At 70.5% G+C, this 56,984-nt stretch carries 49 protein-coding genes (1 of these 49 running past the window's edge); 24 read left to right on the forward strand and 25 right to left on the reverse strand.

All coding sequences use genetic code 11. The features are described 5' to 3' along the window. Both ACWDR4_RS23135 and ACWDR4_RS23140 read right to left on the reverse strand, forming a co-directional pair. The coding region (locus tag ACWDR4_RS23135; RefSeq protein WP_450411145.1) for a DUF7144 family membrane protein at positions 1-248 on the reverse strand (248 nt) is incomplete at its 3' end. A 238-nt stretch (positions 249-486) separates the two neighbouring features. Beyond that, the gene (locus ACWDR4_RS23140) at positions 487-945 is read right to left on the reverse strand and encodes a cation:proton antiporter domain-containing protein (protein ID WP_450411147.1); all 459 of its coding nucleotides are present in this window, start codon (positions 943-945) and stop codon (positions 487-489) included. Positions 946-1,154: 209 nt separating this feature from the next. Here ACWDR4_RS23140 and ACWDR4_RS23145 point away from each other — a divergent pair, with 209 nt between their 5' ends. The 3 genes from ACWDR4_RS23145 (at position 1,155) to ACWDR4_RS23155 (ending at position 3,445) form a co-directional block, all read left to right on the forward strand. Further along, positions 1,155-2,672: a DUF1254 domain-containing protein gene (locus ACWDR4_RS23145; RefSeq protein WP_450411148.1), complete on the forward strand. Its 1,518-nt coding sequence runs from the start codon at positions 1,155-1,157 to the stop codon at positions 2,670-2,672. 42 nt (positions 2,673-2,714) lie between these two features. Further along, entirely contained in the window at positions 2,715-2,981 is a 267-nt protein-coding gene (locus ACWDR4_RS23150) for a hypothetical protein (protein ID WP_450411150.1), read from the forward strand. A 95-nt stretch (positions 2,982-3,076) separates the two neighbouring features. After that, complete coding sequence (locus ACWDR4_RS23155; protein ID WP_450411152.1) at positions 3,077-3,445, forward strand: amphi-Trp domain-containing protein; 369 nt, start codon at positions 3,077-3,079, stop codon at positions 3,443-3,445. 133 nt (positions 3,446-3,578) lie between these two features. On the opposite strand, the gene ACWDR4_RS23160 is transcribed toward ACWDR4_RS23155, so the two are convergent. Continuing rightward, entirely contained in the window at positions 3,579-4,889 is a 1,311-nt protein-coding gene (locus ACWDR4_RS23160; protein ID WP_450411153.1) for a diacylglycerol/lipid kinase family protein, read from the reverse strand. Between the two features lie 390 nt (positions 4,890-5,279). Here ACWDR4_RS23160 and ACWDR4_RS23165 point away from each other — a divergent pair, with 390 nt between their 5' ends. Next, positions 5,280-6,698 (forward strand): DUF2252 domain-containing protein, encoded by a 1,419-nt coding sequence (locus ACWDR4_RS23165; protein ID WP_450411155.1) that lies wholly within the window; start codon positions 5,280-5,282, stop codon positions 6,696-6,698. A 59-nt stretch (positions 6,699-6,757) separates the two neighbouring features. On the opposite strand, the gene ACWDR4_RS23170 is transcribed toward ACWDR4_RS23165, so the two are convergent. Beyond that, the gene (locus ACWDR4_RS23170) at positions 6,758-7,411 is read right to left on the reverse strand and encodes a hypothetical protein (RefSeq protein WP_450411157.1); all 654 of its coding nucleotides are present in this window, start codon (positions 7,409-7,411) and stop codon (positions 6,758-6,760) included. A gap of 349 nt (positions 7,412-7,760) precedes the next feature. On the opposite strand from ACWDR4_RS23170, the gene hemL reads away from it, so the two are divergent. The 7 genes from hemL (at position 7,761) to ccsB (ending at position 15,684) form a co-directional block, all read left to right on the forward strand. Further along, entirely contained in the window at positions 7,761-9,083 is a 1,323-nt protein-coding gene (gene hemL, locus ACWDR4_RS23175; RefSeq protein WP_450411334.1) for a glutamate-1-semialdehyde 2,1-aminomutase, read from the forward strand. Continuing rightward, the gene (locus tag ACWDR4_RS23180; protein ID WP_450411159.1) at positions 9,080-9,799 is read left to right on the forward strand and encodes a histidine phosphatase family protein; all 720 of its coding nucleotides are present in this window, start codon (positions 9,080-9,082) and stop codon (positions 9,797-9,799) included. The genes hemL and ACWDR4_RS23180 overlap by 4 nt, the downstream gene beginning before the upstream one ends. Positions 9,800-9,936: 137 nt before the next feature. Further along, positions 9,937-11,241: a hypothetical protein gene (locus ACWDR4_RS23185; protein WP_450411161.1), complete on the forward strand. Its 1,305-nt coding sequence runs from the start codon at positions 9,937-9,939 to the stop codon at positions 11,239-11,241. A 158-nt stretch (positions 11,242-11,399) separates the two neighbouring features. After that, positions 11,400-12,038 carry a TlpA family protein disulfide reductase gene (locus tag ACWDR4_RS23190; protein WP_450411162.1) on the forward strand — a complete coding sequence of 213 codons (639 nt, stop codon included), beginning with the start codon at positions 11,400-11,402 and terminating at the stop codon, positions 12,036-12,038. 22 nt (positions 12,039-12,060) lie between these two features. Then, the gene (locus ACWDR4_RS23195; protein WP_450411336.1) at positions 12,061-12,837 is read left to right on the forward strand and encodes a cytochrome c biogenesis CcdA family protein; all 777 of its coding nucleotides are present in this window, start codon (positions 12,061-12,063) and stop codon (positions 12,835-12,837) included. A 3-nt stretch (positions 12,838-12,840) separates the two neighbouring features. Next, entirely contained in the window at positions 12,841-14,556 is a 1,716-nt protein-coding gene (resB, locus tag ACWDR4_RS23200; RefSeq protein ID WP_450411164.1) for a cytochrome c biogenesis protein ResB, read from the forward strand. Continuing rightward, entirely contained in the window at positions 14,557-15,684 is a 1,128-nt protein-coding gene (ccsB, locus tag ACWDR4_RS23205) for a c-type cytochrome biogenesis protein CcsB (protein ID WP_450411165.1), read from the forward strand. A 149-nt stretch (positions 15,685-15,833) separates the two neighbouring features. Here ccsB and ACWDR4_RS23210 read toward each other — a convergent pair whose 3' ends face one another. From ACWDR4_RS23210 to ACWDR4_RS23225, 4 genes are all read right to left on the reverse strand, one after another. Continuing rightward, positions 15,834-17,420, reverse strand: a complete 1,587-nt coding sequence (locus tag ACWDR4_RS23210) for an ABC transporter substrate-binding protein (protein ID WP_450411167.1) — start codon at positions 17,418-17,420, stop codon at positions 15,834-15,836. Then, the gene (locus tag ACWDR4_RS23215; protein WP_450411169.1) at positions 17,420-19,549 is read right to left on the reverse strand and encodes a hypothetical protein; all 2,130 of its coding nucleotides are present in this window, start codon (positions 19,547-19,549) and stop codon (positions 17,420-17,422) included. Before ACWDR4_RS23215 ends, ACWDR4_RS23210 begins: the two co-directional genes overlap by 1 nt. 155 nt (positions 19,550-19,704) lie before the next feature. Beyond that, entirely contained in the window at positions 19,705-20,712 is a 1,008-nt protein-coding gene (locus tag ACWDR4_RS23220; RefSeq protein WP_450411170.1) for an isopenicillin N synthase family dioxygenase, read from the reverse strand. Continuing rightward, positions 20,705-21,184 (reverse strand): nucleoside deaminase, encoded by a 480-nt coding sequence (locus tag ACWDR4_RS23225; RefSeq protein ID WP_450411171.1) that lies wholly within the window; start codon positions 21,182-21,184, stop codon positions 20,705-20,707. Before ACWDR4_RS23225 ends, ACWDR4_RS23220 begins: the two co-directional genes overlap by 8 nt. Positions 21,185-21,284: 100 nt before the next feature. Between ACWDR4_RS23225 and ACWDR4_RS23230 the strand changes: the two genes are divergently transcribed. Together ACWDR4_RS23230 and ACWDR4_RS23235 are read left to right on the forward strand one after the other, a co-directional pair. After that, on the forward strand, positions 21,285-22,610 hold the full coding sequence (locus ACWDR4_RS23230) for a PucR family transcriptional regulator (RefSeq protein ID WP_450411173.1): 1,326 nt from the start codon (positions 21,285-21,287) through the stop codon (positions 22,608-22,610). An 83-nt stretch (positions 22,611-22,693) separates the two neighbouring features. Then, positions 22,694-24,238, forward strand: a complete 1,545-nt coding sequence (locus ACWDR4_RS23235; RefSeq protein WP_450411175.1) for a hypothetical protein — start codon at positions 22,694-22,696, stop codon at positions 24,236-24,238. Between the two features lie 4 nt (positions 24,239-24,242). On the opposite strand, the gene ACWDR4_RS23240 is transcribed toward ACWDR4_RS23235, so the two are convergent. Further along, the gene (locus ACWDR4_RS23240; RefSeq protein ID WP_450411177.1) at positions 24,243-24,542 is read right to left on the reverse strand and encodes a hypothetical protein; all 300 of its coding nucleotides are present in this window, start codon (positions 24,540-24,542) and stop codon (positions 24,243-24,245) included. Between the two features lie 178 nt (positions 24,543-24,720). Here ACWDR4_RS23240 and ACWDR4_RS23245 point away from each other — a divergent pair, with 178 nt between their 5' ends. From ACWDR4_RS23245 to ACWDR4_RS23255, 3 genes are read left to right on the forward strand one after another with little or no spacing between them, the layout of a single operon-like run. Next, positions 24,721-25,659: a hypothetical protein gene (locus ACWDR4_RS23245; RefSeq protein WP_450411338.1), complete on the forward strand. Its 939-nt coding sequence runs from the start codon at positions 24,721-24,723 to the stop codon at positions 25,657-25,659. After that, the gene (locus ACWDR4_RS23250) at positions 25,659-27,830 is read left to right on the forward strand and encodes a bifunctional serine/threonine-protein kinase/ABC transporter substrate-binding protein (protein ID WP_450411179.1); all 2,172 of its coding nucleotides are present in this window, start codon (positions 25,659-25,661) and stop codon (positions 27,828-27,830) included. Before ACWDR4_RS23245 ends, ACWDR4_RS23250 begins: the two co-directional genes overlap by 1 nt. A 54-nt stretch (positions 27,831-27,884) precedes the next feature. Further along, complete coding sequence (locus ACWDR4_RS23255) at positions 27,885-30,140, forward strand: bifunctional serine/threonine-protein kinase/ABC transporter substrate-binding protein (RefSeq protein ID WP_450411181.1); 2,256 nt, start codon at positions 27,885-27,887, stop codon at positions 30,138-30,140. Here ACWDR4_RS23255 and ACWDR4_RS23260 read toward each other — a convergent pair. Further along, positions 30,091-30,852 carry a TioE family transcriptional regulator gene (locus ACWDR4_RS23260; protein WP_450411183.1) on the reverse strand — a complete coding sequence of 254 codons (762 nt, stop codon included), beginning with the start codon at positions 30,850-30,852 and terminating at the stop codon, positions 30,091-30,093. The two genes, ACWDR4_RS23255 and ACWDR4_RS23260, sit on opposite strands and share 50 nt — an antisense overlap. A gap of 95 nt (positions 30,853-30,947) precedes the next feature. On the opposite strand from ACWDR4_RS23260, the gene uvrA reads away from it, so the two are divergent. Further along, a complete protein-coding gene (gene uvrA, locus ACWDR4_RS23265; protein ID WP_450411185.1) occupies positions 30,948-33,551 on the forward strand; it encodes an excinuclease ABC subunit UvrA in 2,604 nt (867 codons plus the stop codon). A 68-nt stretch (positions 33,552-33,619) separates the two neighbouring features. Here uvrA and ACWDR4_RS23270 read toward each other — a convergent pair whose 3' ends face one another. Further along, positions 33,620-34,411, reverse strand: a complete 792-nt coding sequence (locus ACWDR4_RS23270) for a DUF899 family protein (RefSeq protein WP_450411187.1) — start codon at positions 34,409-34,411, stop codon at positions 33,620-33,622. 85 nt (positions 34,412-34,496) lie between these two features. Beyond that, a complete protein-coding gene (locus ACWDR4_RS23275; protein ID WP_450411189.1) occupies positions 34,497-35,018 on the reverse strand; it encodes a DUF7848 domain-containing protein in 522 nt (173 codons plus the stop codon). 134 nt (positions 35,019-35,152) lie between these two features. Here ACWDR4_RS23275 and ACWDR4_RS23280 point away from each other — a divergent pair, with 134 nt between their 5' ends. Genes ACWDR4_RS23280 through ACWDR4_RS23290 form a run of 3 tightly spaced genes read left to right on the forward strand, consistent with a single transcriptional unit; the run spans position 35,153 to position 36,772 of the window. Continuing rightward, positions 35,153-36,106 carry a helix-turn-helix domain-containing protein gene (locus tag ACWDR4_RS23280; protein ID WP_450411191.1) on the forward strand — a complete coding sequence of 318 codons (954 nt, stop codon included), beginning with the start codon at positions 35,153-35,155 and terminating at the stop codon, positions 36,104-36,106. Beyond that, complete coding sequence (locus ACWDR4_RS23285; protein WP_450411340.1) at positions 36,063-36,188, forward strand: DUF397 domain-containing protein; 126 nt, start codon at positions 36,063-36,065, stop codon at positions 36,186-36,188. Before ACWDR4_RS23280 ends, ACWDR4_RS23285 begins: the two co-directional genes overlap by 44 nt. A gap of 59 nt (positions 36,189-36,247) precedes the next feature. After that, on the forward strand, positions 36,248-36,772 hold the full coding sequence (locus ACWDR4_RS23290; RefSeq protein WP_450411193.1) for a hypothetical protein: 525 nt from the start codon (positions 36,248-36,250) through the stop codon (positions 36,770-36,772). 1 nt (position 36,773) lies between these two features. Here ACWDR4_RS23290 and ACWDR4_RS23295 read toward each other — a convergent pair whose 3' ends face one another. The 7 genes from ACWDR4_RS23295 to ACWDR4_RS23325 all read right to left on the reverse strand — a co-directional run bounded on the left by ACWDR4_RS23295 (position 36,774) and on the right by ACWDR4_RS23325 (position 42,801). Beyond that, a complete protein-coding gene (locus tag ACWDR4_RS23295) occupies positions 36,774-37,913 on the reverse strand; it encodes an RNA polymerase sigma factor (RefSeq protein ID WP_450411195.1) in 1,140 nt (379 codons plus the stop codon). Positions 37,914-37,966: 53 nt separating this feature from the next. Beyond that, entirely contained in the window at positions 37,967-38,386 is a 420-nt protein-coding gene (locus ACWDR4_RS23300; RefSeq protein ID WP_450411197.1) for a YciI family protein, read from the reverse strand. Positions 38,387-38,512: 126 nt separating this feature from the next. Next, entirely contained in the window at positions 38,513-39,307 is a 795-nt protein-coding gene (locus ACWDR4_RS23305) for an ABC transporter permease (RefSeq protein ID WP_450411199.1), read from the reverse strand. Next, a complete protein-coding gene (locus tag ACWDR4_RS23310) occupies positions 39,304-40,395 on the reverse strand; it encodes an ATP-binding cassette domain-containing protein (RefSeq protein WP_450411201.1) in 1,092 nt (363 codons plus the stop codon). The genes ACWDR4_RS23305 and ACWDR4_RS23310 overlap by 4 nt, the downstream gene beginning before the upstream one ends. Positions 40,396-40,454: 59 nt before the next feature. Continuing rightward, positions 40,455-41,303 carry a DUF4097 family beta strand repeat-containing protein gene (locus ACWDR4_RS23315; protein WP_450411202.1) on the reverse strand — a complete coding sequence of 283 codons (849 nt, stop codon included), beginning with the start codon at positions 41,301-41,303 and terminating at the stop codon, positions 40,455-40,457. A gap of 96 nt (positions 41,304-41,399) precedes the next feature. Beyond that, on the reverse strand, positions 41,400-41,924 hold the full coding sequence (locus ACWDR4_RS23320; protein WP_450411204.1) for a toxin-antitoxin system HicB family antitoxin: 525 nt from the start codon (positions 41,922-41,924) through the stop codon (positions 41,400-41,402). A gap of 274 nt (positions 41,925-42,198) precedes the next feature. Then, entirely contained in the window at positions 42,199-42,801 is a 603-nt protein-coding gene (locus tag ACWDR4_RS23325; protein ID WP_450411206.1) for a peptidase inhibitor family I36 protein, read from the reverse strand. 273 nt (positions 42,802-43,074) lie between these two features. Here ACWDR4_RS23325 and ACWDR4_RS23330 point away from each other — a divergent pair, with 273 nt between their 5' ends. Continuing rightward, positions 43,075-47,043: an nSTAND1 domain-containing NTPase gene (locus ACWDR4_RS23330; RefSeq protein WP_450411208.1), complete on the forward strand. Its 3,969-nt coding sequence runs from the start codon at positions 43,075-43,077 to the stop codon at positions 47,041-47,043. A gap of 67 nt (positions 47,044-47,110) precedes the next feature. Here the strand turns inward: ACWDR4_RS23330 and ACWDR4_RS23335 are convergent, their stop codons facing one another. The 4 genes from ACWDR4_RS23335 to ACWDR4_RS23350 form a co-directional block, all read right to left on the reverse strand. Further along, positions 47,111-47,914, reverse strand: coding sequence for an SAM-dependent methyltransferase (locus ACWDR4_RS23335; RefSeq protein WP_450411209.1), 804 nt, complete (start codon positions 47,912-47,914; stop codon positions 47,111-47,113). 78 nt (positions 47,915-47,992) lie between these two features. Next, a complete protein-coding gene (locus ACWDR4_RS23340; protein ID WP_450411211.1) occupies positions 47,993-49,306 on the reverse strand; it encodes an acyltransferase family protein in 1,314 nt (437 codons plus the stop codon). Next, complete coding sequence (locus ACWDR4_RS23345) at positions 49,303-49,992, reverse strand: hypothetical protein (protein WP_450411212.1); 690 nt, start codon at positions 49,990-49,992, stop codon at positions 49,303-49,305. The genes ACWDR4_RS23340 and ACWDR4_RS23345 overlap by 4 nt, the downstream gene beginning before the upstream one ends. Beyond that, positions 49,989-50,603 carry an RNA polymerase sigma factor gene (locus tag ACWDR4_RS23350; protein WP_450411214.1) on the reverse strand — a complete coding sequence of 205 codons (615 nt, stop codon included), beginning with the start codon at positions 50,601-50,603 and terminating at the stop codon, positions 49,989-49,991. The genes ACWDR4_RS23345 and ACWDR4_RS23350 overlap by 4 nt, the downstream gene beginning before the upstream one ends. A gap of 469 nt (positions 50,604-51,072) precedes the next feature. On the opposite strand from ACWDR4_RS23350, the gene ACWDR4_RS23355 reads away from it, so the two are divergent. Then, on the forward strand, positions 51,073-52,863 hold the full coding sequence (locus ACWDR4_RS23355; RefSeq protein ID WP_450411216.1) for an acyl-CoA dehydrogenase family protein: 1,791 nt from the start codon (positions 51,073-51,075) through the stop codon (positions 52,861-52,863). A gap of 202 nt (positions 52,864-53,065) precedes the next feature. Here the strand turns inward: ACWDR4_RS23355 and ACWDR4_RS23360 are convergent, their stop codons facing one another. Continuing rightward, positions 53,066-54,448, reverse strand: a complete 1,383-nt coding sequence (locus ACWDR4_RS23360) for a purine-cytosine permease family protein (RefSeq protein ID WP_450411218.1) — start codon at positions 54,446-54,448, stop codon at positions 53,066-53,068. Positions 54,449-54,585: 137 nt separating this feature from the next. Next, positions 54,586-54,993: a PLD nuclease N-terminal domain-containing protein gene (locus tag ACWDR4_RS23365; RefSeq protein ID WP_450411220.1), complete on the reverse strand. Its 408-nt coding sequence runs from the start codon at positions 54,991-54,993 to the stop codon at positions 54,586-54,588. A gap of 96 nt (positions 54,994-55,089) precedes the next feature. Here ACWDR4_RS23365 and ACWDR4_RS23370 point away from each other — a divergent pair, with 96 nt between their 5' ends. Further along, complete coding sequence (locus ACWDR4_RS23370) at positions 55,090-56,547, forward strand: menaquinone biosynthesis decarboxylase (RefSeq protein WP_450411222.1); 1,458 nt, start codon at positions 55,090-55,092, stop codon at positions 56,545-56,547. Further along, positions 56,544-56,984: the start of a menaquinone biosynthesis prenyltransferase MqnP gene (gene mqnP, locus ACWDR4_RS23375; protein ID WP_450411226.1), read on the forward strand. 468 nt of this gene lie beyond the right edge of the window; 441 of the gene's 909 nt are visible here — the first part of the coding sequence; its start codon is at positions 56,544-56,546; its stop codon lies beyond the right edge, outside the window. The genes ACWDR4_RS23370 and mqnP overlap by 4 nt, the downstream gene beginning before the upstream one ends.

The following is a 56,984-nucleotide window of genomic DNA, read 5'->3' on the forward strand; positions in this document are numbered from 1 at the left end:
AGAGTGATGACGACACCGAGGATCAGATGGATCCAGCCCCATGAGGTGAGGTCGAACTCGAACACGTAGTTGCGGGTGGTGACGAACACGTCGTCGTTGGCGATGGCGGCGATGCCCGCGAAGAGCGTCATCAGCCCGCCGAAGATCATCAGGACGCCGGCGAACACCAACCAGCCGCTCCCGATCCCCGTGTGCGCGGAACTCCGCGCCGCCGCACCCGAGTGGGCCCCGCTCACATGACTTGTCATTGCCGGCTCCCTAATGTTGCACGGCCCCTCACAGCAGGGGTTCCTGTTCGGCTGATCGGGTTACTTCCACTCTCGGCCTGTCGGGCATGTTGTGCACCTCAGGGCATGTGGTGGCGGCTCCCGAGACGATGAGCGGGCAGAGAGCGGCGCCGGCTCTGCCGGGGGAGGAGAACGGTCCCGCGGCCCGCTCGTGGTCCTTTGTCGGGACGGCGATCTCGATCCGGGCGCCGCTCTCGGTTCAGCGCAGGCGTCGCGAGCCGCTGTGCTGTTTCCCGGCGCCGGCCGGCGCGTCCTGGGCCTCGCGCAGGTCGGGGGCGGCGGCCTTCGCGGCGTCGTACCAGTTCCCGTAGAGGTCGGCGAAGTACGGGGCCGACATGCCGTGCAGCAGAATGCTGAGGCCGATGGTGACCGCGATGACCTGGCCCAGCAGCTCGGTCCCGGGCACGTGCTCCTCCACCAGGAGGAGTCCGAAGACCACGGAGGCCAGGCCGCGGGGTCCGAACCAGCCGACGTAGGCCACGGTGGGCAGCCGCATGCCGGTGCCGGCCGGCGCGAGGGCCACCGGGAGTATTCTGACCACCGTCAGGCTGAGTACCGCGTACGTGGGCGGATCGGAGATCAGTGTGGCGCGAGGCCGGATTCCGAGTACGGCACCGACACGCGTCGCAACCAGATCGGCCACCCCACACGGCCGCACACCGTCATGGAGCGCGCACGCTGTCCCCGGGCCGAACCATCAGGTGTCCGATCGGGCCCCGCCCGCCAGGCTCACCGGCCGCGCTCCCGGGAACCGGAACGGCAGTCGGGTCTGCCTGCGCCGCGCCTGACACGGCTGATGCGTATGCGGATGATCCATGAGGCGCGCAGCATGGTGATATGACTGGATTTACGAAGATACCCCCCTCGGTGACGACGCCCGACGTGGAGGAGACAAGGATCGGCGCGCTGCGGTTCGCGGACGGAATTCCGGACGCGGACACGTGCGAGAAGGTGTACGACAATCTGGACCTGACGCACGGTGTCGACGCGTATCTCGCGGGTCTGCCCGGAGTGTCGGTGCGGGCGATCCGACAGGGCTTCCTGGACGTGGGGGTGGCCGACAACACGGTGCTGCTGTTCTCGGGCCTGATGGACAGCGCGTCGCTCTTCCTGACCGGCAACGCCGACACCGTGTACTTCCTGAGCTTCCTCGACCTCACGGACGGGCCGGTGGCGCTACAGGTGCCGCCGGGGTGTCTGGGCACGATCGACGACATGTGGTTCCGCTGGGTGACCGACTTCGGTCTGCCCGGACCGGACCGCGGCCTCGGCGGCACGTACGTGCTGCTGCCGCCCGGCTACGACGGCCCGGTGCCCGAGGGCGGGTTGTTCGTCCACCGATGTTCCACCTGGCAGGCCGTCGTGCTGGGGCGCGCGTTCCTGGAGGGCGGCGACCCGGCGCCGGCGGTCGCGCGGATCAGGGAGACGCTGCGGATCAGCCCGTACACGCCCGGCGGTTACGGCACCAGCATCGGGTCCTTTCTCGAGGGCGCGGCGCCACTCGCACCGATCACACCCGCCGACCCGCCGGCCTTCACCGAGGGCACCGGCCTGGCGATGAACACCCTCCCGCCGAACGACTACTCCTTCTACGAGCTGCTGGACACCCTCGTCCAGGAGCAGCCCGCCGACTCGGTCGACCCGGAGGACGGTGGCGCGTTCCGCGAGATCGGCATCTTCAAGGGCCGCGACTTCGCGCCCGACGACCGGATGCGGGGCCTGCTGGAAGAGGCCGTCGTGATCGGCAACGCGAGCGCCCGCACGCTCGGCCTGCGCGCGCGCAGACAGGAGGGCTTCACCTACTACGAGGACTCGAACTGGTACAACCCGCTCTTCGTCGGCGGTTACGACTGGACGTCCCCGCCCCCGGAGGTCACTCCGGACGGGGTGCGGCTCCATCAGCCCGCCTCCGGGCGGGCACTGGACTCCCGCACCGCGTTCTTCTACATCGCCACCGGCGACACGCCCGCGATGTGCATGCGCCTGACAGGCGTCGGCTCCCAGTACCTGATGGTCGCCTCCGATGCCACCGGCCGGCCGTTCGACGGTGCCCGCCGCTACCGGCTGACACTGCCGGACGGAATCCCCGCCGCACGCTTCTGGTCCGTCACCCTCTACGACAACCAGACCCGCTCCATGCTGCAGACCCCGCAGCGGTACCCCTGGGCGGGCAGCCAGACCTACCCGGGCCCCGAGGCCGCCGCGAACCAGGACGGCACCACCACCCTCCACCTCGCCCCCGAGCGCCCCGACGACGCGGCCGAGGGCACCTGGATCCAGACCATGCCCGGCAAGGGCTGGTTCGCCATCCTGCGCCTCTACAGCCCCGAGCAGCCGTTCTTCGACAAGACGTGGCAGCCGGGCGAGGTGGAACCCGCCGACTGACCTCTTTCGCTCACATCAGGCGCCGTGATTGAGAGGAATTCCATGGCCGGGACCAGCACGGATCACAAGGCGCACACGCCATTCCTTTCCCGCCCCGGTGTCCGTCGGCTCGGGCCTTTCGTCCTGATCACCGCGATCGCTCTGGTCTTCATCTTCGAGAACCGAGGCAGCATCAAGATCCGTCTTCTCGTTCCAGAGGTGACCATGCCGATATGGGGCGCCCTTCTGATCGCCTGGGGCCTCGGCATGCTTGCCTGCGCCTTCACCGTGCGTCGACGCTCCAGCCGGCATGCGCGACGGCAGAAGTAAGGAAAGGCTCACTTTCACCCGAACATGGCTCCGTCAGTGGGGGCCAGAGAACGGCGCCTCACCTGACGACTCCTTCCGCCGGATCGGAGACACCCATGAAGGACCTCAAGTTTGAGCAGAAGCGCTCGCTGTCCCGCCTTGAGGCGGCTGACCAGCTCACGGCACTCGCAGCCGCGCTGAGGGAAGGCGGGGATGCCGAACTGGAACTCGGCCCCGGAACGCTGAGCCTGCGGATCCCCGACGGCCTTCGCAGCGAGCTGGAGGTCGAGATCGGCAATGGGGAGATCGAGCTGGAGATCGAGTTCAAGTGGCCGACCGCACCGACTCGGGCAGTGCCGTCCCGGACGGTCGCAGGCACCAAGAAGGCCACGGGGCGGAAGAAGGTGCCCGCCAAGCCCGGTCGGAGCAGCACGGGTACCAGCAGGAGCAAAAGCGCGAAGCGGTCCGCTACGAAAACGCCCTGAGTCGTGCCGGGAATCTCGGGCTGACCAGCACACCCCGTTCGGCGCGCAGCCGACCTTGTCGCAGGCCGGTCAGCCGGTGGCGTTCGCAGCCGGGCCTGGCACAGGTCTCTCCACCTCGATGGACGGCCGCTTCTCAGCGCAGCGCCAGCTTCCGTAGCCGCCGCCAGTCCATGGGTGCCCTCGTCCGGGGCACGCCGGGGCGGTGGCGTGGTACGCGGACGTGCAGGGCCCGGGGGTGGATCGTGCATCGTACGGGCGTCGGCAGGGTCAGTGCCTCACCGTCGACCCCGGCTTCGATCTCGGGCTCGTCGGCGTCGATGACGACCTCCTGGGCGGTCAGCGTGGTGAGGCCGGGCGCGTGTCTCCCCGCGAGCAACTCGGCTGCCTGCGCGGCGTTGTCGACACTGACACCCAGGACGCCGAGGGCACCTGAGTCCAGGACCTCACGGTGTCCGAGGCCGGCGAGGTCGCCCATCCGGTAGGGGTTGTTGCTGACGAGCACGGCCTGGGGTCCGTCGATGGTCATGTCCGCGGTGCGGACGGCCAGCCGGGGACCGCGTCGGTGGGTCAGCAGGTCGGGAAGCGTCTGGAGGATGGTGCGGACCTTGTCGTCGCGGTAGGCGGGACTTTGCACCACGGCTGCGTAGGTGCCGAAGGACGCGTTGTTGACGAAAGCCCGCTCGCCGATGAACCCGAGGTCGACGCGGAGTTCGACGCCGTCGGTGAGCGCGTCCAGGCAGGTCGACGGGTCGTCCCGGTCGAGGCCGAGGTCGAGGGCGAAGTGGTTGCGGGTTCCGGCCGAGATCACCATGAAGGGGATGCCGTGCCTGGCGGCGACTCCGGCGACCAGGGCTTGTGTGCCGTCACCGCCTGCGACTCCGAGAAGGTCGGCGCCGTCTTCGACCGCCTTGTCGGCGAGGGCGACCACGTCCTGCTGATGAGCTGTGTCCAGCAGGAGGACGTCGGCGTCGAGCGCCTCGGCCTTTTCCCTGAGGTGGAACTTCCCCACCTTTCCGCCGCCTGATCGTGGATTCATGATGAGGAAGGGGCGCTTGGGAGGAGCAGTCCGCGTTTCCGGAGGCCCGGCCGGTTCGATGTCCCTGCTGAGTGCCGCTCTGCCGATGGAGACCGCGAGGGCCCACAAGGCAAGGGAAGCGAGTACGACCCACACCAGCTCCGCCCATGCGTAGAGCACCAACACCGCAAGCGGGGCCGCGGCGGCCAGGGTGAAGGCGAGCAGCCTGCCGATTCCACGCACGGTCAGTGCCCACCACAGGCTCGCTCCTGATACGGCCAGCCCGGCCAGCCCGGCACCCAGGAGCGCGATGCTCTTGAAGCCGGCGAACACGAGCAGGATCACTACTGCGGCGAGCCCGGCCACCAGAGCAAGCCGTGCGGACCAACGCTGTACGAGGCGACCGCGCGCCCCGGAGTCCCTGTGCATGGAGCCTCCTGCCGGTCGGGGGCACGGCCGACGCGACTGTGTGCGTGGCACCGCGTCCACTGGCGATCCCGACCGGCGAACCAGCCCGGTGTTTCCAGCCCGATCTACGGGCCTGCCTCAGGCCGCAACTCGGCCGCCACCACTGCCCATTGCACCACCCGCCCGGGGACGTGCCGAGTCCGACCGGTCCAAGTCGCCGGGGGCAGCATCCGGAGATAGGTTGGTGCATGGATATAAATACTACTATTTCACCCGTCGGGGCCGGAGTCGCACCGTCGGCTGTGGCAGCGACTCTGCCGGTTCCGCACTCGACATCGGAGCGGGCGATCCGTCCCCGACGGTCATCGCCAACGCCCTGCGCATCGGCCACCACATCGTGGAGTGTCCGCAATGAGCGAGAACCATCTCTCCGGCGACGAGACACGGCACCTCACCCCGCAGGGTCGATTCACCCGCGGCAAGGCCGCACGCGCCGACGCACCCCGTTCCAGCCACGCCGAGTTCAGGCCCCCACCGAAGCGCCCGGACCCGGTGGAGATCATCGAGAAGCAGTCCACGACGCGGGTGCCGGAACTCGTACCGATCCGCTACAGCAGGATGAGCGAGGCGCCGTTCCGCTTCTACCGAGGGGCCGCCGCCATCATGGCCGCGGACCTCGCGGAGACACCGCGCAGCGGGATCAGGGTGCAGTGTTGCGGCGACGCGCACATGCTGAACTTCCGGTTGCTGGCCTCGCCGGAACGCCACCTCATGTTCGACATCAACGACTTCGACGAGACACTGCCGGGCCCCTGGGAGTGGGACGTCAAGCGACTCTCGGCGAGTCTCGTCATCGCGGGCCGGGCGAACGGCTTCAGCTCCAAGGAGCGGGCGTCGGTGGTGCGCGCGGCCGTGCAGTCCTACCGCGAGCGCATGCGGAGCTTCGCCGGACTGGGCAATCTCGACGTCTGGTACACCCGCTTCGACGCGGACGAGCTGCAGGAGCAGCTCGCCCCGATGCTGAGCGCAGGACAGAGCGATCGCTGGGAACAAGCCCGGGAGCGGGCCCGTGCGCATGACACGCTGCAGGTCTTCGACAAGCTCACGCACGTCGTCGACGGAAGGCGTCGGATCGCTCCCGATCCACCGCTGCTGGTCCGGCTCCAGGATCTGCTGCCGGACACCGAACGCGGCGCGCTGGAGAAGGAGATCAGCCGGCTGATCGAGCGGTACGGCCAGACCGTGCAGACGGACCGCCGGTTCCTGCTGGAGAGCTACCGCGTCGCCGACATGGCCCGCAAGGTCGTCGGTGTGGGCAGTGTGGGAACCCGATGCTGGATCATCCTGCTGCTCGGCAAGGACGACGACGATCCCCTGTTCCTCCAGGCCAAGGAGGCCGACGAGTCGGTTCTGGCGCCTTACGTCGGCGGCAGCACCTTCGCCACGCAGGGCGAGCGCGTCGTCGCCGGCCAACGGCTCATGCAGGCCACCAGTGACATCTTCCTGGGATGGGAGCGCGTCCAGGGGATCGACGGCAAGCGGCGGGACTTCTACGTACGCCAGCTGCGGGACTGGAAGGGCATCGCTGAGCCCGAGAACATGTCACCGAAGCGGATGGGCCTGTTCGGCCGGCTGTGCGGTGCCACGCTGGCCCGCGCCCACGCCAGGTCCGGGGACCGGATCGCGATCGCCGCGTACCTGGGCGGCGGCGACGTCTTCGACCGCGCGCTGGCGACGTTCGCCGAGCTGTACGCGGACCAGAACGAGAAGGACCACCAAGCCCTGGTCGATGCCATCCAAGCGGGACGGGTCCCGGCCGAAGCGGCCTGACGGCCACACCAGAAGGGGCGAGGTCCGAAGACCCCGCCCGCTACCACCAAAACCTCAGCTCACGGCCAGACAAGGCAGTACGGCTGATGCCCAGCCTCATGCAGCCGATGGCTGAAGTCCTGCCACTCGTGCAGCAGTTGGTAGACATTGAACGCGTCCCGAGGCCCGCCCCGGTCCGGCACCGTCGACCAGATGAACGCCGCCGCGCCGACCGCCTCCTCGCCGATCCCGCGCAACGGGTCGACGACGGTCATCGGCAGCTTCACCACCGCGTAGTCCGGGTGCAGCACGACCAGTTCCAGCGGCGGCACCTTGTTGAGGGGGACGCCCTCGATGCCCGTGAGGACCATCGCGGCCATCGTTTCGGGCTTGATCTTGGTGAACATGCCGTTCATGCCGAGTTCGTCGCCGCCGAGTTCCTCGGGGCGCATCGAGATCGGGACGCGGGCTGCCGTGGCGCCGTCCGGCGCGCCGAAGTATTTGTACGTCACCCCCACCCGACCACCATTCCCGCTCGCTGCCCGGAGTCGCTCGACCCTCCGGTCGAGGCCCTCGGGCACACCGTTCGATCCCGGGCCCTGCCCAGGACCCATTCCCTGCCGTGCCGCTTCTGCCGCTGCCGCTTCCTCCACGTCGCGTCGGTGCCTTCCCCGCCGGGCACGTCGAGGACCCAGGTCGTCAGTCCCCTCGCCCAGTCCGCCACCGCGATGCATATCTCCACCCGACTGCTTTTCTAGGACGCGCGAGCCCCGTCGCGCAACCCGATCATCGTGTCAGTGACCTCCCCCACGACCGCCCGCCGAAACGTGCGTTGAAACACCTGTCCGCAGGATCTTCGCAGCCTCTGAACACCATCGTCCGCCCATCGTCCGTATGTACGGACCGAATGAGCTGTGTGTATCAGTGTGTATCCGTGTGTGTCCCGTCCCAGTTTCGCAGACGGGTGGGGCCGACGGGCCGCTGTCCGGCCGCCTACCCTGAGGGGGTCACTGGCAACCGGAGCCCGAGAAGTCGGAGAAGTCGCAGGTCATGAGCGAAACGTCTAGCGGGGCAGCCAGCGGAATGGCGAGTGGGTTGCCCTATTCATACGAAGCGCCCGTCTCGCAGGGCCTGTTCGACCGTGCGACGGCCGTCACACCCGGCGGAGTCAACTCGCCGGTGCGTGCCTTCCGTGCCGTGGGCGGTACGCCCCGGTTCATGGTGTCGGGGCGTGGCCCATATCTCACCGACGCCGACGGGCGCGAATACGTCGACCTCGTCTGCTCCTGGGGGCCGATGATCCTCGGCCACTCCCGCCCCGAGGTCATCGCCGCCGTCCAGGAGGCCGTCTCGCGCGGCACCTCCTTCGGTACGCCGGGAGAGGGGGAGGTCGCGCTCGCCGAGGAGATGGTCGATCGCATCGACCCTCTTGAGCAGGTGCGGCTCGTCTCCAGCGGGACCGAGGCCACCATGTCCGCGATCCGCCTCGCCCGCGGCTTCACCCGGCGCGCCAAGGTGATCAAGTTCGCCGGCTGTTACCACGGTCACGTCGATTCGCTGCTCGCCGCCGCCGGCTCCGGTGTCGCCACCTTCGCGCTGCCCGACACCCCCGGCGTCACCGGCGCCCAGGCCGGCGACACGATCGTCCTCCCCTACAACGACCTCGACGCCGTGCACGCCGCCTTCGCCGCGCACCCCGGCGAGATCGCCTGCCTCATCACCGAGGCCTCCCCGGGCAACATGGGCGTCGTACCGCCGCTGCCCGGCTTCAATCAGGGGCTGAAGGACGCTTGTGCGGCGAACGGTGCGCTTTACATCTCCGACGAGGTCATGACCGGGTTCCGTACCAGTCGTAGCGGGTGGTTCGGGATCGACGGCGTACGGCCCGATCTCATGACCTTCGGCAAGGTCATGGGCGGGGGATTCCCCGCCGCCGCCTTCGGTGGGCGGGCCGATGTCATGGGCCACCTCGCTCCCGCCGGGCCCGTCTACCAGGCCGGCACCCTCTCCGGTAACCCCGTCGCCACCGCCGCCGGGCTCGCCCAGCTGCGGCTGCTCGACGAGGCCGCGTACGTCACCGTCGACGCCGTCTCCGCGCAGTTGCAGGAGCTTGTCCATGACGCGCTGAGCAAGGAAGGCGTCGCGCACACCGTGCAGAACGCCTCCAACATGTTCTCCGTCTTCTTCACCGACCAGCCCGTGCGCGACTACGAGGGTGCCAAGGCGCAGGAGTCGTTCCGCTTCAACGCCTTCTTCCACTCCATGCTGGCGAGCGGCGTCTACCTCCCGCCCTCGTCCTTCGAGTCCTGGTTCGTCTCCACCGCGCACGACGAGCGGGCCATCCAGAAAATCGCCGACGCCCTCCCGGCGGCGGCCCGTGCGGCGGCGGAGGCCACGGCAGCATGAGCGACATCAGCAACGAGAGCGGCAACGAGAACAGCAACTCCGACAGCGACATCACCGTCGTCCACCTCATGCGGCACGGTGAAGTCGCCAACCCTGATGGGGTGTTGTACGGGCGACTGGCCGGCTACCACCTCTCCGACCTCGGGCGCCGCATGGCCGACCGCGTCGCCGAGCACCTCGCCTCCCGCGACGTCACGCACGTCGGTGCCTCCCCGCTGGAGCGGGCGCAGGAGACCGCGACGCCCATCGCCAAGGCGCACGTGCTCGATCTCGCCTCCGACGAGCGGCTCATCGAGGCCGACAACGTCTTCCAGGGCAAGACCTTCGGCGTCGGGGACGGCGCCCTCAAGCGGCCCGAGAACTGGAAGCACCTGGTCAACCCGTTCAAGCCGTCCTGGGGGGAGCCGTACGTCGACCAGGTCGTACGGATGATGGGGGCGCTGGACGCCGCCAAGGACGCCGCCCGTGGGCACGAGGCCGTGCTCGTCAGTCACCAGCTGCCGATCTGGATCGTGCGCAGCTATGTGGAGCGGCGGCGGCTCTGGCACGACCCCCGCAAGCGGCAGTGCACGCTCGCCTCCCTCACCAGCTTCACCTACCGCGGCGACAAGATCGTGTCCGTCGGCTACAGCGAGCCCGCCCGTGATCTCGTCCCGGCCCATCTCCTCGCCGGCGCCAAGCCGGTGAAGGGGAAGGACAAGGCCTTCGGGGCCTGAGTGCCCCTCTGGGGGAAGTGTCCCTAGTGACACGACTGTTGCAATTGTTCCCAAGTGCATAACAATGCGAGGAACCTCCCTCTTCGTCGTGCCCTCTGACTGGGTGACCACCGGCGGGTACGACGAATGGGGAACACATGCACGTCAAGAAGGGTGCCGACGGCTTCAGCCGACGAGGTGCGCTCGGCCTCGGCCTCGGGGCCGCCGCCGCTCTCGGTACCGCCGGCTGCGGGACCGTCCTGCAAGACGGGTCCACCGGGGCCGGAGGTTCCGGTGACAACGGACCTTCTGCGAAGCCGTCGCCCACCGCCACCGCCAAGCCCATCGGCGACGGCTCCACCTCCTTCACCGGCAAGCAGCCCCACCAGCCCGGCAGGCCAGTACCGCTGGAGGCCGGCCAGACCCCTCCCCAGTTCGTGATCTTCTCCTGGGACGGCGCCGGGGAGGTCGGCAACGGCCTCTTCCCCCGCTTCCTGGAGCTGGCCAAGACCCACGGCGCCCACATGACCTTCTTCCTCTCCGGGCTCTACCTCCTCCCCGAGTCGCAGAAGCGCAAGTACCTCCCGCCGAACAACGCCCCCGGTGCCTCCGACATCGGCTACCTCACCGACGAGCACGTCAAGATGACGCTGGCCAACGTCCGCCAGGCCTGGCTCGACGGGCACGAGATAGGCACCCACTTCAACGGCCACTTCTGCTCCGGCTACGGCACCGTCGCCAACTGGACGCCCCAGCAGTGGCGCAGCGAGATCGACCAGGCCAAGGGGTTCGTCAAGGAGTGGCGGACCAACACCGGGTGGACCGACCTGCCCGCCCTCCCCTTCGACTACGACAAGGAGCTGATCGGCGGGCGTACTCCCTGTCTCCTCGGGCAGAACAACCTGCTGCCCACCGCCCGTGAACTCGGCTGGCGCTACGACGCCTCCTCGCCCGGCGGCAGGCAGGTGTGGCCCACGAAGACGAACGGCGTCTGGGACCTGCCCCTCCAGGCGATACCTTTCCCCGGCCGCCAGTTCGAGGTCCTCTCCATGGACTACAACATGCTCGCCAACCAGTCGATCAACTCGACCAACGCCCCCGCCTACAACTACCCGGCCTGGCGCGAGCAGGCGGCCGGCGCCTACATCGCCGGTTTCCAGCGGGCGTACGAGACGAACCGCGCCCCCTTCTTCATCGGCAACCACTTCGAGCACTGGAACGGCGGCATCTACATGGACGCCGTCGAGGCCGCCCTCAAGCACATCGCCCAGGAGAAGGAGAAGGGTGAGGACATCAGGCTCGTCTCGTTCCGGCAGTACGTCGACTGGATGGACGTACAGAAGCCGGAGGTGCTGGAGAAGCTGCGGACCCTCGATGTCGGACAGCAGCCGGTGGGTGGCTGGAAGGAGTTCCTCGCCGCGGCGCCCAAGACCTCCGCGTCGAGCACCGGAAACGCCGCCTGAAATGCGGGTTCACTCGGATTCGCCTGTCAGTGCGCGCGCCGGTCACAGCAACCGACCTGCTTGTCTGCTGGGGGTCCGGGGGTCGTCCCCCGGGATGGTGCAGTCGCCCGCAAGGGGGGTGCGCAAGATCCTCGGAACGGACATGCGAAACTTTTCACATGAGTGCCGCCAGCCGCGCCCCCCTCTCCTCGAACCGTCCCCGTGGCCATGTCAGTAGCCGCAGGGCCATGGCGCTCACCGCCACGGTCGCTGCCTCCGCGTTCGTCCTGACCGCGTGCGGTTCCGGCGGTACGTCCGGGGGCTCGGGCGACACCAACTTCGTCACCGGGACCGACGGCATCGCCACCGTCGCCAAGGGCGAGCGCGTCGCCGCCCCCGATCTCTCCGGCCCGACCATCGACGGCAAGCAGCTCGACGTCGCCGACTACAAGGGCAAGGTCGTCGTCATCAACGTGTGGGGTTCGTGGTGCGGGCCCTGCCGGCTGGAGGCGAAAAACTTCGTTGCCGTCTCCGCCGACCTCAAGGACCAAGGGGTCCAGTTCGTCGGCATCAACACCCGTGACACCAGCACCGGTCCGGCGGTCGCCTTCGAGAAGCAGTACGGGGTCACGTACCCGAGTCTGTACGACCCCACGGGCAAGCTGATGCTCCGCTTCAAGAAGGGCACGCTCAACCCGCAGGCCATCCCCTCCACCCTGATCCTCGACCGGCAGGGGAAGATCGCCGCCCGTACGCTCCAGGCGCTCAGCGAGGACAACCTCCGCAAGATGCTCAAGCCCGTCCTCGCGGAGAAGTGACGTGAGCGGCGCGATCACGGACGTGACCGGCGTGCTCACACTCGCCGCCTCCGTCCCCGAGGCCAACCAGACCGTGCTGAACGGCGCCCTGATACTGGCCCTCCCCATCGCCCTGCTCGGCGGGCTCGTCTCCTTCTTCTCGCCCTGCGTGCTGCCCCTCGTACCCGGCTATCTGTCGTACGTCACAGGGGTCACCGGCACCGACCTCGGCGAGGCCCGCCGGGGGCGGATGGTCGCCGGGGCCTCGCTCTTCGTGCTCGGGTTCACCGCCGTGTTCGTGTCCACGGGCGCCCTGTTCGGGTACTTCGGGCAGACACTGCAGGAGCACCAGGACACGCTGTCCAAGGTGCTCGGCGTCCTCATGATCCTCATGGGGATCTTCTTCATGGGCATGATGCCCTGGCTCACCCAGCGCGAGTTCCGCTTCCACAAGAAGCCGGTCAGCGGCCTGCTCGGCGCCCCCGTCCTCGGCGCGCTGTTCGGCATCGGCTGGACGCCCTGCATCGGCCCGACCCTCGCCTCCGTCAACAGCCTCGCCTTCGACCAGGCCAGCGCCGGACGCGGGGCCATCCTGACCGTCGCCTACTGCATCGGCCTCGGCGTGCCCTTCGTCCTCGCGGCGGTCGCCTTCCGCAAGGCGCTCGGTGCCTTCGGCTGGGTCAAGCGCCACTATGTCTGGGTCATGCGCATCGGCGGGACGATGATGATCCTTACCGGTGTGCTGCTCCTTACCGGCGCGTGGGACCGTCTTGTGCAGGAGATGCAGACCTGGTCCAACGGCTTCACTGTGGGGATCTGATCGATGAGCAACACCACCACCGGCAGCAGCACCCCGGTCACTTCCGACGACCAGGAACTCGGCGCCGCCGCCTCCCAGCTGTCCACCGCCCCCCAGGAGGACGCGCCGGGCCCGCCCTCCATGGGTGTCATCGGCTGGGCCCGCTGGTTCTGGCGGCAGCTCACCTCGATGCGGGTCGCGCTGCTGCTGTTGTTCCTGCTGTCGCTCGGGGCGATCCCCGGCTCGCTGATCCCGCAGTCGGGGACCGACGAGACCAAGGTCGCCGACTTCATGCAGCGGCACAGCTTCGTGGGGCCGATCTACGACAAGCTCGGGCTGTTCCACGTGTACAGCTCGGTGTGGTTCTCGTCGATCTACATCCTCCTCTTCGTCTCCCTCATCGGCTGCATCGTGCCCCGCACCTGGCAGTTCGTGGGCCAGCTGCGCAGCCGTCCGCCGGGCGCGCCCCGCCGCCTGAACCGGCTGCCCGCCTACACGACGTGGCGTACGGAGACCGAGCCCGAGCAGGTGCGCGAGGCAGCCCTCGTACTGCTGAGGAAGCGGCGTTTCCGCGCCCACCTCGCCGGGGACGCGGTCGCCGCCGAGAAGGGCTATCTGCGGGAGGTCGGCAACCTCGCCTTCCACATCGCGCTGATCGTGATGCTGACCGCGTTCGCCTGGGGCCAGCTGTACAAGTCCGAGGGCAACAAGCTGATCCTCGAAGGCGACGGCTTCTCCAACACGCTCACCCAGTACGACGACTTCAAGTCCGGCACCCTCTTCGACACCGACGACCTCGACCCCTTCAGCTTCACCCTGAAGGACTTCAAGGGCACGTACGAGGTGTCCGGGCCCAACCGCGGCACCCCGCGCACCTACGAGGCCGACGTCAACTACAGCGTGGGCGCGTACGGCAAGGACCAGAAGCGCACGATCAAGGTCAACGAGCCGCTGGTGATCGGCGACTCGAAGGTCTACCTCACCGCCCACGGCTACGCGCCCGTCATCACCGTCCGCGACGGCAAGGGCGACGTCGTCTACAGCCAGCCCGTGGCCCTCCTTCCCCTCGACTCCAACGTCACCTCCTCCGGCGCGATCAAGGTCATGGACGGCTACCGCAACGCCAAGGGCGTCGCCGAACAGCTCGGCTTCCAGGCCTTCTTCCTGCCCACCTATGTGCCGGGCAACGAGATCGCCTCGCAGTTCCCCGCGCTCGACAACCCGGTGCTGAACCTGATCGGCTACCACGGCGACCTCGGCGTCAACGCGGGCATCCCGCAGAGCGTGTACCAGCTCGACAAGAGCCACATGAAGGTGTTCAAGGACGCCAAGGGCAAGGAAGTACGGGAGAACCTGAAGCCCGGCGAGACCATGACCCTCCCGAACGGCGCCGGCTCGGTCACCTACGAGGGCACCCAGGAGTGGGCCAACTTCCAGGTCACCCGGCAGCCCGCCAGCGGCTGGGCGCTCGCCGGCGCGATCGTCGCCATCTTCGGCCTCGCCGGTTCCCTGTTCATCCAGCGCCGCCGGGTGTGGGTGCGGGCGGTCAAGGGCTCCGACGGCGTCACCGTCGTCGAGCTGGGCGGCCTCGGCCGCAGCGAGTCCGCCAAGGTGCCCGAGGAACTCGGCGACCTCGCCGGAATCCTGTACGACCAGGCGCCGGGCGCGCCCGATCCTGATACCCCTGTCTCCGAGACCCCCGACCCCAAAGTCGTACCTGCCGAAGGGGCTGAGAAGTAAATGTCCGCTCTCGCCACCGCGACCGACCTCGTCCACACGACGACTCTCGCCGCCGCGACCAACGAGAACCTCGCGAACATCAGCAACACGCTGATCTACTCCGCGATGGCCGTCTACACCCTGGCCTTCTTCACCTACATCGCCGAGTGGACCTTCGGCAGCCGCAGCAAGATCAGCCGTACGGCCGCCGCGCTCACCGCGAAGCCGGCCGGGGCGGCCGGTGCGAAGGCGCCGGAGGTGACCGTCAAGAACGCCGGCGGGACCGCCGTACTGGAGCGGCCGAAGGTCGTCGTACGGGCCGCGGCCGGGGCCCGGGACGTGCCGGACGGGCCCGGTGCCCACGGCGGGGACGAGCAGGGCGACCTCTACGGGCGCATCGCCGTGTCCCTCACGGTCGTCGCGTTCCTCGTCGAGTTCGCCGGGGTGCTGGCCCGCGCGCTGTCCGTGCAGCGGGCGCCGTGGGGCAACATGTACGAGTTCAACCTCACCTTCTCCACCACGGCCGTGGGCGTGTACCTCGTCTTCCTCGCGCTGAAGAAGGACATCCGCTGGCTCGGCCTGCCCCTGGTGACGAGCGTCCTGCTCGACCTCGGACTCGCGGTCACCGTCCTGTACACCGCGAGCGACCAGCTGGTGCCGGCGCTCCACTCGTACTGGCTGTACATCCACGTCTCCACGGCGATCCTCTGCGGTGCCGTCTTCTACGTGGGCGCGGTCGCCACGATCCTGTACCTCTTCAAGGACTCGTACGAGAACAAGCTCGCGTCCGGCGGCAAGCCCGGCACCTTCGCGACCTCCGTCATGGAACGGCTGCCCGCCTCCGCGTCCCTCGACAAGTTCTCGTACCGCGTCAACGCGGCCGTCTTCCCGCTGTGGACGTTCACGATCATCGCGGGCGCGATCTGGGCGGGCGACGCGTGGGGCCGCTACTGGGGCTGGGACCCCAAGGAGACCTGGGCGTTCATCACCTGGGTCGCCTACGCCACCTACCTGCACGCCCGCGCCACGGCCGGCTGGAAGGGCCGCAAGGCCGCGTACATCGCGCTGATCGCCTTCGCGTGCTTCCTCTTCAACTACTACGGCGTCAACATCTTCGTCAGCGGCAAGCACTCGTACGCCGGAGTCTGAGCCGCGACTCGACTGCGCCGAAGGCCGGTTCCTGTGACTCAGGTCACGGGAACCGGCCTTCGGCGTACGGACAGGTAAAGGGGCGTGGACACGAATCACAAGCTGCCGACCGACCCCGACAAGATGCTCGACTGGCTGTACGGGAAGGGTTACGACGGCGGCAGGCAGTCCTTCTCCGGGGGCTTCCCGGTCGGCCAGGCGATCTCCACGAAGCGGGCGTGTCGGTCGGCGGTCAGTTCCACGATCGGTACGGCCTTGTCGTACGGGTTGCCGTAGTTGTCGAGGCAGATCCAGCCGCTCGCGCCGTTCACCCGCCCCGAGGAGCCCTTGATGAGGGTCCACTCGTCGCCCACGTCGGCGAGTGTCGGCGCGGTCTGACCGCGGGGCGTGGCCTCGCGGATGCCCTCGACGGTGAGCCGCATCGCGTCGTACGCCACGATCAGCTGGCCGTCCTCCAGGTCGATCTCGCCGATCGGCAGGGGCTCGTCGGCCTTGGCCGTCCTGTTGGCCTGGGCGGCGGTCAGCAGGTCGCTCAGATCCTGGGCGTCCGCCGCCGAACCCCCGGTCTCCGGGGGGTTCTTGATCCAGGCGTCCGGGTGGGCGAGGGCGCTGTAGCGGACCGAGATGCCGTGCTTGAGGGCATCGGGGTCGAGCTTCGCGTCGCCGGTGAGGTAGGAGGCGTCGTCACCGGTGAGGATGGTGAACTCCCGCTGCTGGCAGCCTCGTTCGCCAAGTGCGTTGATGAACTGGCGCAGTTGGGTGTGGCGGCCGGCGAACAGGATGGTGTTCACGGCGGGCGCGGTGTCGCAGACCAGCTCCCTGATCTGCCGGAAGTCGTTGGCGGTCGTGCCCTCCTTGGTGCGGTCGTCGAGCGGAGTGAAGGGCCACGGCTGGTAGCGCGAGCCCGTCAGCAGCTTCTCGAACGAGGCTTGCAGGGTGAGCGTGTACGGGTCGCCCGGATCGTCGTACACCAGCACCGCCTTGTCGGCCGCCACGTCGGCGAAGGAGGCGAGGGCGCGGGCCTCGTCGGTGTTTGTGGGGGCGACACGGGCCAGCCCCGGGAAGGGTTCGAGGCCCACCGGGTTGCCCTGCTGGCCGTTGGCGAGGCTGTCGGCCGTGATGGAGGTGCCGACGACGGGGATGCCACGGCGGGTCAGCTCCTTCACCGCCCGGGCGTTCTCCTCCGTGCTCAGCCCTATCCCGGTGACCGCGCGCAGCCGGTCCGAGGTGGTCGTCATCTTCTCCAGCTGGTCGACCGTGTGCTCCCAATGGGCGCCGGTGCGGCCCGGGTTGGCGAGCACCAGCCGGATCGGCGGACCCTCGCCGTTCGCGTCGTGGTTCACCTTCCACTGGGCGAGATACGCGCCCTGGAGTTCGTGCAGCACATCCCCGAGGTTGTCCGCGTCGGTCGCGGTGAACGGCTCGAACAGGGCGACGGTGACGTAGTCGTCGCCGAGCGAGTCGTTCTCGCGGTCGATCGCCCTGATGGTGTCGGCGAGTACACCGCGGCCGAAGTAGTAGTCGGTGTACGAGACGCCCACGCACTCCTGGCTGCCTTCCGGCCGCTCCACGCCGGGCGCGCACGAACGGTCGTCGTACGTCCACTCCTTGACGCCGTACGTCAGCCCGGCCACCAGCCCCGCGACCAGCAGCAGAGCCAGGAACCGGCGGAGGGGGATCTCCCAGACCTCCTCGCGCAACCGCATCCCGATGCCCCTGAAACCCCTGCGGACCATCACGCGCCTCCGTCGTTCCGGTTCGGGTTCGGGTCGTCGGCGGAGTCCTCGTCACCCGGGGTGCGCAGCGGGCGCCCGGCCAGCGCGGCCTCGGGCCACTCCTGCGAGGCCTGCCAGAGCAGCGCGTTGCTGGCGCGCGGGTCGTTGGACAGCTGCTCCAGCTCGTAGCGCAGCCGGGAGCACAGCGTGCGGTCGGGCAGCACCAGCGGATCGGTCAACTGCCAGACGGCGTTCAGGAGTCGGCGTACCCGCAGATGCAGTACGGCGTCCACGTCGTCCGGCGGCCGTTGCTCGGCGTCGGTGTGGCCGAAGGCGATCCGGGCGCGGTGGTGGTCGCCGCCCGCGAAGTCGTGGCCCTCGGTGTCGTGGGCGTGGAAGTAGGGCGCGGACGCGACGAACAGGAGCGTGTCGAGCCAGGTGCGGGTGTCGAGGGTGTGGAAGGTGTCGCGGAGATAGGCGACCGCCGGTCCGGTGTCGCCGAGGGCGAGTTCGTGGTGGAGGCGGTAGCGGGCCGCCGACGGCTCGGGTCCCTCGTAGTGCTGGATGAGGGTCTCGTGGACGTCCCGCCACTTGCCGTGGTCGGCGTGCCGGTGGTGCAGGCGCAGCAGGAGCAGGGTGCGGACGAAGGCGTCGCCGACGAACTGCCCGGGTACGGCGGGCAGTCCCTCCGCCGTGAGCCGGGTCTCCAGGGCGCGCACGCTCGACGGGCCGAAGTCGTCCGGGAGCCCGGCGGCGGCGAGCACACAGGCCGAGTCGTGGTCGTGGGCGGCGGCCAGCACGGTGAGTTCGTCGAGCCGGTCGGCGGGGACGAGCCGGTCGAGGAGTTCGCGGTAGGCGGGCAGGCCCTCGCGGTCCTCGTGCAGGACGAGTTCGGCGGTGAGCAGGGCGCCGAAGGGCGCGGTGGGCGGCAGTTGGGGCAGGTTCTGCCGGGCGGACTCGGCGAGCAGTGCGATGCCCAGCGGGTTTCCGCACGTCAACCGGTGGGTGGCGGGCGGGAGTTCGGGCGGTACGGGCACCGCCGTACCCGTGCAGACCGCGTCGACGATGTGCAGGGTGTCGTCGGAGGAGAGCGGCGGCAGCGACACCAGCAGGGCCCGGGAGGCGGCCGTGTCGGCCGGGGTCCAGCGGGTGCGCTGGGCGGTCTCGCGCAGGTCCCGGCGTACGGCGTTGCGCAGCGAGGACTGGCCGCCGCTGCCGCGCACGGCGGCGATGAAGGCGACCTGGTCGGCGATCCCCTCGGACCGGTCGCGCAGCACCTGCTCGATGAGTTCGCGGCCGGGCGACCCCTGGGCGTTGTCGACCAGCACCAGCGGGCGGCCGAGCCGCTGCAAGTGCGCCCGCATCCCGGTGTAGGCGTCGGTGAGGTCGGCGAGCAGGGCGCGGACGAGATAGCGCTCGGCGTGCTCGCGGGAGGTGCCGCCGGCCCTGAAGTGGTCGGAGAGCAGCCGGAGTCCGAGTTGGGCACGGTCGCCGGCGTTCGGATACGTCCGGTACCAGGTGGACGCCCGGCGCTGCCGCGCACCCGAGGAGCGTTCCGTCATGGCCTCCAGCGTCGCCTCGATGACCGCCGACACCAGCGGGTCGTCGCTGATCGCCGCCGCGACCGCCTTCGCGGCCACCCGGCCCGCCCAGCGCGCGGCGAACCCGCTGAACCACGAGCCGCTCTCGTTGAGCAGCAGCATCCGCTGGACCTCCCACCGGATGCGCTCGGTGTCGGCGTTGCCCCAGCCGCCGGCGGCCACCGCGATCAGCCCCGACATCAGCCGGGGGAAGGCGATCCGCCGGGCGCCGGTGACCGGTTCGGCGAGCTGCTCGGCGATCACGAGAAGCGCCTGCGCGAGCGGCGACCAGGCCTGCGCAGGGCGCGACTCGAACGACCCGCTGAATTGCGGGTCCTCGCAGTCGATCAGCGCGATCGGGGTGTGCCCCTGGTAGGCGGCGCGCAGCTCACGCAGCACCGCGCTCTTGCCGAGCCCGCGCCCGGCGGTGAGCACGACGAACGGCAGCTCGCGGGGGTGTTCGAGAGGGGCGGCGATGTGATGGTGGGGCCGCAGTCCGATGAGCCGGGGCGCGAGCCCCGGCGGCTCGGTGTCGAAGAGCGCCCCGCGTCCGTGCAGCCGTCTGAGCACCGCATCCCTCCCCCTGGCGCGGTTCAAAGTGCTGTTCAGTCTGCTGTGTGGTGCAGCAACACCAGTGTAAGAAGAGGGAGTTGCATCGGTCCAGATAGTGAGATGTCCGTTGAGTTACGAAATTATCGGCCCGATGCTCAGCTTTGTCTGGAGTCCTACTCGACGGTGATCGAGTCGAGTTGGCCCCGCAGATAGACGTGCGAGTCGAAGGGTTCGTACGCGACCCGGCCCACCGGCGCGGGCACGGACTCGACGATCGTGCCCGGGGAGCACTCGCCGAAGTACACGAGGGACATCAGCTCCTCGGCGGGCGGATCGGCCGGCGGCGGCAGCACGCGATGCCGCCCGGACCGCCACCGGTCACCCGTCCAACGGGCCATCAGGTCACCGATGTTGATGGTGAACGCCGCCGGATCGAAGGGCGCGTCCTCCCAGCCGCCCTCGTCGGTGTAGACCTGCAGCCCGCCCTTCCCGGCCTGCCGGTCGAGGATGGTGACGGTCCCGAAGTCGGTGTGCGGCCCGATCCGGAACTGCCCCGGCTCCGGCTCGCCGACGACCTCGATCCCCGGGTACCAGTTGATGTTGAAGCCGTAGGTCGGATGGTCCATGTGCCGGGAGAAGAAGTCGGATTCGAGCCCGAGGGCGTCACCGAGGAGGGTGAGCAGCTCCTTCTCCAGCTCGCCCATCCGGTCGAGGTACTCCTCGCACAGCGCCCGCAGTTCGGGTGCCTCGGCGGGCCAGACGTTGGGCGCGTACCACTCGGCGTTGACGGCCGGGTCGTCGAACGGCTCGTGCGTGGCGAAGGACAGCGACTCCTTGAGGTCGGGCGGAGTCTCGGTCCCTTCCGAATACCCGTTGGCCTCGGCCCCGGGCCCGAGCCACCCCCGCCCCCCGACCTTCACCGCGTACCGCTCCTTCACCTCGGCGGGCAGTGCGAAGAAGGCCCGGGCCGCCTCCCGGACCCCGGCCCGCAGGCCGGGATCGACGCCGTGCCCGGTGACCAGCAGGAAACCGGCGGTCTGGAGGGCCTCGTCGACGGTACGGGCGATGGCGGCGCGGGTGTCGGCGTCCCCGGAGAGCCAGGGGCGCAGGTCGACGGTCGGGATACGTGGGCCGGCGGGGGCCGCTGCCGACGTGGGCTTGCTCGACGTGGGGTTACTCACCGATGTCCTCGTTCCACAGTGCGGGATTGTTCTTGATGAAGTCGCGCATCAGTTCGACGCACTCGGGATCGTCGAGCAGCACGATCTCGACGCCGTGCTCGGCGAGCCAGTCGTGGCCGCCGTGAAAGGTGACGGCCTCACCCACGACCACCCGGGAGATACCGAACTGCCGGACCAGGCCGGAGCAGTACCAGCAGGGCGAGAGCGTGGTGACCATGGTCGTCCCACGGTACGAGCGCTGCCGTCCCGCGTTCCGGAACGCGGCCGTCTCCCCGTGCGTCGAGGGGTCGCCGTCCTGGACCCGCCGGTTGTGCCCACGCCCGAGGAGCGTGCCGTCGGCCCCGAAGAGCGCGGCGCCGATCGGGATACCGCCCTCGGCGAGCCCGGCACGGGCTTCGGAGACGGCGACGGCGAGCCACGAACGGGCCTGGGCCAGTACCGCTGCCTGATCCGGCTGATCCACCTGATTCATGGGTCCACTCTCCTTGGACGGAAACACCGGGGCAACGTGCGGAAAGTACTCTCCGGACATCCCGCAGCAGGACGAAGTGTCAGCGCCCCTGGAGGCACCCGTGCCCGCACTCACCCTCCGTGAAGTCCTGACCCTCGACCCGGTCCGCGCCGCCGAGCCCGAACTGCTCACCGGCGAGGCCGCGTTGGACCGCCCCGTGCGCTGGGTCCACTCCAGCGAGGTGTACGAGGGCGCGAACTTCCTGGACGGCGGCGAGCTGCTGCTGACCAACGGTTTCGGCCTCACCGACACGGACGAGGAGGTGCGGCGCCGGTACGTCCGTGAGCTGACCGCCCGGGGTGCGGCGGGCCTCGCGGTGGAGATCGGCCGCTCGCTCCCGGCGATGCCGCCCGAGGTGACGGACGAGGCCCGCCGCCTGGGCCTGCCCCTCCTGGCGTTCCACCGGGTCGTCCCCTTCGTACGCATCACCGAGGCCGCCAACCGCGCGATCGTCGCCCGGGGCCTGTCCGGCCGTACGGTGGTCCGCCCCTGGGGCGACGACCACACGGCCGCCCTGCTCGCCGACCTGGCCGACGGCCAGGCCCTCAACCAGCCCGAGGTCGAGGCCCGCGCCGCGCTGTCCGGCTTCCACCCGGGCCCCGGCGCTCGCCTGATCGGCGTCTCGGTGCACGGCACGCGGGACGTCGGCGCGGTGGACCGGGCGGCACGCACCCTGGGCGGGGCGGTGCTGCGGGCCGCGTTCCCGGGGGATGTGCTGGCGCTGGTCGCGGTGCTGCCGGGGACGGGGTCGTGGGCAGGAGCGGGCCCGAGGGCTGGTGCTGGAGCTGGAGCTGGGGCGAAGACGGTACGGGACCCGGTACGGGCGGTGCAGGACGCCTTCCGTACGGCGGCTGCCGCCCCCGGCCTCACCGTCGCCGTGGGCCACGCCGTCGACGCCGGCAGCGGCTGGCTGCGCTGGAGCGAGACGTTGCGTGCGGCCCGTACGACGCTGGAACTGGCACTGACGGTGCCGCCCCCGGAGCCGAACGCACCCCAGGGCCCCCTGGTGACGTCGTCCAGGGCCCTCGCCTTGGAACGGGAACTGACCCGAGGCGGAGTCGACGCCAACCAGGACCGCCTGACCCGCCTGGTCCAGCACACCCTGGGCCCCCTGCTGGCCTGGGAGGCGGCCCACCCCAGCGACCTGGTCCGCACCCTGGAGGTCCACCTCCGCAACGGCTGCTCGCCCACCCGCACGGCGACCCTCCTCCACATCGGCCGCCAGTCCCTCTACCAGCGCCTGGAACGCATCGAGTCCCTCCTCGGCCTGGAGATCGACGACCCCGACCTGCTGGGCGAGCTGCTGACGGCGGCGTGCGCGTGGCGGGTGGTACGGGGGACCGGGGCGGCGGGGGCGGGAGCGGGGGGCCTGCGGACGGTGGCGTAGGAGGCCCAGAGGTCCAGGAGCGGGGGCGGGGGGCGGCCGGAAAAGCGTGTGAACACCGGACCCCGCCCGCCCAGAATGCCCCTGTGACCCACGCCCATATCCATGCCCATGCGCATGTCCTGTGCGGGCTCGCCACCAACACCGCCCTGCCGGCCGAGCTGATCGACCGGCTGATCGCGGTCGCGGCTGCGGACGTCGACTTCGTGGACGACCTCGCCTGTCGCGCGGACCTCAGTCACGCGCAGACGCTCGCCCTGTTCGCACGCGTCCCGGAGACCGGCGTACTGCTGGCCCGCGAGGGTCGTCTGACGGCCGCCGACGTCGATCCCGCCGCCCAGCCGGACACCGCTCTCGCGCTGCTGGACGAGGGGCGCGGCGAACCGGAGTGGGCCCGGCTCCTCGCGGCGGACCCGTGGGCCGTGCGCCGGGAGCGACTGGCCGCCTGCGCGGGCCTGTCGCCCGACGTGGCAGAGACGCTCGCCGCCGACCCGGACCCGCGAGTCGCCGCGGAACTCGCCCTGCGGACGACGGTTCCGGAGGTCGCCACGAGGCTCGCGGAGCATCCGCACGCCGACGTCCGCCGGGCGCTGGCCTGGAACGAGGCGGTGCCACCGGCCGTACTGGCGGCGCTGATCAGGGGTGCGGGGCTGCCGCCCGCGAGACGGTGCCAGGTCTGTGACCGTGAGGGGACGCCGTACACGCACGCCCCGGACTGTGATCGGACCGACTGCGATCTGCCGCCGGGCGCCTCCTGCGACGGCTCCCACGAGTCCACCGCGCACGACATACAGCACGCGGCCCTACGGAACCCCGCCACGCCCACCGAAGCCGTGGTCGCCTTCGCGGACCACCCGTCGACGATGCTGCGCTGGGCCCTCGCAGAACGCCCCGACCTCCCCCCTGAGGTGGGCCGACGCCTCGCCGCGGACCCCGTGCCGGGCATCCGGGCCGACCTCGCCGGGAACCCCGCGATCGACGACACCCTGATGCGCACGCTGGCGGACGACGAGGACCCGGACGTACGGCGCCACCTCGCGCACAACCCGTACGTGCCGCTCGACCTGCTCACCCGCCTGGCCGCCACCACGAAACTGGGCGCAGTCCTGGCCCCACGGATCGCGGTCGCCACCCCCGCCGAGGTCGAGGAACTGGCCCGCTCGACCGACCCGACCGTACGGATGCTCCTGGCCGCGCGCCGCGATCTGCCCGCCGGGATACGCGACGCGCTGGCCGCCGACCCCGACGCGAAGGTGCTCAAGTCGATCGCCCCGCACCCGGGCCTCTCCGAGGCACAGCTGCGGGCCATGGTCGACCGACACGGAGTCCGGGTACTGGCGAAGGTGGCGACCAACCCGGACGCGTCCGGGGAGCTTCTGGAGGACCTCACCCGCCACCGCCCGCCGGTGCAGAAGGCGTTCCGCGAGATCGCCCGACACCCCCGCGCGACCCCGCAGGCCCTGCTCGCGTGCCTGGCGGTCACCGACGCGAGATCCATAGCCGCAGGCCACCCCGCACTCCCGCCCACGGCCGTCGTGGAGCTGCTCGCCGACGAGGACTGCCAGGTGGCGCGGGCAGCGGCGGGCAACCCGGCGCTGCCGCGTGCGGTGATGCTGGAGCTGATGCCTTAGCCGCTCAGTAGCCGGGCGGGATCCGGTCCTGCGGCCCGTCAGAGTCCGAGACCAGCTCCGCGACGCGCAGGGTGCACTCCCACTCCGTCAGCCTGCCCTTGATCACCACCAGGTACGACTCCTGGTCGGTGAAGCGGTACACGCGGCGCCGCTTCTCGATGATGTTCTTGCTCGGCAGGTAGGTGTGGAGGACGGCACGCAGCTCCTCCAGCGCCTGGTCCTTCGTCTCCCGCCCACGGCAGATGAACTCGGTGCTGTGCGTCTCACCGTTGAAGTACTGCGCGATCACGACCCAGTTGCCCATGCCCGTCCCCCCCATCCCCTCGTCCAAGGCTACCTACCCCTCGACACGCTCGATGTACTCCGCCGGCCCAGGCGCCGGTGTCACAGGTTGCCGACAGTTCACGAGGCATGTCCCGTACACCATGAGCACTCTGAACTACCTTGAGGAAACGGGGTGTTGGGGGAGGGGAGAGACCGTGATGTATGCGAGAGCCCGGTCGGTCTGCGGGGCGGTGATGACGTGCGCGGCGCTGCTGGTCGGCTGTACGGACGGCGGCGGCGGCGGTCCGGGCGGGGAGACGACGCGGGGGGCGAGCCCGGATCCCGCCCGGAGTGATGGTGACACGGACGCGGTCACCGGCGCCGATGCCTTACCCGCGGCCTCGCCGACCGAACAGGCGGACCCGGCGAAGCAGCCGCACAGCGCGGCCGAGGCGTGGGCGTTCGTCCGGAAGGTGATCGCCGATCCGGAGCTGGTCGGGTCGGGGGCGGTGCCGGGGACGCCGTACGAGAGCGACCCGAACACCTGGGCCGTGCTGGGCGAGAACTGCGCATGGCGGCGGGAGGGGCTGCCGGAGGACGTACTGGCCACGCTCACCCGCCACTTCGAGGTGCCCGCGAGTGGTGCCGCAGGGTCGGTGCGGATGTCGACGACGGTCACGGTGCACCGGACGGCGCTGGACGCCGCCTGGGAACAGGCCGGGATGCTGGAGGAGGCCGTCGGCTGCCCGGAACAGACCCTGCGGTCGGGCGAGCGGCTGACCGATCTCTCCTCCGTGGCCCTCGCGTGGGGCGAGAGCGCCAACACGTCCAGCGACGACTCGCTGTCGGAGTCGGGCGCGTGCGTCAGCGACACCCGGGGCGGGCCGTACCCCTACTCGTGGACGCAGTCCGTGTTCGGCCCGGTCGTGATCTCCGCGTCCTCTTGCGGAGGGAAGGAGGGCACGACGAGCGAGTTGGATGCGGCCGTCAGGATGCTGGTGCGGGTGCAGGACGCGATCGGAAGCCCCACCGGGTCCGGTTCGGCCGCACCGGACCCGGCCACCCCTTCCGGCACCTCCTCCGCCACCCCTTCCGGCACCTCCTCCGCCAGCCCCACCGGCAGCCCCACCGTCGGGGACAAGAAGGGCGGCGAGTGATGGAGCGTCTGCTTCCCGCCGACCCCTCCCGCCTCGGCGACAACCGTCTGCTGGGCCGCCTCGGCGCCGGCGGCATGGGCGTGGTCTACCTGGCCCGGACCGGGACCGGCGACCTGGCCGCCGTGAAGGTGATCCAGCCCGAGTACGCCGACCAGACCGAGTTCCGGGCCCGTTTCCGCCGCGAGGCGTCCTCCGCCGGGCAGGTCGACAGCCCGTGGGTGGTACGGGTGCTCGGCGCCGACACGGAGGCGGCGGCGCCCTGGCTGGCCACCACGTTCGTGCCCGGCCCCGCCCTGGCCGAGGCGGTCGCTGCCTGCGGACCGCTGCCGGACCGTGCGGTACGGGTGCTCGGCAAGGTGCTGGCGCGCGCCCTGACCGCCGTGCACGAGGCCGGTCTGGTCCACCGGGACGTCAAGCCGGGCAACGTCCTGCTCGCCCTCGACGGCCCCCGCCTCATCGACTTCGGCATCGCGCGCCCGACCGCGACCGACGAGACCGAGCTGACCTCGGACAACATGGTGGTCGGCACCCCCGGCTTCCTCTCTCCCGAGCAGGCACGGGCGCAGCAGGTGGGCGGGGCGAGCGACGTCTTCTCGCTGGGGTGCGTGCTGGCGTACGCGGCTACCGGACGGCTGCCGTTCGGCACCGGCGCGGCGGACGCGCTGCTGTACCGCACCGTCCACGACGAGCCCGAGCTGGACGGTGTGGAGGACGCCGAGCTGCGGGCGCTGCTCGTCCGCTGTCTGGCGAAGCAGCCGGAGGATCGGCCCACGGCCGCCGAGCTGGACGCGGCACTGGTGGAGGACGCCCCGGCCGGCACCGTCGACTGGCTGCCCGATCCGGTCGTACGGATGATCGCCGAACGGTCGGCGGAGATGCTGGCCCTGCCGGGCATCGAGCCCACCGAAGTCCCGCAGGAGTCCCCGGAGTTCCCGGATTCCCAGGAGTCCCCGGGGCACGGGCGCCGCAGGGTCCTCGCCCTGGGCGGTGGCGCGGCGCTGCTCCTGGCAGGCGGCGGGGCCGCGCTGTGGGCGGCCCTGCGCGACGACGAGGACACCCCGCAGGCACAGACCGCGAACAGCCCCTGGGTCATCGGCCTCCACGCGGATCTGACGGGCCCGCTGCGGGAGGCCGGGCGGGCGCAGGAGCGGGGCGCGCGGCTGGCGGTGGAGCGGTTCAACGCCCGCAAGGCCAGGCCGTTCACCCTCGCCCTGCGGACCGAGGACGACCGGGGGGAACCGGCCCGCGCGGTCCGGGTGGCGCGGCGGCTGACCGGTGCCACCGATGTCCTCGCCGTGCTCGGCCCCACCGGCTACGCCTCGACGCAGGCCGCGCTGGAGGTCTACGACGGCGCGGTGATGCCCCTGCTGACGGTGTCGGAGTTGTCGACCAACGCCGCGCAGTCGGCCGTCGCCGGCGCCGTCCCGCGCTCGTACTTCCAGGCCGCGTCGCTGTCCGCGTACGGCGCCCTCGCCACCGTCACCGCACTCGACGCGGGAGGTGTCGGCAAGCTGGGTCTGCTGGGCGACAGGGCGGGCCGGGTGGCCGGCATGGAGTCCGTGCTCGTGACCGGTTTTCAGGCACGCGGCCGGCTGGAGCTGTACCTGCGCGTGGTGCCCGCCCTCGCGAGCACGAGCGACCTGGGACCCGTCACCGACGACATGCTCGGCCGCGGTGTCGAGGGCTTCTACTACATCGGCACCCCCGAACGCGCCGCCGCGGTCGCCCGTACCCTCGCGGAGCGGAACTTCACCGGGCCGCGCTACCTCGACGCCGCCTCCGCCACCGCCGCCTTCGTCTCCAGGGCGGGCCAGGCCGCCGAGGGCTGGCAGGTGGTGACGTCGTACATCGGACCCGACGCCGCACCCGTGAGCGCCTTCGCCACCGCCTACCGCAAGCGGTACGGCAGCGCGCCGGGCCCGTGGGCGGCCGAGGCGTACGACGTGACGCGCCTGCTCGCCGACCGGCTCACCGCCCTCGCCCCCAAGGGCGGGAAACGGCCCACCCGCGACCGGCTCACCCAGGCCCTCGCCGCGGCCCGGTTCACCGGGGTGGCCGCGACCTACGCCTTCGACGACCGGAAGCGGATGAAACAGCAACTGCTCCACCAGTACCGCGTCCAGAACGGCCGGTTCGCCTACGTGGGCGTCCTGGACCTCACCGGAAACTGATCCCGACGGGATCCGACGGGATCAGACGCGGCAGGAACCGGAGGAGCTGGACTGATGCGGGCGCTGCACGCGCACGACCCCGGCGAGCTGGGCGGGCACCGGCTGCTCGCCCGGCTCGGCGCGGGCGGCATGGGCGTGGTCTACCTGGCCCGCACCGCCGACGGGACGCTGGTCGCCCTGAAGGTCATCCGCGCCGAGTACGCCGCCGACCTGGCCTTCCGGGAACGGTTCCGGCGCGAGGCGCGGCTGGCCAGGGGGTTCACCTGCCGCTGGCTGGTGCCGGTCACCGACGCCGACGCCGAGGCCCGTGAGCCGTGGCTGGCCACCGCGTTCGTGCCCGCACCGTCCCTGGCCGAGGCGGTGGACGGCCACGGCCCGCTGACGCCGTACGCCGTCACCGCGCTCGGCGCCCGGCTGGCGGAGGCGCTGACCGAGGTGCACGGTGCCGGACTGGTGCACCGGGACGTCAAGCCGGGCAACGTCCTGCTCGCCCTCGACGGCCCCCGGCTGATCGACTTCGGCATCGCCCAGGCCGGCGGTGCCACGGCGCTGACCGAGCCCGGCGCGATCGTCGGCACCCCCGGCTACCTCGCCCCCGAACAGGCCAGGACCGGCGGCGAGGCGGCCCCGGCGAGCGACCTGTTCGCCCTGGGCTGCGTGCTGGCGTACGCCCTCACCGGGCAGCGGCCCTTCGGCGTCGGCGACCCGGCCGCCGTCCTGTACCGCACCGTGCACGAGGAACCCGACGTGCCCGGCCTCGGCCGACTGCCGCCCACACTGCGTACGGCGATCACCGGCTGCCTGGCCAAGGACCCCGCCGGTCGACCCACGGCTACCGAACTCGCCCGCTCTCTGCGGGATGCCGAGCAGACGGCGACCGGCCCCGACCAACAGGTCGCTCCCCATCAACAGACCACCCCCGTAAGGGAGTTCACCCCCACTCCTACCCCCGCCCTTCCTCCCGGCTGGCTCCCCTCCGCCGTACTGCGCATGGTCGCCGACCGCTCGGCCCGCGCCCTGGACCCGCCGCCCCGGCAGAGCGGACCCATGACCCTGCTGGAGCCCACGGTCGTCGACGAGGGACGCGCGCCCTCCCGGCGTCGGATCCTCGCCATCGGCGGCTCGGCCGCAGCGGTCCTCGCCGCGTCCGCTACCGGCACCGTGATAGTTCTGACGAACCGTCAGAAGGTCACGCAGGGCGGCACGGCACAGAACCTGCCCACCCATGTCGTCGGCCTCCAGGCGGCTCTGACGGGTGATCAGAAAGAAGTCGGGCTGGCGCAGGAGCGCGGCGCCCGGCTCTCCGTGGCCGCCCACAACGCCCGCGAGGACACCCGCTTCCGGCTCGCCCTCACCTCGTACGACGACCGGGGCGAGGCCGGGCGGGCGAAGGAGGGGGCCCGCAAGCTGCTCGCCGAGCGGTCCCTGTGCGCGGTGATCGGCCCCACCACCGTCGCCGCCGCCCGCGTGGCGGTCCCCCTGTACGGGGCGGCGGCCACGCCGGTCCTGCTCGTCTCGGCCGACTACGACGCCTTGGGGCTGTCCTCGGCCACGGAACGCACCCTTTGCGTGACCACGGCCCCGGGCAGGTACCGGATGCTGCCGGTGCTCGCCTACCTGACCTGGGTCCACAAGGTCGAGCGCACCGCAGTCGTCCAGGACGAGGCCGCGGGCGGGGTCGCCGCCGACCTCGCCCGCGACCTCCGCGAGACACCGCCCAGCGAAGGCACCGCCACGGTCCACCCGGTGGCGTCCGGCACGGACGACTTCGGCCCGGTCGTCACCGCCGCGCTGGCCACGCGCCCCGAGGCCGTCGTCTACGCGGGCACCTCGCCGACCCGGGCCGCGGCCTGTGCCCGCGCCCTGGCCACCGCGGGCTTCACCGGCCCCCGGGTGACCTTCGAACCCGTCATGCGCCCGGCATTCCCGGAGGCCGCGGGCGAGGCCGCCGAGGGCTGGGTGTTCGAGGCGCCCTACAGCGAACCGCAGTCGTCGGACAGCAAGGCGGCCAAGGCGTTCACCACCGCGTACCGCGCCCGCTACAACGCGCCTCCCGCCCGCTGGGCCGCCGAGGCCTACGACGCGGTGGGTCTGGTCGCCGCTTCCCTGAACGCCCAGGGCGGCGGTGCCGGCATCACCCCCGGGCAGGTCGCCGAACGCCTCTTCAAACTCACCTACGACGGCGTGGCCAAGCCCATCCGTTTCACCACGGACATCACCCACGGCCTCAGACCCGAGAACACGAGCTTCCTGTACCAGGTCAGGGGCGGTCAGTTCCGCTTCCTGGGCCGGTACGACCAGGTGAGCTGACCTCGACGTACTCGATGTACTCCGCCAACTGCCCCGCCCCCGCCAGCATCGCCCGTGTACGCCCCGCCAGCGCCTCCCCGCGTGCCTCGACCGCCGCGCGCAGGGCCTCCGTGCTGCCCTGCTGACGCAGTTCCTCCAGTACCGGGCGGATCTGGTCCAGGAGATAGTGGCTGCGGCGGAGCGTCTGGATCAGGCGGGCGTCGCGTACGTCGTCGGGCCCGAACTGCCGGTAGCGCGTGCCGCGTTCACGGTCCGGGGTGAGCAGCCCCGCCGCCTCCCACACCCGTAGCGCGGACGTCCGTACGCCGAGCAGCGCGGCCACTTCGCCGATCCGCAGGTCGGCCGTACGGGGTGTCGGCGCCGGAGTCCGCCGGGTGGCCAGCGCCTCCAGGGCCTCGCGGGTCGCCCGTAGCGCCGTCCGCTGCTCGTGCAGCCCGGCGTGCGCCGCGTCGACGAGCGCGAGGGCACCCGGCAGGTCCCCGTCGTGCAGGGTCCGCATGACGGCGGTCGCCGCCAGGGGCCCGTACCCCGGTTGCAGGGCCCGGTAGGTGAGCAGCGCGCGCTGGTGTACGTCCCCGAAGACGCGGTATCCCGACTCCGTGCGCGCCGCCGGGGGCAGGACGCCCGCGTCCTCGTAGTTGCGGATCTGCTGCGTTGACAGTCCCGACAGCCGGGCCAGGTCGACGGGACGGAGTCGCGACTCGTGGTTCATCACGGATTTGAAGCTTAGGGGCAGTGCGGCCCGGTGTTCATGCCTTGATTTTCCTCAAAAGTCCCAACAGGAACTTCAATGAAAAACTTGAAGGTATGGATGAAGCCTCAGCTGACCCCGCTTCCGTCATGCACATCAAGGGCGCCCGTCTCCACAATCTCAAGAACGTCTCGCTCACGATCCCGAAGCGGAAACTGGTCGTCGTGACCGGTCTCTCCGGTTCCGGCAAGTCCACGCTCGCCCTCGACACCCTCCACCGCGAGAGCCACCGCCAGTACATGGAGTCGTGGGGCGTGGCGACCGCCGGGGTCAGCCGCCCCTCCGTCGACTCGATCACCGGGCTGTCCCCGTCCGTCAGTGTCGACCAGCGCCCGGCGGGACGCGGCCCGCGCTCGACGGTCGGCACGGCGACCGAGGTCTTCACCTACCTGCGGCTGCTGTGGTCCCGGATCGGCGTACGCCCGTGCCCGAGTTGCGGGGAGCCGGTCCCGCCGTCGTACGCCAACTCCCCGGAAGACGACGAGGAGGAGACGGAGGGAGGCGCAGACGTGGGCGGGGGCGTGGCCTGCCCGCACTGCTCGGCCCCCGTGCCCGAACTCGTCATGGGCTCCTTCTCCTTCAACAAGCCCGCCGGTGCCTGCCCGTCCTGCACCGGGCTCGGCGAGGTGATCCGGGTGGACGTACGGACCCTGGTGGACGAGGAGTCGAGCGTCGCCGCCGGTGCGGTGCGCGGCTGGCCCCGCCAACTCGTCGAGCGGAACGTGCAGTTGCTGCTGGCGGCGGCCCACCACTACGACCTCACCTTCGACGCGGACACTGCGGTCGCCGAACTGGCCCCGGCAACAAGGGACTTGCTCCTGTACGGGGTCGAGTCACCGGAGTTCCGGCGTCGCTTCCCGGCCGATGGCATCGAGCCCCCGGCCACCCCGGCCACCGTCTCCGCAGGCCGTTTCGAGGGGGTCGTCACCGCGTTCATGCGGCGCTACGCCGACCGTATCGACGACACCGACTACCGGCAGAAGGCCGAGCGTTCGATGGTGAAGGAGGTCTGCGGGGCGTGCGCGGGGACCCGGCTGCGGAGCGAGAGCCGGGCCGTCACCGTGCACGGGCTGGGCATCACGGACGCGGCCCGGCTGCCGCTGGCCGAACTCGCCGACTGGGTGGGGGAGTTGAAGTCGCGTGCCGCCGGGGACGAGTGGCGGTTCGCGGAGCCTGTCGTGGCCGACCTGGAGGAGCGGGTACGGCGGCTTGTCGACACCGGGGTCGGTTATCTGACCCTCGACCAGTCGAGCGTCAGCCTCTCCGCCGGGGAGTCCCAGCGGCTGCGCCTGGCCGCGCTGCTCGGCTCGGGCCTCACCGGCATGCTGTACGTCCTCGACGAGCCGACGATCGGCCTGCACCCCGCCGACACCGCCCGCCTCGTCGACGTACTGCGCCGCCTGCGGGACCTGGGCAACACGGTCCTCGTCATCGAGCACGACCTGGATGTGCTGTGGGCCGCCGATCACGTCGTCGACATCGGTCCGGGCGCGGGCCGGGACGGCGGCCGGGTCGTCGCGGAGGGCACACCGGAGGAGGTGGCGGCGGCGGAGGGGTCGGTCACCGGGGCGTATCTGTCGGGCCGGCTCCAGCACCCCGTACGCAAGGAACGGCCATCTGCGGATACGGCCGAGGAGTTGGTGATTCGCGGGGCCCGCGCCCACAACCTCAGGGACGTCACCGTACGGATTCCGCTCGGGCGGCTGGTGACGGTCACCGGGCCGTCCGGGTCGGGCAAGTCGACGCTAATCCTTGATGTGTTGGGCCGGGCAGCGCATCAACGTCTCGATCCGGCACGGGTGTTGCCGGTCGCGCCTGCGGAACACGACGGTATTGACGGCTGGGAGCACCTCGACAAGGTCGTGACGATCGACCAGGAGCCGATCAGCCGCCTGCCACGCTCGAACGCGGCGACGTACGCGGATGTCTTCACGCCGGTGAGGGAGCTTTTCGCCGCGCAGGAGGCGGCGCGGGCGCGGGGGCTGACTCCGGCCTCCTTCTCCTTCAACGTGCCCGGCGGGCGCTGCGAGCGGTGCGAGGGTGCCGGTGTGCTCGCCGTGCACATGCACTTCCTGCCGGCGGTGGAGGTGCGGTGCCCGGGCTGCCGGGGCCGCCGCTTCCGGAGCGAGGTGCTCGCGGTGCGCTACGACGGGTACGACATCGCCGAGGTGCTGGCCGCCACGGTGGACGAGGCGCTGACCGTGTTCCGGGGCGTACGGCAGGTCGCCGCCCGGCTGCAACGGCTCTCGGACGTGGGCCTCGGCTATCTCCCGCTGGGCCAGCCGGCCACCACTCTGTCCGGCGGTGAGGCCCAACGCCTCAAGCTGGCCAAGGAGTTGGGGCGCCGCGCGACCGGCCGTACCCTCTACCTCCTCGACGAGCCGACCACCGGCCTGCACGCCGCCGACACCGCCCGCCTGCTCGACGTACTCCAACGCCTCGTCGACGCGGGGCACTCGGTCGTGACGATCGAGCACAACCTCGATGTCATGCGCGCCTCCGACTGGCTCGTCGACCTCGGCCCGGAGGGTGGCGCCGGGGGCGGGCTGGTGGTGGCGGAGGGGACGCCGGAGGAGGTTGCGGGGGCTGCGGGGGCGGGTGGTTCGCGGACGGGTGTGTTTCTTCGAGGTGACCGTCTCCCGGGTGGTGGGGCTCGGTGATCACGGAGAATGGATGATTACCGCCGCACAACAAGTGCAACGTCGACTTCGGTACGTCGCTGATGGTGTCAGTGGTGGGGGCCGTGGCGGCCGAGGGTCTGGACGGGGGGCGCGTCGGGGCGGGTCCACTGGGGTACGGGGCGGCTGGTCGGGCCCCAGGAAGCGTTGCCGTCGGCATCCGAGCGCCAGGACCAGCACGGGGCTCCTCCCTCGGGATGGCCCTCGGGGTTGTCCTCCCATGCCTCGCCGCGGCCGTAGGGGGTCATGTCGAGCAGGCCCAGGGAGCCGTTGACGCGCTCGTTGCCGCGGCCTGTCGTGGAGTAGGTGAGGAACGTGCGGTCGCCGTCGCGCAGGTAGCAGGTGAGGTAGCCCATGTCGCCGCCGGCCGGTCCGGCCACGTCGCGTACCGAGTACCAGGGCTGGGTGTAGCCCATGAACTCGACGTAGGAGGCGACCTCGTCCCAGGGGCCCGTGGTCAGGACGGCGAAGGACACGCCCCGGGCGTTGAGGTAGACGGCGTCCTTCAGGTGCCAGGCCGTGGTCGTGCAGCCCTCGCACTGCCCCTGGTGCGGCGCGCCGTCGTACCACATGTGCTTGTAGACGACGAGTTCGTCGCGGCCCTCGAACAGATACAGGAAGGGGACCGGGCGGCCGTCAGGTCCGACGACCTCGACCGTCCCGTCGAACTCCACCATCGGCAGTCGGCGGCGGGCCGCGGCGAGGGCGTCGCCCTCACGGGTGTGCGCCTTCTCGCGGACCAGCAACTCGTCACGGGCGGCCTGCCAGGCGGCCAGGTCGACGACGGGCGGGCGCCCCGGCAGAGCTGCTGTGGTGGTCGCGTCACTCGGCGTGTTCGTCATGGTGTCCTCCGTACCTGCCTACTCCTACGACGGTCGTCACCACAACAGACTCTGGACCCGGCCGAAACTCATCGCGACCTGACGCTCACGCCTGCGGTTCCAGTACGGAGTAGTCGGCGAAGCAGCGGCGGTAGCGGGTGTGGCGGGTCTCCTGGGTGTGCAGGCGCTGCCACTCCTCGACCTTCGCCGGGTCCGGGTGCCGTCCCGACACGGCCCCGCAGTCGTGCTCGTCGCCCGAGACGCAGCGCGCCTCGTACTCGGGCTCGGCGGAGCCGTCCTGGACGATCGAGTACGGGACGTATCGGAAGATGCGGCGGCGGGGCTTCTCCGCACCCTCCCCGTCCCCGGTGTGCGCCTGCCGCTGGTGGCGGCGGAGCAGCACGTTGGCGTCGGCCTCGCGGCTGCGGTCGGCCTCGGTCCGGGCGGTGCGCCGCATCTCGGCCAGCTCGTCGCAGGTGCGGCAGCCCGGCACGGGTACGGGCGGTGACGGATAGATCGTGGCGGGCAGCAGATGGAGCCCCGAGTGGAGGGTGGCCGCCCGCCGACTCGCCCTCACCCGCTCCTCCGACGTCGTTGTCCCCGGCTCGATCTGCTGTTCCTCGGTCATGCGCCAACTCCGTACGTACGTCACCGTTCGTCATTACTCTGGGTGTATCGAGGGTGGCTGAGGGGAACGGTCCGGTTCAACGCCTGAGGCGTGTGAATGGGGCACTGGCACACGAGGGCACATGAGGAGGATGCGTGGCGCGACGAAACGCGGAGGACGGTTCCGGGACCGGAGTCAGCAACGCCGCCCTGTTCGGCGAGGTGTTACGGCACTTCCGCGAGGCCGCGTTCCTCACCCAGGCGGCGCTGGCCCAGCAGATCCCGTGCGACCGGTCCCACGTGGCGAAGGTGGAGGCGGGGATCAGCGTCCCGCAGGACACGTTCGCGAAGACGTGCGACGAACTGCTCGGCACGGGTGGGGTGTTGCTGCGGTTGTGGAAGAAGGTGGACTGGTATCCGGAGGTTCAGCATCCGGACTGGTTCGAGCGACGGGCGAGGATGGATGGGGAGGCGGTGGCGCTGCGGGAGTATCAAGAGCAGGTCATCCCCGGCCTGTTGCAGACGCAGGGATATGCACATGCGCTGTTCAGCCGCAGTGGCATGGACGTTGACGAGGTCGAGACGCGTGTCCGGGCCCGGTTGAGTCGCCAGCCGCGCTTCCTGGCAGACGACGGGCCGCTCTACGTCGCTGTCCTGGACGAGAGTTGTCTGCGCAATACGGTGGGGAGCCCGGAGGTCATGCGGGACCAGTGCGCCCATCTGCTGAGCGTCGGACGGCGCCCCAGCATCCGTGTTCAGGTGGCTCCGGCAGGACTCTTCGGGCTTGCCCGTCCCCGCAACTCCATGTCGTTGATCAAGCTGCCGGACGGGCATGAGTGGGTGTACTCGGAGTCGCTGGACCGTGGGCATTTCAGCGACGATCCGACCATTTTTGCGCGCCATAGTCAGGCCTATGATGTGCTCAGGGCGGACATTCTGTCGGCCCGCGAATCCGCCGCTCTGATCAGCGACGTGATGGAGGGTTACGAGCATCATGGACAGGCACGAACTCGGCGCGGCGACCTGGATCAAGAGCAGCTACAGCGGGGACAACGGCGGCAACTGCATCGAAGTAGCCCCCGGATTCCCCGGCGTCGTCCCGGTCCGTGACAGCAAGGTCGCTCTTGGCGGTCCGGTGATCGTCGTAACCCGTGCTGCCTGGGCGGAGTTCGTGGGGTTCGCGGCTCGCTGACGATCGTACATAGTGAGTCCCGTGTGTGCCCTGGGAGGCGCATGCGGAGGGGGAAAACCGTGGTGCGCTACGTTCACCATCAATTGGCGGCGGTCGTTGAGGCGGGGGTCGCCATGGCCGTCACCGTGCCTGTGATTTTCGGCCTGCGCGGGCTGCCGCAGGCCGACAGCGAAAAGGTGCTTTTCGCGCTGTGCCTTGCAGTGGCCAGCACGTTGTTCGGCTTGCAGTCGGTTTTGACCCGGTCGTGGTGGCTGGGCGGCGAGAAGCGCGAATTCGAGAGCGCGGCCCCCCTGAACGACCCCGAGGCGATACTCCCCGCGCCGCGTGCGTCCATGCGCCGCAGCTTCGACGGATCCTTCGTTGTCATCGTCGGACTGATGACCCTGGTTCTCGGCCTGCTCTGGGGCCCCTGGGCCGCCAGTTGGGGGATTGTGTTCATACCAGAGCGGATCGTCAAGGGCGTGTACGTGTCCTTCTGGGAGCGACGCCACGGCGTACTCCTGTGGCTCGGCAGGGTCGAGGAACAACCCCTGGGAAAGGACCAGCGCCTGTATTCGTCGCCGCGAATCGCGACACCCGGATGAGTTACCGGTCGGCGTTGAGGCGGGCCGCCTGGCGGGTCAGGTGGTTGCGTTCCGCCAAGTTGGGGGCCTTCTGGGCTGCTTCGGCGTACAGGCGTGCCGCCGTTTTCACGTCGCCGTCGCGTTCGTGGAGGTAGGCCGCCACTGCGGTGTGGCGGGGTAGTGATTCGTCCAGTGCCGCTAGCTCCGCCAGGCCTGCGCGGGGGCCGTCCGCCTCGCCTACCGCTACCGCGCGGTTCAGGCGGACCACCGGGTTGTCGGTCAGGTGCGCCAACTCGTCGTACCACTCCACGATTTGGACCCAGTCCGTCTCCTCGGCGGTCGGTGCGTCCGCGTGGAGGGCCGCGACGGCGGCCTGAGCCTGGAACTCGCCCAGGCGGTCTCGGGAGAGGGCCGTCTGGAGGAGCGCTACGCCCTCGGTGATCATTCTCGTGTCCCAGCGGGTTCTGTCCTGTTCCGCCAGTGGTACCAAGCTGCCGTCGGGGGTTGTGCGGGCCGCGCGCCTCGCGTGGTGGAGCAGCATCAGGGCGAGCAGGCCCGCCACCTCGGGGTGGTCGATCGCGGTCGCGAGTTGGCGGGTGAGGCGGATGGCCTCGGCGGCCAGGTCCACGTCACCGGAGTAGCCCTCGTTGAAGACCAGATAGAGGACGCGCAGCACGGTGGCGACGTCGCCGGGCTGGTCGAGCCGTACGCCGGACACCGTGCGCTTGGCCCGGCTGATGCGCTGCGCCATCGTCGCCTCGGGGACCAGGTAGGCCTGGGCGATCTGGCGGGTGGTGAGGCCGCCCACGGCGCGGAGGGTGAGGGCTACCGCTGAGGAGGGGGTCAGGGACGGGTGGGCGCAGAGGAAGTAGAGGTGGAGTGTGTCGTCCTGTGCTGGGGCGGGGCCGGGTGTCGGCTCCTCGTCCACGCGGTCCTCGCGTCTGCGGCGGGCCGTGTCCGCTCGGGTCGCGTCGAGGAAACGGCGCCACGCCACCGTGACCAGCCAGCCCTTCGGGTCCCGGGGAGGGTCGGCCGGCCAGACGCGGACCGCCTCCACCAGCGCGTCCTGTACGGCGTCCTCGGCCGCCGCGAAGTTGGCTCCGCGGCGGACGAGGACGGCGAGGACGTTCGGGGTGAGGCTCCGGAGCAGGGCCTCGTTCATCGAGGGGTTCGATGAGTTCGGTGAACTTGATGAGGCGGACGAGGTGGACGACGTCATGAGTGCGGGCACTCCGGGATGGTGGGAGGCGCGGCCAGGAACGGGCGTACCTCCAGCCACTCGTGGATCGGCTTGCCGCCCGCTCCGGGGGCGGCCGACAGTTCCCCGGCGAGTTCGAGGGCGCGGTCGTAGGTGTCGACGTCGATGATCATCCAGCCGGCGATCAGGTCCTTGGTCTCGGCGAACGGGCCGTCCGTCACCGGCGGGCGCCCCTCACCGTCGTACCGAACCCACGTCCCCTCGGGAGCCAGCGCCTGGCCGTCGACGAACTCGCCCGTCTTTTCGAGCCGGTCCGCGAAGTCCCGCATGTACTGGATGTGTGCCGTGATCTCGTCCTGCGTCCACTGGTCCATGGACACGTCGTTGACGGCGGCCGGGGCGCCTCGGTAGTGCTTGAGCAGCAGGTACTTGGCCATGGTGTGTCTCCTGGGTTGTGCTGGTGCGGCCCATTCTGGTCGCGTTCACACCGGGGACGGAGCGGGGCGCGGGTTCTCGACATCGCCGCCCGAAGTTTTTTTGGCGGCTGTTTCGGACCGCGTTCACTACTTCGCGTCGCGGTCGAACAGGGACCTGGACCAGTAGTGGCCGAGCGCGGCCAGCGCCACGCACCAAGTGACCGCGATCCAGCCGTTGTTGCCGATCTCGGTGCCGAGCAGCAGACCGCGCAGGGTCTCGATGGCGGGGGTGAAGGGCTGGTACTCGGCGATCGGCTGGAACCAGCCCGGCATCGCGTCGATGGGCACGAAGGTGCTGGAGATCAGCGGCAGGAAGATCAGCGGCAGCGCCGTGTTGCTGGCCGCCTCGGGGTTCGGGCTGGACAGGCCCATCCCCACCGCGATCCAGGTCAGCGCCAGGGCGAACAGCACGAGCAGGCCGAACGCCGCGAGCCATTCCAGGGCGGTGGCGTCGGTGGAGCGGAAGCCGATGGCCACACCGACGGCGCCGACCAGGACCAGGCTGGCGAGCACCTGCATGACGCTGCCGACGACGTGCCCGATGAGCACGGACCCACGGTGGATCGCCATCGTACGGAAGCGGGCGATGATCCCCTCGTTCATGTCCATGGAGACGGAGACGGCCGTGCCGATCGTGGTGGAGCCGATGGTCATCAGCAGGATGCCCGGGACGAGATACGCGATGTAGGCGGAGCGGTCCGCCCCATCACTGCCCATACCTGCGCTCATCGCGCCGCCGAAGATGTAGACGAAGAGCAGGAGCAGCATGACCGGGGTCAGCAGCAGGTTGAGGGTGAGCGACGGGTAGCGGCGGGCGTGGAGCAGGTTGCGGCGCAGCATCGTGTTCGAGTCGCGTACGGCGAGGGTGAGGGCACTGCTCATCGGACGTCCTCCTTGGAGTGGCTGGGCTGGCTGGGGACGTTGGTGGGGCCGGTGGTGGAGCCGGTGGTGGGGCCGGTCAGGGCGAAGAACACGTCGTCCAAGTCGGGGGTGTGGACGGTCAGTTCGTCCGCCTCGACCCCGGCCGCGTCCAACCAGTCGAGCAGGGAACGCAGTTCGCGTTGGCTGCCGTCGCTGGGGATCTGGAGAGTCAGCGCCTCGTCGATGGGGGTCCCCCCGCGCGAGCGAAGCCGAGCGTGGGGGAGGGTGACCTCGCGCAGGGCGGTGGCGGCGGAGCGGTAGGCGTCGGGGTCGGTGAAGCGGAGGCGGACGTGGCCGCCGGGGATGAGGCGTTTCAGTTCCTCGGCGGTGCCCTCTGCGGCGATCTTCCCGTCGTTCAACACCGCGATGCGGTCGGCGAGTTCGTCGGCCTCCTCCAGGTACTGCGTGGTGAGGAAGACGGTGACGCCGTCGGCGACCAGCCCGCGGATGATCTGCCACATGGTGTGCCGGGAGCGCGGGTCGAGGCCGGTGGTCGGCTCGTCGAGGAAGATGATCCGGGGGCTGCCGACGAGGGTCATTGCGATGTCGAGGCGGCGTTTCATGCCGCCGGAGTAGGTGGAGGCGGGCTTGGTCGCGGCCTCCGTCAGGTCGAACCGCTCCAGCAGCTCGGCGGCGGCCTTCCGCCCCTCCTGCCTGGGCAGGTGGTGCAGGTCGGCCATGAGGAGCATGTTCTCCTCGCCCGTGATCAGGCCGTCGACCGCGGAGAACTGGCCGGTGACACCGATCGCGGCCCGCACCCCGTCCGGTGACGTGGCGATGTCGTGGCCCGCGACCTGGGCCTGTCCGTCGTCGGCGGTGATGAGAGTGGAGAGGATCTTGACGGCGGTGGTCTTGCCGGCGCCGTTCGGGCCGAGCAGCGCGAAGACCGACCCGGCGGGGATGCGCAGATCGATGCCGTCGAGGACGGTCTTGTCGCCGTACGACTTGCGCAGACCGAGGGCCGAGATGGCGGCGGCGATCTTGTTGGACGCGTTGGACGCGTTGGACGCGTTGGATGTTTTGGGCGTGGGCATGACAGACGAAGGCATGTGCCCCTCCTGGGAGAAGGCTGAAGTGGTGGGAGCGGAGCGGGAGTTGGAGGTGGTGCTCAGACCTTGGCGCGGCGGACGTCGATGTTGCCGTGCCGGGTACGGGCGCGGATCCTGACGGTGTCCTCGGTCTGCCCCGGGGTGTCGGACGCGGTGAGTGCGTTGCGTACCTGGCCGGAGTTCGAGCTGACGTCGAGCCAGGCGGCCGTGCCCTCGCGGACGCCGATGTCGATGGAGCCGAAGGCGGTCTCCAACTGGACCTCGCCACGGGCTACTTCGTCCACGCGCAGGGTGCCGTGGGCGGTGGTGGCGGTGACCGAGTCCTCGGCGCGCCGGATCTCGATGTCGCCGTTGGAGCCGCTCACCCGCAGTTCGCCGGTCGCGGCGCCGACGGTCGTGGTGCCGTGCGAGTTCTTCAGGACGGCGGAGCCGTCGACGAGGCCGACGCGCACGCTGCCGGAGCTGGTGGTGATCTCGGCCGTGCCCTCGACCCGGTCGACGGTGATCGAGCCGTGCGACGCGGTCAGGTGCAGGGGGCCGGTCGTGTCGAGCCGGACGTCACCGGACGAGGTCTTCACGCGGACCTCGCCGAGCCGGCCCTCGCCGAGCACCTGGGCCCAGGCGCCGGTCATGTCGACGCGTGAGCCCGTGGGCAGTTCGACCGTCACGTCGACGGTGCCGGTGCGGCCGAGGCCGAGCAGATTGCCCTTGGGCGTCCTGACGTTCAGGGTGCCGCCCGCGTACGTGACCTCGGTCTGGTCGGCCGCCCGTACGTCCACGTCCTTCTTCGGGTCGCGGGGCCGCACCTCGACGACCGTGTCGGGACGGTCGCCCGCGGTGAACTGGATGGAACCGGCCTCGACGCGTGCCGTGACCGAGATCGCTTCGGGAGTGTCGAAAGTAGGCATGGCTGTCCCGTCCTCTTGGGTCTTGGAGACGTCCCCGCAGGTGGGACGTGGTGTGGGTGAGGTGGAGTGGGTGGGGTGGTGTGGGTGGGCGTGTGGCTAGCGCACCCAGCCCGTGAAGCTCTGTCCGACGGTCTGGGCCTTCTCCGGCGTACGTGGCCGTGGCCGGGTGCCGCCGTCGACCGCGGCCGACACGGCACGCACCAGCCACGCGTTGACCGACAGGCCCTCGCGGGTCGCGGCCTCCTCGGCACGGGCCTTGAGGTGGGCCGGCAGGCGGAGGTTGACGCGGGCGATGCCGCCCTCGTCGCCGTCGGCCGTGGCCGGGTGCGTGAGCGCTTCGAGGGGAGCGTCCGGTTCCGTGGGGGTGTCGCCTTCGGTGGGCGGCAGCGTCACCACGAAGTCGGGGTCGAGCCCGCGCAGCCGTACGTCGACCGAGCCCGGGGCGAGATCGCGGGTGATCTCGTCCGTCGCGGCGGAGAGCACGTTGAGCATCATCAGCCGGGTCGCCGACTCCAGGGGAGCGGTGAGCCTCTCGGCCAGCTCGCGGGCTTCGACGCCACCGGCTTCGGCGGCCACCGCGAGTTCGCGGCGGAGGGAGTCGACGTACGGGGTGAGGTCCATGACGCCATTGTGGCACCGATGTGGCACCTAGGCAAGCCTTGATGGCGCCGACGGGGGGTGGGGTGCGGGGGCAGCCAATCTGACCTGCGGAAATGTGAATGTGTGGCTTGAGTGAGCGTGGTGCCGGGTGCGCCGATGCCCCTCTGGGGGCATGAAATGGCGCCGGGTGGCACCACTTGACATCAAGTGGTGCCACCCGGCGCCATGCCATGCCATGCCATGCCATGCCATGCCATGCAGTGTGGTGCGGTGTGAGTGTGGTGCGGCGTGGTGGTCAGCAGGCGCGGATGGACAGCACCGGCGCCCAGTTCACGCCGGTGGTCTGGCTGCTGCGGGCGGGGGGCATCTGCCAGGTCGACCCGTTCGTGAAGGTCAGCAGGGGAGAAGTGCCCGGGGTCTGGTTGTTGTCCCACGAACCGACGCTGAACCACGGGATGGTCCACGTCACGCCGCACCTGTAGATGCCGAGGCGCTCGCCGCTGAAGTTCTGGCCCGCGTACGCGCAGAACCAGCCGTACCTGGCTCCGCCTATGCACTCGGTGGAGCCGATCCCTTCGGCGAGTATGCCCACGTCGCCCAGTTGCCGGATCTGCTTCTCGCCCGGCACGGTGAGGTTCAGGACCGCGCCCTTGAGGTCGATCTGGTTGGGCGAGATCTGGGTGCCCCGGCCGTCCAGCTTGGCCAGGTAGGCGTCGACCTTGTTCTGGAGGCCCGTGGCCTGCTCGGCGCTGAGGCCTGCCCCGCGGGCCTCAGTGACGAACGCGGCGCGGCCTGTGTCGGGCGCGGCGCTCGCCGTGCCGGTCCCGGCGACCGTGGCGACGATCGCCACCATCGCCAGGAGAACACTTGCCAGACTTGCTCCTGCCTTCTTGCGCACGGTGTTCTGCTCCTTCGCGTTCGGCCTTCCGGCTTCCGGTGTCCTTCAGTGCCCTACAGATGTAGCGGCTCGCGCGTTGTTCGCGTTCGAGGCCTGGTGTCGAACAAACAAGTCCTGAAAAATGCGACGCGCCGCGCGAGTCGTGACACGGGGGAACGGGGAGCCACGAGGAGCTGCGGGGACCATCGGGGAGGTGCGGCGATGCCGCGCAGAGAGCGACCGCTGGACGCGGGGGACGGTCCGTTAGTCGAATTCGCCTCAGGATTGCGGAAGTTGAGGCGGAAGGCGGGGAATCCGCCGTACCGGAGACTGGCGGAACAGGCGCACTATTCGATCTCCACCCTTTCCTCCGCCGCCTCCGGGCAGGGGCTGCCGACACTGGCGGTGACGCTGGCGTACGTGCGGGCCTGCGACGGGGACGTCGAGGAGTGGGAGCGGCTCTGGCGGGAGGTGGCGGTACTTCTCGGCGAGGACCATCCGGCCGCCGGCCCGGAGGAGGAGGGCGACCAGCCTCCTCCGTACGCCGGACTGCGGTCGTTCCGGGAGGAGGACTCGGAGTGGTTCTTCGGGCGGGAGCGGCTGCTGGAGGAGTTGGTCGGGCGGCTGGAGCGGCAGCGGTTCGTGGTGGTGATCGGGGCCTCGGGGTCGGGCAAGTCGTCGTTGCTGCGGGCCGGACTGGTGCCGCGCCTTGAGGCTGCCGCCGCGACGACGGTGGTCGTACTGACGCCGGGGGCACGGCCGTTGGAGGAGTGCGCCGTGCGGCTCGGGGCGATGGCGGGCCTCATGCCGGGTGCGCTGTACGGGGAGTTGAGGGAGGCACCGGAGAACCTGGGGCGCCTGGTACGGCAGATCACCGCGCGGCCCGGTGCGGCCGACGGTGAACTCGTGCTGGTGGTCGACCAGTTCGAGGAGACGTTCACGCTCTGCCAGGACGCCGTCGAGCGCGAGCGCTTCATCGAGGCGCTCGTCTCCGCCGCATCGGCCCCCGGCGGCCGATGTCGCGTAGCCCTCGGCGCCCGTGCCGACTTCTACGCCCACTGCACCCACCACGCACCCCTGGTCGAGGCGATGCGCGACGCGCAGGTACCGGTCGGGCCGATGAACCTGGACGAACTGCGCCGGGCCGTCGTACAGCCCGCTCGACGGGCCGGGCTGACCATCGAGGGCGCCCTGCTGACCACGCTCATCGCCCAGGCCCACGGCCAGGCCGGCGTACTGCCACTGCTGTCCCACGCCCTGCTGCAGACCTGGCGGCGCCGACGCGGCAACGCGCTGACACGGGACGCGTTCGAGGCGGCGGGCGGTCTGGAGGGAGCCCTCGCCCGCACGGCCGAGGAGTTCTACCAGGAACTAGACGCGGGGCGGCAGCAGTTGGCCCGCCAGGTGTTCGTACGGCTGACCGCCCTGGGGGACGGCACGGAGGACACTCGGCGCCCGGCACGCTTGGAGGAGATGGACGGGCTGGCCGGGCAGACCGGCCAGACGGGGCTGGCCGGAACGGGTGATGGCGGCGGGCCCGGTGACGGCAATGGGGCCGGTACCGGAGGCGGCGAGGTCCGTGCCGTACTCGACCTGGCGGCGCGCGCCCGCCTCCTCACCCTGGACCGCGAGCGGGTGGAGCTGGCCCACGAGGCGCTGATCCGATGCTGGCCCCGGCTGCACGGCTGGCTGACCGAGGACCGTGAGGCCACCCGGACCGCGCGCCGTCTCACCGACGCCGCCCAGACCTGGGAGGCACTGGGGCGCGAACCCGGCGCGCTGTACCGAGGCACCCGGCTCGCGCTGGCCGCCGGACTCGACCGTACGGCGATGTCCGTACCGGAGCGGGAGTTCCTCGACGCCGGTCTGGCCGCCCGGGCGGCGGAAGACGCGGCCGTGCGGCGCAGGTCCCGGTTCCGGCGCCTGGGCGTGGGGCTGCTGAGCGTCCTGCTCGTGCTGACCACCACGACCGCAGCCCTGGCCGTACGGGCACAGCGGGCGGCGGACCAGCAGCGCGACGTCGTCGGTTCGCAGCGGGCCGCCGAACGGGCGGCGGCACTGCGCGGCGTCAACCCGGCACTGGCGGCCCAACTCAGCTTGGCCGCCTACCATTTGTCGCCCACCCCGGAGGCGCGCGGCAGCGTACTCAGTACCTTCGCGACCCCGTACGCAACCCAGTTGACGGGCCGTCAAGGTGCCGTCACCGCACTGGCGTTCAGTGCCGACGGCCGTGTCCTGGTCACCGGCGACGCCGACGGGACCGTGCGATTACAGCGGGTGCCCGACTCGCACCGGCCGGCCGACCCGGTCACCCCGGGCCGCCTCGGCGGCGCCGTACACACGGTCGCCGTCAGCCCCGACGGGCGGCTGCTGGCGGCCGGGGGCGAGGACGGCACGGTAGGGGTGTGGGACATCGGCGACGTACGGCACCCCCGGCTCGCGACCCGGCTGCCGGGCGACGCCGGTCCGGTGGTGGGGTTGGGATTCGCCCCTGAAGGCCGCAACCGCAGCCGCACCCTCACGACCGCCGCCCGCGACGGAATCCGGGTCTGGCACCTGTCGAACCCCCGCCAACCACGCGCCCTCGCGACCTTGGACGCGGGCCCCGACATCACCGCCGCCACGTTCCACCGGGACGGCCGCACGCTGGCCACGGGACACGATGACGGCGCGGTACGGCTGTGGGAGCCGTCGGAGTCGGGCGGCCGGCTACGACTACGCCAACTGTCGACGGTACCGGGACGGACGGGCCTACCCGGCGAGGCAGGCGGAGCCGACTGGACCGACCAGGCCACCCCCACATCCCAGGCCTCCCCCACCACCACCCCCACCGCCCACACCGGCCCCGTCAACGCAATGGCCTTCGCCCCCGACGGTCGTCAACTCGCCACCGGCGGCGCCGACTTCACCGTGCGGCTCTGGGACGTGGGGCAGGCGGCTCGGCCCCGCCAGACGCAGGTGCTCACCACGCACACCGATGCCGTCAACGCCGTCGCCTTCAGCCCCGACGGGCGGCGGCTGGCCACCGGCGGTACCGACGGCACCGTACGGCGGTGGGACGCGGAGGGTGATGGTGTGGAAGGTGATGGTGTGGAAGGTGACGGTGACGGGTCCGTTCGGGAGGCGGCCGTGCTCACGGGGCACACCGGGAGCGTCCGGGCGCTGGCCTTCGGGCCCGGGGGACACACGCTGGCCAGCGGCAGCGAGGACCAGAGCACCCGGCTCTGGGACCTGCCCGGCCCCGCCCTGACCGGCGCCACCAGCTCCCTCTACTCCGTCGCCTTCACCCCCGACGGCCGCCTGCTCGCCACCGCCAGCTACGACCGCACCGTGCGCCTCTGGAACCTCGCCGACCCGAACCGTCCCCGCGAACTCCCTCCGCTCACCGGCCACACCGGCCCCGTCAACTCCGTCGCCTTCCGCCCCGACGGCCGCACCCTCGCCAGCGCCAGCGCCGACGGCACCCTGAGGCTATGGGCCCCGGAGGCGGCGTCCCGGCTCCTCAGCGCGGTCCCCGCCCGGGTCGGTCACGTCAACACGCTCGCCTTCAGCCCCGACGGGCGCACCCTGGTCACCGGCGGCGAGCAGGGCACCGTACGCCTCTGGAACACCACCGACGTACGCCGCCCCCGTCCGCTGTCCGCCCTGTGGCTGACCGGTGCCGTGGACTCCGTGGCGTTCGCGCCCGACGGTCGCACCCTGGCCGTGGCCAGCCGGAACCGTACGGCCACCCTCTGGAACGTCACCAGCCGACGCCACCCCGCCCGGCTGTCCGTCCTCACCGGCCACACCGGCGCCGTGAAGTCGGTCGCCTTCACGCCCGACGGCCGCACCCTCGCCACCGGCAGCGAGGACCGCACCGTACGACTGTGGAGCCTCGACGACCCCCGCCACCCGCTCTCCCGCGACCGACTCACCGGCTACACCGACGGCGTCATGTCCGTCGCCTTCGCGCCGGACGGCCGGACGCTGGCCGCCGCGAGCGCCGACAAGAAGGTGCGGTTGTACGGGCTGACAGCCGACGCCGAGGTCCGAGAACCGGTGCTGCTGACCGCCCACACCAAGCCGGTGGACACCCTCGCGTTCAGTCCCGACGGCCGCACCCTGGCCACCGGCAGCGAGGACTGGACCGCCCTCCTCTGGGACCCCGACATCGACCGCGTCGCCGCCCGCATCTGCGCCACGGCCTTCCCGACCATCACCCGAGCCGAATGGCGCCAGTACTTCCCGCAGTGGAAGTACCGCCCACCGTGCGGAAGTTGAGGCCCTACGGCGTCGGCGTCGGCATCGGGCGGTGCGCCAGAAGGGCTTCGACTTCAGATCACCTGGGTCACCTGGCTATGCGGGCCACACCCCCATAGATGCCGATCTCCTCGGACCTCTCCGGCGGCGGGCCGTCGGGGCGCCAGAACGGGACCTGGGCCAGGCCGGGGTCGACCAGTTCGAAGCCGTCGAAGAGGCGCTCCACCTCGGCGCGGGGGCGAAGATTCAGGGTGGCGGTGGCCTTCTTGCTGTACTCGGCTTGGGCGTCCGTACGGTCCGCGAAGTCGCCCGTGGCGTGCGAGAGGACCAGGAAGCTGCCGGCCGGCAGCGCGTCGCGCAGGGTGGCGACGATCTCCCCGGGCTTCTCCGCGTCGGTGAGGAAGTGGACGACGGCCACCAGGAGCAGCGCGACCGGCTCGTCGAAGTCGATGTTCCGGCGGACGTCCGGGTGCTCCAGGACGGTCCGGGGGTCACGCAGATCGGCCAGCACGGTACTGGTCCCGCCGCCGGAGCGGCTCAGCAGCGCGTCGGCGTGCGCCTTCACGATCGGGTCGTTGTCGACGTACGCGACCCGCACCTCGGGCGCCAGCTCCTGGGCGACCTCGTGCACATTCGGCGACGTGGGCAGCCCAGTGCCGATGTCGAGGATCTGGCGTACACCGCCGCCGACCACGTGTCGGACCGCCCGCCGCATGAAGGCACGGTTGGCCCGCAAACCGATCCGCACCTCGGGCGCGGAGGCGGCGAGCGCCTCACCGGCCTGCTGATCGACCTCGTAGTTGTCCTTGCCGCCCAGCAGATAGTCGTAGATCCGGGCAGGGTGCGGTCTGCTGGTGTCGATGTCCTCGATCCGGACGTGATCCTGACTCACCCTGCGTTCCTCCCGGTCGGCTTCCGCGTCAAGTTCCGTATCAACTGCCGTATCAACTTCCGTTCCCGTGAGGGTAGTTCAAGGCGACGGGGACTTGACGAGGCACGTCGTCATCGCTGCGCGCCGACGTATTCGATCGCCGTCGACATCCGGCCCGCTCGCACCGGACCCGCTCCGCCCGGGTCTGTTCGGGCGCCGTCGGGCCAGTCTCCGGCCCAGTGCCTGCCCCGGCGCCTCGATGTACCGGTAGCTCAGGACGCACAGCGGCAACAGCACGGCGAAGAAGGCCACTTCCAGCAGGGGAGTGTCCTGTCGCCGTCGGCCGATCGTGCCGTCGCTCGCCATCAGCAGCAGCGGATGCAGCAGGTAGACCGAGTAACTGATCGTGCCCAGACCGATCAGCAGAAGCGGTACGCGGCGGTGGCGCAGCGCCAGTCCGACGCCGAAGGTGAGTACGGCCAGCAGGAACGCCGTGATCCAGCCGCGCCGCGTGAACTGGGCCCCGTCGCCGTGCCCGTACGCGCTTCCCACGGCGCAGACGACGACCACGACGGCCATACAGGCGGCGTACCACCAACTGCTCCGGCCGTGCTCGGCCCGGTGGACGACCGTGCCGAGGAACATCACGGCGAGGATCACCAGGCCCTCCCACACCGGGACCGTGCCGTTGAAGAGGACCAGCACGAGTGCGAGCGCTGCGCCCACCCCGCCGCCGAACACCTGGAGCCGGGGCGACCTGGCGCTCGTACAGCAGATGGCGACGGTCAGGGCGATCGCCGTGAGCGTGACCAGTGTGCCGGTGCCGACCGCCTCGGAGAGGGCCGAGACCGGGAGCGCGACCCCGGTCGCCACGCTCACGGCGGCGAGCACGGCCAGGGTGACGGCGACCGGCGCCGGCCGCTCGTGCCGGCGGACCGTGAAGAGGGCGACGACCAGGAGGTAGAAGGCCATCTCGTAGGAGAGCGTCCACAGGACGAGGAGGAGGTTGGGGGTGCCCAACAGCTCCTGGAACAGGGTGAGATGGGCGACGGCGGTGGTGGCGGCGCCGAGGTCGGTGCGTGGCTCGGTGACCCCGAGGAGGCCGAGGGCGAGGACGGTGGCGACGGCCGCCACGCACAGGGGGTAGATGCGGAACACCCGCCCGATCCAGAACGTCCGTACACAGCCCCGGCGTTCGAGCGACGCCGGGATGATGTAGCCGCTCACCAGGAAGAACACCATGATGCCGTACCGGCTGGTGTTGAACTCCGGGACCAGCTCCCGCCGGAACTCCGGGAGGAAGGAGTACGCCGAGTGGTCGAACACGACGACGAGCGCCGCGATGCCCCGCAGGGCGTCCAGCCACCCCAGTCGGCCCGACCGCCCCTGCGACGGGCTCGGCGGGGCGGTCATGGGGTGGGCTTCACGGGGACGCAGGGCTCGGACTCGGCCTCGGTCGTGGAGGAGTCGAGCGTGTACCGGTCGATCTCGTAGGCGTGTACCGCCTGCGGCTCGGCGCTGCCCTCGCTGTTCTCGAAGACCAGCACGTTGCCCCGGCTCAGGGTGACCCGCACGGGCACGGTCCAGGCGTGGACGGGTTCACTGACGATGTCGTCCTTGCCGACCGACACGAGCCGGAGGGCGGCGGCCCTGCCCCACGGCTTGCAGGTGTACCCGGGCGGGAGCAGCTCCACGTCCACCACGATGCCGTTCGGGCGCAGTTCCCGCGCGAGTTCGTACTGGGCGTCGAGGTCGATCCGTTCGCCCTGGAGGGTGAGCGTGACCCTGCCGTCGCCGTGGCGCTCCACCGCGTACGCCACCGAGTCGGCCGGCGTACCCGGTACGACCACCAGGGCGAGCCCGGCCACGGCACAGGTCGCGGCGGCGAGGGCGATCCGGCGCGGGGTGACCAGCGGAGCGTCCCGGCGGTGCACGGAAGTGTCCGCAGTGTCCGCAGTGTCCGCGTCGCCGCTGCCCATCCCCGCGTCCCCGATGTCCACCCCCGTCCCACCGCTGCCCGCGCCCGCCTCCCGCAGCTCGATCTCCCGCTGCAACTCCTTCAGCAGCCGGTCCTCGAACGACGTCCTCCTCGTGCTCATGCCTCGCCCTTCCTGACGTACAAAAGTGATGTGTCCGGCGTCGTCTCCACAGCCCTTCGACCCGCCTCCCCGCGCAGCGCCTTGCGTGCCCGGTGCAGTCGGACCCTCGCCGTGACCGGGCGGATGCCCAGCGCGGACGCCGCCTCCGGGATCGTGAGCTGGTCCACCACGATCAGCTCCAGGACGGCCCGCTCGCCCTCGGGAAGCCGTTCGAGAGCGGCCAGGGCGCGTCGCCCTGGACTCTCCGCGTCGAGCTTGTCCTCGATACGGGCGATGTCGTCGGCGTCCAGCAGCCGCCGCCCGGAGAACCGCCGGTCCCGCTCGGCCTCCCGGGCGACCCGACGCCGCTCCGACGACACGACGTTGCGTGCGATGCCGTACAGCCAGGCCGTCTCGTTGCCCAGGCGCGGCTTGTACGTGTGGGCCGAGTCGAGCACGGCGAGGAAGATCTCGGCCGTCAGATCGGCCGCCGTGTGGGGGTCGTCGACCCGTCGGGCCACGAACCGCAGCACGGCGTCGACATGACGCCGGTAGAACGCTTCGAAGAGCGCCGGGTCATGGACGGCATCGGAGGGCCCACCCCGTAACCTTTCCGCCTCCGCACCATCCACTGGCATCTCCTTCGCGTCCTGCTCGCAGCGGCCTTCGCTCTTTCACCTGTTCTTGGGCGGAGACCCGAAAAGCGTTACAAGCCGCCGACCGCCGATGCCCGCCCACCGGCAACGCCCGTCCACCAGCAATACGGAATCCGGCCGACATCCGACCGGTATCCGGCTGGCGCCGGACAGGCCCTGGCGGCGGTGGACCCGCCCCGGATCCACTCCGTTCCGCCCCTCGAACGAACCTGTCGATGACACCACGAGCCACTCTGGAATCCCGCGTTCCGATTCACTCGAACTGGATTCCGGTTAGCGAAATCCGGGCGTTCGCGAAGGTCGATCTGGCGTTCGAAAGCGACTTAATCCTCGTCGCCACACTTCGGCCGATTCCTGTCCATTAATGCCGCATATTAGGCAATATCTGAAGTGCTCCTGGTCACTATTGGTTGATCCCAGAAGCACAATGGGCATCTTGATCATCATGACCACCGAGACACGCACACCCCATCCAGTCCTCGATCAAGCCGCCATCACGAGCCTCCTCTTCCGCGACGGTTCGGACGGAAACAAGATCCACGGCCGCTGGCGCAAGGCGGTCTCGAACGAACTGTTCCGGTACCGTCCCGGACTCGGAACCCAGCAGCGCTGGCAGCTCGCCTACGAGCGGCTGCGCGTGCTGAACAACGAGGTCCCCTCACCCGAGAACTTCGCCAACGATCCACGCGGACTTGCGGCGTTGCACGAGTGGACCTGCCCGGTGGACGGCGCCACCGTCACCGTGGCCGGGATTCACTACAACCTTTTCCTCGGCAGCGTCGTCGACGACCAGGTGTCCCCGCCCCGCGAGTTGGCGGACTTCACGTCCATGACCCGTATGGGCACGTTCCTGTGCACGGAGCGCGCGCACGGCAACGACGTACCGGCGCTGGAGACCGTCGCCCGCTACGACCGGGAGAACGACGAGTTCGTCCTGCACACCCCGCACCCCGGGGCGCAGAAGTACATGCCCAACACCAGTTCCTCGGGCGGCCCCAAGACCGCCGTGGTCGCCGCGCGGCTCATCGTCGACGACAAGTACCTGGGCGCCTTCCTCTTCCTCACCCCGCTGAGCGACGAGTACGGCACCCTGCCCGGCATCACCGTCACCCAGCTGCCCGAGCGCATAGGCACCTCGGTGGACCACTGCGCCACCGACTTCGACCACGTACGGCTGCCCCGCACCGCCCTCATCCAGGGCGCCCACGGACAGCTCCTGCCCGACGGAACCCTCGTCAGCTCCGTCGGCAGCCCGCGAAAACGGTTCATCCACGCCATCAGCAGAGTCACGGCGGGCAAACTGTGCATGAGCGCGAGCGGGCTCGGAGTGGCCCGTACGGCGCTCGCCGTCGCCGTCCGGTACTCGTACACCCGGCACATCTCCGGGCCGGTCGCCGGACAGCGCGTCCCGCTCGCCGCCCACCGCAGCCACCACTCCCGCCTCCTCGACCACACCGCCACCGCCTACGCCATGACCTTCCTCCACCGCGTGGCCACCGAACGGTGGGTCACCCACAAGCCCGAGGAGCGCGCGGACGCCGAACGGCTGGTCGCCGTCACCAAGGGGTGGGTCACCTGGCGGGCCCGCGAGATCGCGACCGAGAGCCGGGAACGGTGCGGCGCGCGCGGGCTGTTCCTCGTGAACGGGCTCGCCGACCTGGCCGGCAACATGGACGGCGCGATCACCGCCGAGGGCGACAACCTGGCGATCTGGTGCAAGGCCGGCGCCGAGATGATCTTCGGCCATGAGCTGGCGGCCGAGCCCGTCCCGGCCACCGGCGACGAACCGCTCACCGACCCCGGCCTGCTGCGCCGCGCCCTCACCGCCGCCGAGCGCTACTGGCACCTCGCCGCCCGACGCGACCTGCGGAGCGGGGGCGGCGGCGACGCCCTCGGCCGCTGGAACAACGCGTCCGACGCCGCCCTGAACCTCGTGGAGGTGTACGCGGTCGGCCAGGCCGCCGACGCCTTACTCGCCGCCACCGCCCGTGTCTCCGACCCGATCACGCGCTCCGTCCTGGAGGACCTCGGCGCGCTCTTCCTCCTCCGTCAGGTCAGCGCCCGCAGCGGTCTGCTGCTCGCCGAACGGGCCCTCACCGCCGACCAGGTCCGCGCCCTCCCGGAGACCCTGAACACCCTCACGACCCGGCTCGCCCCGCACCTCAGCACCCTGACGCAGGCCTTCGACGTCCCGGAGGAACACCTGTTGTCACTGCCGATGCTGACCGGCGCGTGATTCTTCCGGTCTGTGCGATGTGGGCTGCGATGGGGCAGTTCTTGGCCTAAAAATGACGTGTGCATGATGTTCGGTTGAGGCGGTGGCCCAGTTGAGGCAGAGGTTCAATTGGGGCAGACGCTCGACCGGGACAGCCGATAACGCGCGCCGGGCGTGTGGGGGATGTACGCCCGGCCGATCGGCAAATCGATCCATGTGCGGCTCAAGCGGCCCGCCGCAACACCCGGTACAGCCCCGCACTCACCGCGAACCCCACCAGGCACGTGATGTCACCGAAGGCCGGCCACTGGTCCGGCACCCAGCCCACGTACTTCTCCTGGTTCGAGAAGAGCGGCACCGACACCACGATGCCCGCCAACAGGGAGGCGATTCCAGGCCAGTTGGCGAAGGACCGGTCGGACAGCCGCGCGGCCAGCGTCTCCACCGGCGTCCGCGTCTGAAGCCACCGCTCCACCAGCACCACACCCAGCCACGGACCCACCCAGTAGGCGATCACCAGCAGGAACGCCTCGTACGCGTGCCCCGCGTCCGCCAGCGACGACCAGGCCGCCGCCGTACCCGCGAGCCCGCACAGCACGACGATCGCGCCGCGCCCCAGCCACACGGGGAGCCGGAAGCCCAGGGACGTGACCGACATCGCGGAGGAGTAGACGTTCAGGGCGTTCGCCGAGACCGCGCCCAGGATGATGGCGAGCAGCACCAAGTCGCTGAGCCAGCCCGGGAGATGACCCGTGAAGGCCGCTGTCGGGGACGCGCCCTCGGGAGCGACGATCGTCGCCGAGGCCGCGCCGATCAGCGACACGACGGCGACGGACACGAACAGGCCCACGGCCGGGTAGAGCGCGGTCCGGAACCGGTCGGCCGTACGGGGAAGATAGCGGGAGTAGTCCGAGGCACCCGGGTTCCAGCCGGCCGTGTACCCCCAGGCCGCGCTGAAGGCGAGCAGGAACCCACCGATACCGCCGCCGGCGCCCGGCGCGCCCAGGTCCGCCTCCTTGAACGTCCAGACACCGGCCAGCAGGAAGACGACCGCCAGCGCCGGGAACGCGTACTTCTCGAAGGCGTGGACGAAGTTGTGGCCGATGAAGCCGATCACGATCTCCGCCACCACCACGAGCAACAGGGAGGGGAGGGGCCGCAGTCCGGTCAGCGTGTTGAGCGCGAAAGCGGCGCTCACACTGTTGACGGCGAACCAGCCGACACCCGCGACAAGCGCGTTCACACCGGCGGGCAGCAGATTCCCCTTGAACCCGAAGGAGAACCGGCCGATCGCCATCTGCGGTACGCCGAACCGGGGCCCGTCGAGGGAGAGGATGCCGTGCGTCAGCGAACCGAGCGCGGTGCCCAGCAGCAGGGCCGCGGACGCCTGCCAGAAGTTCAGCCCGAAGAACAGGACCGAGATCACGCCGATGTAGACGGTCGCGAACTCGATGTTCGGCGAGGCCCAGGTCCAGAGCAACTGGAGGGGGCCGCCGTGCCGTTCGGCGTCCGGGATGGGTTCCGAGCCCGCCGTCTCGACGGCGATGACCTTGTCGCCGTACTCGGGGGCCGGGCTCACAGGGGTACTGGCCGGAGCAGTCGTCATGCGAGGTAAGTGTCCGGCCCCCGCCCGGCCCGGCCCAGGGGCGCATTGTCCGCTTCGGGGGGCTCGTCGGCGTACAGCTTGTACGGGGCAGCTTGTACGAGGGCTGCCGACAGCCCCCGTAAGCCTTATTCCTTGGGCTAGTCCTTGGGCTCCTCGCCGTTCTCCCTGCGCTTCAGCTCCTCCTCGCGGCGGCGCAGGTCGGCCTCCCAGTCGCGCAGGTGGGCGTCGTCGTCCTGCACCGGCTCGCTGTCGTCGGCCTTCTCGGCTTTCTCGACCTTTTCGTCCTTGAGGGACTTCAGGAACTCGGGGTTGTCGTCCGGGGCGACCCACTGGCCGCCCGAGGCGGAGCCCATGCGCCGGGAGGTGGCGCGGTCGCGGCCGATGATCAGCCAGGAGATGGAGCCGACCAGCGGGAACAGCAGGATGAGCAGGGCCCACACGGGCTTGGGCATGAAGCGGACGTCCTTCTCCTGCGTGGTCACGCAGTCGATGAACGCGTAGATGCTCAGTGCGAGAGGCACCAGGATGAGCAGCACCCGGAGCATGTATCGGTCCCCTTGAGTCGCTGTCCGGGCGCTCCGACGGTCGCGTCCGGCCCCCGCTGACGGGTCCAGGGTAGTGGGTGACGGATACTGGAACGCATGGCTTACGACGATCTTCGCTCCCTGCTCAGGGCGCTGGAGCGCGAGGGTGACCTCAAGCGCATCAAGGCCGAGGTGGACCCGTACCTGGAGGTCGGGGAGATCGTCGACCGGGTGCAGAAGGCAGGCGGGCCCGCGCTGCTCTTCGAGAACGTGCGCGGGTCGGCGATGCCGCTGGCGATGAACGTGTTCGGCACCGACCGCAGGCTGCTGAAATCCCTCGGACTGAAGTCGTACGAGGACATCAGCGACAAGATCGGCGGGCTGCTGAAGCCCGAGCTGCCGCACGGGTTCGTCGGTGTGCGCGAGGCGTTCGGGAAGCTCGGCGCGATGACGCACGTACCGCCGAAGAAGGTGAAGTCCGACAACGCGCCGGTGCAGGAGGTCGTCCTCAAGGGCGACGAGGTGGACCTCGACCGGCTCCCGGCCCTGTTCACCTGGCCGCAGGACGGCGGCTCCTTCTTCAACCTCGGGCTGACGCACACCAAGGACCCGGAGAACGGCGTACGCAACCTCGGTCTCTACCGCCTCCAGCGGCACGACAAGCGCACGATCGGTATGCACTGGCAGATCCACAAGGACAGCCGGAACCACTACCAGATGGCCGCGCGCAAGGGGGAGCGGCTGCCGGTCGCCATCGCCTTCGGGTGTCCGCCCGCCGTGACGTACGCGTCCACCGCGCCCCTCCCCGGTGACATCGACGAATATCTGTTCGCCGGGTTCATCGCGGGCAAGCGGATCGAGATGGTCGACTGCAAGACGGTGCCCTTGCAGGTGCCGGCGCAGGCGGAGGTCGTCCTGGAGGGCTGGCTGGAGCCGGGGGAGATGCTCCCGGAGGGCCCCTTCGGCGACCACACCGGGTTCTACACCCCGCAGGAGCCCTTCCCGGCGCTCACCATCGACTGTGTGACGATGCGGCGGCGACCGCTGCTCCAGTCGATCGTCGTCGGCAGGCCGCCGACGGAGGACGGCCCGCTGGGCCGGGCCACGGAGAGGTTCTTCCTCCCCCTCCTCAAGATCATCGTTCCGGACATCGTGGACTACCACCTCCCCGAGGCGGGCGGCTTCCACAACTGCGCGATCGTCGCGATCGACAAGAAGTACCCGAAGCACGCGCAGAAGGTCATGCACGCGGTCTGGGGCGCCCACATGATGTCCCTCACCAAGCTCATCGTGGTCGTCGACTCGGACTGCGACGTCCACGACCTGCACGAGGTCGCCTGGCGGGCCCTCGGCAACACGGACTACGCCCGCGACCTGACGGTGGCCGAAGGCCCCGTCGACCACCTCGACCACGCCTCCTACCAGCAGTTCTGGGGCGGCAAGGCGGGCATCGACGCGACCCGGAAGTGGCCCGAGGAGGGGTACACACGGGACGGCGGCTGGCCGGAGATGGTGGTGTCGGACCCGGAGACGGCGGCGACGGTCGACAGACGCTGGAAGGAATACGGCCTGTGAGTTCCGCATCTGCCTCTGCTGCACTGCCCCAGCCGGGGCGTACGAAAGCATTCCTGCGCCTGGTCATGATCGAGCACTCGATCTTCGCGCTGCCCTTCGCCTACATCGCGGCGCTCACGGCGATGTTCCAGGCGGACAAGGACATCCACTGGGGCAAGCTGCTCCTGGTCACGATCTGCATGGTCGGTCTGCGGACGTTCGCGATGGCCGTCAACCGGATCATCGACCGCGAGATCGACGCCCGTAACCCGCGTACGGCCCACCGCGAGCTGGTGACCGGCGCGATGTCGGTGAAGCACGCCTGGACCGGCGCGCTGATCGCCGTCGTGATCTTCCTGGGCTCGGCGGCCCTTCTGAACCCCCTCTGCCTGGCCCTCGCCCCCGTCGCCGTGATCCCGATGGTGGTGTACCCGTACGGCAAGCGGTTCACGAACTTC

The organism is Streptomyces sp. NPDC000878 (assembly GCF_053599695.1).

What these genes read in the sequence shown, in the direction of transcription:
- ACWDR4_RS23150 (WP_450411150.1), top strand. Translation starts at nt 2,715, where the DNA reads ATGGCCGGGACCAGCACGGATCACAAGGCGCACACGCCATTCCTTTCC.
- ACWDR4_RS23155 (WP_450411152.1), top strand. Translation starts at nt 3,077, where the DNA reads ATGAAGGACCTCAAGTTTGAGCAGAAGCGCTCGCTGTCCCGCCTTGAG.
- ACWDR4_RS23160 (WP_450411153.1), bottom strand. Translation starts at nt 4,889, where the DNA reads ATGCACAGGGACTCCGGGGCGCGCGGTCGCCTCGTACAGCGTTGGTCC.
- ACWDR4_RS23165 (WP_450411155.1), top strand. Translation starts at nt 5,280, where the DNA reads ATGAGCGAGAACCATCTCTCCGGCGACGAGACACGGCACCTCACCCCG.
- ACWDR4_RS23170 (WP_450411157.1), bottom strand. Translation starts at nt 7,411, where the DNA reads ATGCATCGCGGTGGCGGACTGGGCGAGGGGACTGACGACCTGGGTCCT.
- hemL (WP_450411334.1), top strand. Translation starts at nt 7,761, where the DNA reads ATGGCGAGTGGGTTGCCCTATTCATACGAAGCGCCCGTCTCGCAGGGC.
- ACWDR4_RS23180 (WP_450411159.1), top strand. Translation starts at nt 9,080, where the DNA reads ATGAGCGACATCAGCAACGAGAGCGGCAACGAGAACAGCAACTCCGAC.
- ACWDR4_RS23185 (WP_450411161.1), top strand. Translation starts at nt 9,937, where the DNA reads ATGCACGTCAAGAAGGGTGCCGACGGCTTCAGCCGACGAGGTGCGCTC.
- ACWDR4_RS23190 (WP_450411162.1), top strand. Translation starts at nt 11,400, where the DNA reads ATGAGTGCCGCCAGCCGCGCCCCCCTCTCCTCGAACCGTCCCCGTGGC.
- resB (WP_450411164.1), top strand. Translation starts at nt 12,841, where the DNA reads ATGAGCAACACCACCACCGGCAGCAGCACCCCGGTCACTTCCGACGAC.
- ccsB (WP_450411165.1), top strand. Translation starts at nt 14,557, where the DNA reads ATGTCCGCTCTCGCCACCGCGACCGACCTCGTCCACACGACGACTCTC.
- ACWDR4_RS23210 (WP_450411167.1), bottom strand. Translation starts at nt 17,420, where the DNA reads ATGGTCCGCAGGGGTTTCAGGGGCATCGGGATGCGGTTGCGCGAGGAG.
- ACWDR4_RS23225 (WP_450411171.1), bottom strand. Translation starts at nt 21,184, where the DNA reads ATGAATCAGGTGGATCAGCCGGATCAGGCAGCGGTACTGGCCCAGGCC.
- ACWDR4_RS23240 (WP_450411177.1), bottom strand. Translation starts at nt 24,542, where the DNA reads ATGGGCAACTGGGTCGTGATCGCGCAGTACTTCAACGGTGAGACGCAC.
- ACWDR4_RS23245 (WP_450411338.1), top strand. Translation starts at nt 24,721, where the DNA reads ATGTATGCGAGAGCCCGGTCGGTCTGCGGGGCGGTGATGACGTGCGCG.
- ACWDR4_RS23250 (WP_450411179.1), top strand. Translation starts at nt 25,659, where the DNA reads ATGGAGCGTCTGCTTCCCGCCGACCCCTCCCGCCTCGGCGACAACCGT.
- ACWDR4_RS23255 (WP_450411181.1), top strand. Translation starts at nt 27,885, where the DNA reads ATGCGGGCGCTGCACGCGCACGACCCCGGCGAGCTGGGCGGGCACCGG.
- ACWDR4_RS23260 (WP_450411183.1), bottom strand. Translation starts at nt 30,852, where the DNA reads ATGAACCACGAGTCGCGACTCCGTCCCGTCGACCTGGCCCGGCTGTCG.
- uvrA (WP_450411185.1), top strand. Translation starts at nt 30,948, where the DNA reads ATGGATGAAGCCTCAGCTGACCCCGCTTCCGTCATGCACATCAAGGGC.
- ACWDR4_RS23270 (WP_450411187.1), bottom strand. Translation starts at nt 34,411, where the DNA reads ATGACGAACACGCCGAGTGACGCGACCACCACAGCAGCTCTGCCGGGG.
- ACWDR4_RS23275 (WP_450411189.1), bottom strand. Translation starts at nt 35,018, where the DNA reads ATGACCGAGGAACAGCAGATCGAGCCGGGGACAACGACGTCGGAGGAG.
- ACWDR4_RS23295 (WP_450411195.1), bottom strand. Translation starts at nt 37,913, where the DNA reads ATGAACGAGGCCCTGCTCCGGAGCCTCACCCCGAACGTCCTCGCCGTC.
- ACWDR4_RS23300 (WP_450411197.1), bottom strand. Translation starts at nt 38,386, where the DNA reads ATGGCCAAGTACCTGCTGCTCAAGCACTACCGAGGCGCCCCGGCCGCC.
- ACWDR4_RS23305 (WP_450411199.1), bottom strand. Translation starts at nt 39,307, where the DNA reads ATGAGCAGTGCCCTCACCCTCGCCGTACGCGACTCGAACACGATGCTG.
- ACWDR4_RS23310 (WP_450411201.1), bottom strand. Translation starts at nt 40,395, where the DNA reads ATGCCTTCGTCTGTCATGCCCACGCCCAAAACATCCAACGCGTCCAAC.
- ACWDR4_RS23315 (WP_450411202.1), bottom strand. Translation starts at nt 41,303, where the DNA reads ATGCCTACTTTCGACACTCCCGAAGCGATCTCGGTCACGGCACGCGTC.
- ACWDR4_RS23320 (WP_450411204.1), bottom strand. Translation starts at nt 41,924, where the DNA reads ATGGACCTCACCCCGTACGTCGACTCCCTCCGCCGCGAACTCGCGGTG.
- ACWDR4_RS23340 (WP_450411211.1), bottom strand. Translation starts at nt 49,306, where the DNA reads ATGACCGCCCCGCCGAGCCCGTCGCAGGGGCGGTCGGGCCGACTGGGG.
- ACWDR4_RS23345 (WP_450411212.1), bottom strand. Translation starts at nt 49,992, where the DNA reads ATGAGCACGAGGAGGACGTCGTTCGAGGACCGGCTGCTGAAGGAGTTG.
- ACWDR4_RS23355 (WP_450411216.1), top strand. Translation starts at nt 51,073, where the DNA reads ATGACCACCGAGACACGCACACCCCATCCAGTCCTCGATCAAGCCGCC.
- ACWDR4_RS23360 (WP_450411218.1), bottom strand. Translation starts at nt 54,448, where the DNA reads ATGACGACTGCTCCGGCCAGTACCCCTGTGAGCCCGGCCCCCGAGTAC.
- ACWDR4_RS23365 (WP_450411220.1), bottom strand. Translation starts at nt 54,993, where the DNA reads ATGCTCCGGGTGCTGCTCATCCTGGTGCCTCTCGCACTGAGCATCTAC.
- ACWDR4_RS23370 (WP_450411222.1), top strand. Translation starts at nt 55,090, where the DNA reads ATGGCTTACGACGATCTTCGCTCCCTGCTCAGGGCGCTGGAGCGCGAG.